Annotated in this window: 56 protein-coding genes (2 of these 56 cut by a window edge); 35 read left to right on the plus strand and 21 right to left on the minus strand. The window is 64.5% G+C overall.

The window, feature by feature from the left end:
* The 5 genes from XH79_RS16415 to XH79_RS16435 all read left to right on the plus strand — a co-directional run.
* On the plus strand, positions 1-360 hold the 3' portion of the coding sequence (locus XH79_RS16415) for a hypothetical protein (RefSeq protein ID WP_212341046.1). It extends 237 nt beyond the left edge of the window; only the last 360 of its 597 coding nucleotides appear in the window; its start codon lies beyond the left edge, outside the window; its stop codon occupies positions 358-360.
* A gap of 174 nt (positions 361-534) precedes the next feature.
* Complete coding sequence (locus XH79_RS16420; protein ID WP_271582290.1) at positions 535-1308, plus strand: SDR family NAD(P)-dependent oxidoreductase; 774 nt, start codon at positions 535-537, stop codon at positions 1306-1308.
* 165 nt (positions 1309-1473) lie between these two features.
* Positions 1474-2979, plus strand: a complete 1506-nt coding sequence (glpK, locus tag XH79_RS16425) for a glycerol kinase GlpK (protein ID WP_212341044.1) — start codon at positions 1474-1476, stop codon at positions 2977-2979.
* Between the two features lie 265 nt (positions 2980-3244).
* Positions 3245-3838 carry a GNAT family N-acetyltransferase gene (locus XH79_RS16430; RefSeq protein ID WP_271582291.1) on the plus strand — a complete coding sequence of 198 codons (594 nt, stop codon included), beginning with the start codon at positions 3245-3247 and terminating at the stop codon, positions 3836-3838.
* A gap of 237 nt (positions 3839-4075) precedes the next feature.
* Positions 4076-4705 carry a glutathione S-transferase family protein gene (locus XH79_RS16435; protein WP_271582292.1) on the plus strand — a complete coding sequence of 210 codons (630 nt, stop codon included), beginning with the start codon at positions 4076-4078 and terminating at the stop codon, positions 4703-4705.
* A 336-nt stretch (positions 4706-5041) separates the two neighbouring features.
* Here XH79_RS16435 and metH read toward each other — a convergent pair whose 3' ends face one another.
* Positions 5042-8887 carry a methionine synthase gene (metH, locus tag XH79_RS16440; RefSeq protein ID WP_271582293.1) on the minus strand — a complete coding sequence of 1282 codons (3846 nt, stop codon included), beginning with the start codon at positions 8885-8887 and terminating at the stop codon, positions 5042-5044.
* Between the two features lie 6 nt (positions 8888-8893).
* Entirely contained in the window at positions 8894-9814 is a 921-nt protein-coding gene (metF, locus tag XH79_RS16445; protein WP_271582294.1) for a methylenetetrahydrofolate reductase [NAD(P)H], read from the minus strand.
* A 394-nt stretch (positions 9815-10208) separates the two neighbouring features.
* Here metF and XH79_RS16450 point away from each other — a divergent pair, with 394 nt between their 5' ends.
* On the plus strand, positions 10209-11222 hold the full coding sequence (locus XH79_RS16450; RefSeq protein WP_271582295.1) for an LLM class flavin-dependent oxidoreductase: 1014 nt from the start codon (positions 10209-10211) through the stop codon (positions 11220-11222).
* 124 nt (positions 11223-11346) lie between these two features.
* On the opposite strand, the gene XH79_RS16455 is transcribed toward XH79_RS16450, so the two are convergent.
* Together XH79_RS16455 and XH79_RS16460 are read right to left on the minus strand one after the other, a co-directional pair.
* Positions 11347-12204, minus strand: a complete 858-nt coding sequence (locus XH79_RS16455) for a prephenate dehydratase (RefSeq protein ID WP_212341036.1) — start codon at positions 12202-12204, stop codon at positions 11347-11349.
* Positions 12205-12241: 37 nt separating this feature from the next.
* The gene (locus XH79_RS16460) at positions 12242-12982 is read right to left on the minus strand and encodes a 3-deoxy-manno-octulosonate cytidylyltransferase (protein ID WP_212341035.1); all 741 of its coding nucleotides are present in this window, start codon (positions 12980-12982) and stop codon (positions 12242-12244) included.
* 235 nt (positions 12983-13217) lie between these two features.
* Here XH79_RS16460 and XH79_RS16465 point away from each other — a divergent pair, with 235 nt between their 5' ends.
* From XH79_RS16465 to XH79_RS16490, 6 genes are all read left to right on the plus strand, one after another.
* Positions 13218-13772 (plus strand): c-type cytochrome, encoded by a 555-nt coding sequence (locus XH79_RS16465; protein WP_212341034.1) that lies wholly within the window; start codon positions 13218-13220, stop codon positions 13770-13772.
* Positions 13773-13985: 213 nt separating this feature from the next.
* Entirely contained in the window at positions 13986-15899 is a 1914-nt protein-coding gene (locus tag XH79_RS16470; protein ID WP_212341033.1) for an extracellular solute-binding protein, read from the plus strand.
* A gap of 14 nt (positions 15900-15913) precedes the next feature.
* A complete protein-coding gene (locus tag XH79_RS16475) occupies positions 15914-17788 on the plus strand; it encodes an extracellular solute-binding protein (protein WP_271582296.1) in 1875 nt (624 codons plus the stop codon).
* Between the two features lie 2 nt (positions 17789-17790).
* Positions 17791-18900, plus strand: a complete 1110-nt coding sequence (locus tag XH79_RS16480) for a microcin C ABC transporter permease YejB (protein WP_212341031.1) — start codon at positions 17791-17793, stop codon at positions 18898-18900.
* Positions 18900-20078, plus strand: a complete 1179-nt coding sequence (locus XH79_RS16485) for an ABC transporter permease (protein WP_212341029.1) — start codon at positions 18900-18902, stop codon at positions 20076-20078. The genes XH79_RS16480 and XH79_RS16485 overlap by 1 nt, the downstream gene beginning before the upstream one ends.
* A 4-nt stretch (positions 20079-20082) precedes the next feature.
* Positions 20083-21720, plus strand: a complete 1638-nt coding sequence (locus tag XH79_RS16490) for an ABC transporter ATP-binding protein (RefSeq protein ID WP_271582297.1) — start codon at positions 20083-20085, stop codon at positions 21718-21720.
* A gap of 73 nt (positions 21721-21793) precedes the next feature.
* On the opposite strand, the gene XH79_RS16495 is transcribed toward XH79_RS16490, so the two are convergent.
* Positions 21794-22021 (minus strand): hypothetical protein, encoded by a 228-nt coding sequence (locus XH79_RS16495; protein ID WP_212341025.1) that lies wholly within the window; start codon positions 22019-22021, stop codon positions 21794-21796.
* A gap of 35 nt (positions 22022-22056) precedes the next feature.
* The gene (locus tag XH79_RS16500) at positions 22057-22338 is read right to left on the minus strand and encodes a hypothetical protein (RefSeq protein ID WP_212341024.1); all 282 of its coding nucleotides are present in this window, start codon (positions 22336-22338) and stop codon (positions 22057-22059) included.
* A 247-nt stretch (positions 22339-22585) separates the two neighbouring features.
* On the opposite strand from XH79_RS16500, the gene XH79_RS16505 reads away from it, so the two are divergent.
* The gene (locus tag XH79_RS16505) at positions 22586-22837 is read left to right on the plus strand and encodes a hypothetical protein (RefSeq protein WP_271582298.1); all 252 of its coding nucleotides are present in this window, start codon (positions 22586-22588) and stop codon (positions 22835-22837) included.
* Positions 22838-22861: 24 nt separating this feature from the next.
* On the opposite strand, the gene XH79_RS16510 is transcribed toward XH79_RS16505, so the two are convergent.
* Together XH79_RS16510 and XH79_RS16515 are read right to left on the minus strand one after the other, a co-directional pair.
* Positions 22862-23716: a C40 family peptidase gene (locus XH79_RS16510; RefSeq protein WP_271582299.1), complete on the minus strand. Its 855-nt coding sequence runs from the start codon at positions 23714-23716 to the stop codon at positions 22862-22864.
* Entirely contained in the window at positions 23709-25082 is a 1374-nt protein-coding gene (locus XH79_RS16515) for a leucyl aminopeptidase family protein (protein ID WP_271582300.1), read from the minus strand. The genes XH79_RS16510 and XH79_RS16515 overlap by 8 nt, the downstream gene beginning before the upstream one ends.
* Positions 25083-25279: 197 nt before the next feature.
* Between XH79_RS16515 and XH79_RS16520 the strand changes: the two genes are divergently transcribed.
* From XH79_RS16520 to XH79_RS16530, 3 genes are all read left to right on the plus strand, one after another.
* Positions 25280-25483 carry a hypothetical protein gene (locus tag XH79_RS16520; protein ID WP_183247077.1) on the plus strand — a complete coding sequence of 68 codons (204 nt, stop codon included), beginning with the start codon at positions 25280-25282 and terminating at the stop codon, positions 25481-25483.
* A gap of 272 nt (positions 25484-25755) precedes the next feature.
* Positions 25756-27264 (plus strand): metallophosphoesterase family protein, encoded by a 1509-nt coding sequence (locus XH79_RS16525; protein ID WP_271582301.1) that lies wholly within the window; start codon positions 25756-25758, stop codon positions 27262-27264.
* A gap of 71 nt (positions 27265-27335) precedes the next feature.
* Positions 27336-28157 (plus strand): tetratricopeptide repeat protein, encoded by an 822-nt coding sequence (locus tag XH79_RS16530; protein ID WP_271582302.1) that lies wholly within the window; start codon positions 27336-27338, stop codon positions 28155-28157.
* Between the two features lie 64 nt (positions 28158-28221).
* Here the strand turns inward: XH79_RS16530 and XH79_RS16535 are convergent, their stop codons facing one another.
* From XH79_RS16535 to XH79_RS16580, 10 genes are all read right to left on the minus strand, one after another.
* Positions 28222-29196 carry a type II secretion system F family protein gene (locus tag XH79_RS16535; protein ID WP_212341018.1) on the minus strand — a complete coding sequence of 325 codons (975 nt, stop codon included), beginning with the start codon at positions 29194-29196 and terminating at the stop codon, positions 28222-28224.
* 9 nt (positions 29197-29205) lie between these two features.
* Complete coding sequence (locus tag XH79_RS16540) at positions 29206-30183, minus strand: type II secretion system F family protein (protein WP_271582303.1); 978 nt, start codon at positions 30181-30183, stop codon at positions 29206-29208.
* Positions 30184-30199: 16 nt separating this feature from the next.
* Positions 30200-31669 (minus strand): CpaF family protein, encoded by a 1470-nt coding sequence (locus XH79_RS16545; protein WP_271582304.1) that lies wholly within the window; start codon positions 31667-31669, stop codon positions 30200-30202.
* Between the two features lie 21 nt (positions 31670-31690).
* Entirely contained in the window at positions 31691-32959 is a 1269-nt protein-coding gene (locus XH79_RS16550; protein ID WP_018646592.1) for an AAA family ATPase, read from the minus strand.
* Positions 32956-33690: a CpaD family pilus assembly protein gene (locus XH79_RS16555; protein WP_212341012.1), complete on the minus strand. Its 735-nt coding sequence runs from the start codon at positions 33688-33690 to the stop codon at positions 32956-32958. The genes XH79_RS16550 and XH79_RS16555 overlap by 4 nt, the downstream gene beginning before the upstream one ends.
* Before the next feature lie 20 nt (positions 33691-33710).
* Positions 33711-35180, minus strand: coding sequence for a type II and III secretion system protein family protein (locus tag XH79_RS16560; protein WP_212341010.1), 1470 nt, complete (start codon positions 35178-35180; stop codon positions 33711-33713).
* An 11-nt stretch (positions 35181-35191) separates the two neighbouring features.
* Complete coding sequence (gene cpaB / locus XH79_RS16565; RefSeq protein ID WP_212341008.1) at positions 35192-35992, minus strand: Flp pilus assembly protein CpaB; 801 nt, start codon at positions 35990-35992, stop codon at positions 35192-35194.
* 129 nt (positions 35993-36121) lie between these two features.
* Complete coding sequence (locus tag XH79_RS16570) at positions 36122-36646, minus strand: A24 family peptidase (protein WP_271582305.1); 525 nt, start codon at positions 36644-36646, stop codon at positions 36122-36124.
* 123 nt (positions 36647-36769) lie between these two features.
* Positions 36770-36916, minus strand: a complete 147-nt coding sequence (locus XH79_RS16575; protein WP_167526376.1) for a hypothetical protein — start codon at positions 36914-36916, stop codon at positions 36770-36772.
* A gap of 70 nt (positions 36917-36986) precedes the next feature.
* Positions 36987-37151, minus strand: a complete 165-nt coding sequence (locus XH79_RS16580; protein ID WP_018646598.1) for a Flp family type IVb pilin — start codon at positions 37149-37151, stop codon at positions 36987-36989.
* Positions 37152-37419: 268 nt separating this feature from the next.
* On the opposite strand from XH79_RS16580, the gene XH79_RS16585 reads away from it, so the two are divergent.
* The 4 genes from XH79_RS16585 (at position 37420) to XH79_RS16600 (ending at position 40414) form a co-directional block, all read left to right on the plus strand.
* Positions 37420-38247, plus strand: coding sequence for a sterol desaturase family protein (locus XH79_RS16585; RefSeq protein ID WP_212341004.1), 828 nt, complete (start codon positions 37420-37422; stop codon positions 38245-38247).
* A 154-nt stretch (positions 38248-38401) separates the two neighbouring features.
* Positions 38402-38899 carry a pilus assembly protein N-terminal domain-containing protein gene (locus tag XH79_RS16590; RefSeq protein ID WP_212341003.1) on the plus strand — a complete coding sequence of 166 codons (498 nt, stop codon included), beginning with the start codon at positions 38402-38404 and terminating at the stop codon, positions 38897-38899.
* 258 nt (positions 38900-39157) lie between these two features.
* Positions 39158-39736 (plus strand): TadE/TadG family type IV pilus assembly protein, encoded by a 579-nt coding sequence (locus XH79_RS16595; RefSeq protein ID WP_271582306.1) that lies wholly within the window; start codon positions 39158-39160, stop codon positions 39734-39736.
* Between the two features lie 99 nt (positions 39737-39835).
* Entirely contained in the window at positions 39836-40414 is a 579-nt protein-coding gene (locus XH79_RS16600) for a TadE/TadG family type IV pilus assembly protein (RefSeq protein ID WP_271582307.1), read from the plus strand.
* Positions 40415-40521: 107 nt separating this feature from the next.
* Here XH79_RS16600 and XH79_RS16605 read toward each other — a convergent pair whose 3' ends face one another.
* The 3 genes from XH79_RS16605 to XH79_RS16615 all read right to left on the minus strand — a co-directional run bounded on the left by XH79_RS16605 (position 40522) and on the right by XH79_RS16615 (position 42906).
* Complete coding sequence (locus XH79_RS16605) at positions 40522-40734, minus strand: cold-shock protein (protein ID WP_011084262.1); 213 nt, start codon at positions 40732-40734, stop codon at positions 40522-40524.
* A gap of 273 nt (positions 40735-41007) precedes the next feature.
* Positions 41008-41298, minus strand: coding sequence for a translation initiation factor IF-1 (gene infA, locus XH79_RS16610; protein WP_008546913.1), 291 nt, complete (start codon positions 41296-41298; stop codon positions 41008-41010).
* Between the two features lie 24 nt (positions 41299-41322).
* On the minus strand, positions 41323-42906 hold the full coding sequence (locus XH79_RS16615; protein WP_271582308.1) for a DEAD/DEAH box helicase: 1584 nt from the start codon (positions 42904-42906) through the stop codon (positions 41323-41325).
* 483 nt (positions 42907-43389) lie between these two features.
* Between XH79_RS16615 and urtA the strand changes: the two genes are divergently transcribed.
* The 15 genes from urtA to XH79_RS16690 all read left to right on the plus strand — a co-directional run.
* Positions 43390-44718 (plus strand): urea ABC transporter substrate-binding protein, encoded by a 1329-nt coding sequence (gene urtA / locus XH79_RS16620; RefSeq protein WP_212340999.1) that lies wholly within the window; start codon positions 43390-43392, stop codon positions 44716-44718.
* Positions 44719-44802: 84 nt separating this feature from the next.
* A complete protein-coding gene (gene urtB, locus XH79_RS16625; RefSeq protein WP_212340998.1) occupies positions 44803-46410 on the plus strand; it encodes an urea ABC transporter permease subunit UrtB in 1608 nt (535 codons plus the stop codon).
* On the plus strand, positions 46407-47576 hold the full coding sequence (urtC, locus tag XH79_RS16630) for an urea ABC transporter permease subunit UrtC (protein WP_212340997.1): 1170 nt from the start codon (positions 46407-46409) through the stop codon (positions 47574-47576). Before urtB ends, urtC begins: the two co-directional genes overlap by 4 nt.
* Positions 47577-47582: 6 nt before the next feature.
* Complete coding sequence (urtD, locus tag XH79_RS16635; protein WP_018646608.1) at positions 47583-48344, plus strand: urea ABC transporter ATP-binding protein UrtD; 762 nt, start codon at positions 47583-47585, stop codon at positions 48342-48344.
* Positions 48345-48347: 3 nt separating this feature from the next.
* Positions 48348-49043, plus strand: a complete 696-nt coding sequence (gene urtE / locus XH79_RS16640) for an urea ABC transporter ATP-binding subunit UrtE (RefSeq protein WP_271582309.1) — start codon at positions 48348-48350, stop codon at positions 49041-49043.
* A 36-nt stretch (positions 49044-49079) separates the two neighbouring features.
* On the plus strand, positions 49080-49910 hold the full coding sequence (locus XH79_RS16645; protein WP_271582310.1) for an urease accessory protein UreD: 831 nt from the start codon (positions 49080-49082) through the stop codon (positions 49908-49910).
* Between the two features lie 37 nt (positions 49911-49947).
* Positions 49948-50250: an urease subunit gamma gene (locus XH79_RS16650; RefSeq protein WP_212340991.1), complete on the plus strand. Its 303-nt coding sequence runs from the start codon at positions 49948-49950 to the stop codon at positions 50248-50250.
* Positions 50251-50259: 9 nt separating this feature from the next.
* Positions 50260-50565 (plus strand): urease subunit beta, encoded by a 306-nt coding sequence (locus XH79_RS16655; RefSeq protein WP_212340989.1) that lies wholly within the window; start codon positions 50260-50262, stop codon positions 50563-50565.
* Positions 50566-50622: 57 nt separating this feature from the next.
* Positions 50623-51162: an HD domain-containing protein gene (locus XH79_RS16660; RefSeq protein WP_271582311.1), complete on the plus strand. Its 540-nt coding sequence runs from the start codon at positions 50623-50625 to the stop codon at positions 51160-51162.
* Positions 51163-51196: 34 nt separating this feature from the next.
* Complete coding sequence (gene ureC / locus XH79_RS16665) at positions 51197-52912, plus strand: urease subunit alpha (protein WP_271582312.1); 1716 nt, start codon at positions 51197-51199, stop codon at positions 52910-52912.
* Between the two features lie 128 nt (positions 52913-53040).
* Entirely contained in the window at positions 53041-53340 is a 300-nt protein-coding gene (locus XH79_RS16670; RefSeq protein WP_212340983.1) for a putative quinol monooxygenase, read from the plus strand.
* A gap of 13 nt (positions 53341-53353) precedes the next feature.
* Positions 53354-54013, plus strand: a complete 660-nt coding sequence (locus XH79_RS16675; RefSeq protein ID WP_271582313.1) for an urease accessory protein UreE — start codon at positions 53354-53356, stop codon at positions 54011-54013.
* Positions 53994-54722, plus strand: a complete 729-nt coding sequence (locus tag XH79_RS16680; protein WP_333938877.1) for an urease accessory protein UreF — start codon at positions 53994-53996, stop codon at positions 54720-54722. Before XH79_RS16675 ends, XH79_RS16680 begins: the two co-directional genes overlap by 20 nt.
* 167 nt (positions 54723-54889) lie before the next feature.
* Positions 54890-55513, plus strand: a complete 624-nt coding sequence (gene ureG / locus XH79_RS16685) for an urease accessory protein UreG (RefSeq protein WP_018646618.1) — start codon at positions 54890-54892, stop codon at positions 55511-55513.
* Positions 55514-55814: 301 nt separating this feature from the next.
* On the plus strand, positions 55815-57008 hold the 5' portion of the coding sequence (locus XH79_RS16690) for a CHASE domain-containing protein (RefSeq protein WP_271582314.1). The gene runs 465 nt beyond the window's last position; 1194 of the gene's 1659 nt are visible here — the first part of the coding sequence; its start codon is at positions 55815-55817; its stop codon lies beyond the right edge, outside the window.

Genomic DNA, 57008 nt, shown 5'->3' on the forward strand with positions numbered 1-57008 from the left:
CTTCCCGAGAACACCGCACCCGACCAGAAGGTGATCGGCCAGCTCGACGGCGTCGCCAAGAAACACGGCTTTGCCGGCTATGACGACTACAACAACGTCGTCGACAATATCAGCCTGGTGCTCGGCGGCTTCGATCCCGCGACCAAGAAGTATGTCGGCACCGAAGCCGTCATCAAGGCGCAGATCGCGCAGCTCCAGGCCGACAAGAAGATGCCGGCCAAGGACAAGAAGGAAGCGCTCGACGAGCTCAACGAAGCGCTGAAGACGCCGGCGCCGGCGATCGAGAACAAGGGCAACATCGATCTCGTCGGCAAGTACTACGACAAACTGGTCGCAGCGCTCGGCGACGACGAGAACTGAGCGGCCGCACGCCGCCATCGTCTGCGCCGCGCCGGTCTCGACAGATGGCGCAGCGCAAGCCAAACTCTCCGCCGTCTTGCCCCGCGCCCCGGCCAGGCCAATGCTTCGCCGGGGCGTCATGCCGATCGGGGCGGGGCAGCCAGCGAACAAGCGGAAGCAGCGAGGCCAATAACAATGAAGAACACCCCGTTCGATCTCACCGGCAAGGTCGCCGTCGTCACCGGCTCGAGCCGCGGCATCGGCCGCTCCTCGGCCGAACTGCTGGCAAAGCTCGGCGCAAAGGTCGTGGTCTCCTCGCGCAAGGCGGAGGCCTGCAAGGAGGTCGCCGACGGCATCAACGCGGCCGGTGGTGATGCCATCGTCATCCCCTGCAACATCGCGCGCAAGAACGAGGTCGAGGCGCTGATCGCAGGCAGCACGGAGCATTACGGCAAGATCGACATCCTCGTCTGCAACGCCGCGGTCAATCCGTATTACGGCCCGCTGCTCGACATCACCGACGAGGCCTTCGACAAGATCATGGGCTCCAACGTGAAGAGCAACATCTGGCTCTCCGCGCTCGCGATCCCGCAAATGGCCGAGCGCGGCAACGGCTCGGTGATCATCATCTCCTCGATCGGCGGCTTGCGCGGCTCCACAGTGATCGGCGCCTACGGCATCTCCAAGGCCGCCGATTTCGCGCTGTGCCGCAGCCTCGCCGGCGAATGGGGCCCGAAAGGCGTCCGCGTCAACTGCATCGCGCCCGGCCTCGTCAAAACCGATTTCGCTCGCGCGCTCTGGGAAGACGAAGCCATGCTCAAGCGCCGCACCGCCACCACGCCCCTTCGCCGCATCGGCGAACCCGACGAAATCGCCGGCGCCGTTGCCTACCTCGCCTCGGACGCCTCGAGCTTCATGACCGGCCAGACCATCGTCATCGACGGCGGCGTCACCACGGCGGCGGTGTAGCTCCCGCCGCTTGCAACTGCGCCGCGAAAGCGTTTCACTTCGCCCTCCCCCTCCAGGGGAGGGTGGGGGACAGCCGCCTTGACCTCTAGCTGGCAATCCCGTTTCTTTGGCCCGACACAACGACCCCATCAGGGAAGCGCCAAGAAAACACCAAGGTAAGCCGCCATGTCTTTCGTCCTCGCCATCGACCAGGGCACCACCTCCTCGCGCGCGATCGTGTTTCGCGGCGACATTTCCATTGCGGCGAAGGCGCAGGCCGAGTTTCCGCAGCACTTTCCGGCCTCGGGCTGGGTCGAGCACGAGCCGGAGGACATCTGGACCTCGACGGTGATGGTGTGCCGCGAGGCGATCGAGCACGCCGGCATCAGCGCGAAGGACATCGCCGCCATCGGCATCACCAATCAGCGCGAGACCACCGTGGTGTGGGACCGCGCCACGGGCCAAGCCGTGCACCGCGCCATCGTCTGGCAGGACCGCCGCACCGCCGACATCTGCGCGAAACTGAAAGCGGACGGCCGCGAGCCGGTGATCTCTGAGAAGACCGGCCTGATCATCGATCCCTATTTCTCCGGCACCAAGGTCGCCTGGATCCTCGACCACGTTCCCGGCGCCCGCGCGCGCGCCGCACGCGGCGAGCTGATGTTCGGCACCATCGATTGCTATCTGCTCTGGCGCCTCACCGGCGGCAAGGTGCACGCCACCGACGCCACCAATGCCTCGCGCACGCTGCTGTTCAACATCCACACCGGCCAGTGGGACGATGAGCTGCTGGAGATCATCGGCGTGCCGCGTTCGATGCTCCCCGAGGTGAAGGATTCTTCCGCCCGCTTCGGCGAGAGCACGCCGGACCTGTTCGGCGGCGCCATCGCGATCTCCGGCATCGCCGGCGACCAGCAGGCCGCCACCATCGGCCAGGCCTGCTTCCGCCCGGGCATGATGAAGTCCACCTATGGCACCGGCTGTTTTGCCCTGCTCAACACCGGCACAACGCCTGTCGTCTCCAAGAACAAGCTGCTCACCACCGTCGCCTACCAGCTCGACGGAAAACGTACCTACGCGCTCGAAGGCTCGATCTTCGTCGCAGGCTCGGCGGTGCAATGGCTGCGCGACGGCCTCGGCATCATCAAGCACGCCGCCGAGACCGGACCTCTCGCGGATCAGTCGGACTCCATGCAGAGCGTCTATCTCGTCCCCGCCTTCGTCGGCATGGGCGCGCCCTACTGGAATCCGCGCGTGCGCGGCGCCCTGTTCGGTCTCACCCGCAACACCGGTCCCGCCGAGCTCGCCCACGCCGCGCTGGAAAGCGTCTGCTACCAGACCTTCGACCTATGGGCCGCGATGCGCGCGGATTGGCCGAGCTCGGAGACGGCTAGCGTCGTGCTGCGCGTCGACGGCGGCATGACCGCCTCGGACTGGACCATGCAGCGCCTCGCCGATCTCCTCAATGCCCCGGTCGACCGCCCCGTGATCCAGGAGACCACGGCGCTCGGCGCCGCCTATCTCGCCGGCCTGAATGCCGGCGTCTATCCCGAGCCGACAAAATTCGCCGACAACTGGCGCCTCGAGCACCGCTTCAAGCCGAACATGAGCGAAGCAACGCGCGAGCGGAAGCTCGCGGGATGGGCGAGGGCGGTGAAGGGCGTGCTCGCGAGCGACGAGGGGGAGGGGTAGCGAGCTCTCTCAGCGAGTCGTCCCGCCACTAGGCCGGGACGACGATGATTGTATGGCCGCCGCTTTGGCCAAAGCTGAACGAGGCGCGTCCACAAACTCCGCCGTCGTCCTGGCGAAAGCCAGGACCCATAACCACCGAGCAAAGTTGTCTTGGACCGCTATCGGCCCCAGCCGCAACAACGACCAACTGTGGTAATGGGTCCTGGCTTTCGCCAGGACGACACGGAGTGTGTGGCCGGCGTTCAGCTTCAAAGGGACGCATCCCATGATCCTCCCCGACGGCTATTCCGACGTCCCCGCCGGCAAGATCGCCGCGGTCGTCACCCATCTCGAAATGACCGCACGTCCCGCGCACCGCGCCGATCCGCCCGGCAGCTGGTCCCTGCGCAAGCTCGACGCCCCCGCGCTTGATTGGTACCGCGATCTCTACCGCCGCGTCGGCGAGGAATGGCTGTGGTTCTCCCGTGCCCGCATGACCGACGCCGAGCTTGCCGCAATCATCCACGCGCCGGGCATAGAGGTCTACGCACTGGCCGTGGACGGCCGCGACGAAGGGCTGCTGGAACTGGACTTCCGCGAGCCCGGCCAATGCGAGCTGGTCTATTTCGGCGTCACCGCGAAACTGATCGGCACCGGTGCCGCCCGCTTTCTGATGAACCGCGCGCAGGAGATTGCCTGGTCGCGAAATCTCCGTCGCGTCTGGGTCCACACCTGCACCTTCGATCACCCCTCCGCCGTCGCGTTCTATCAGCGCTCCGGCTTCCGCCCCTTCCGCCGCCAGATCGAGATCGCCGACGACCCGCGCCTCGACGGCACCGCGCCGCGCGATGCGGCAAAGCATGTGCCTATCATCGAATAGTGTGCGGGTGAGCGTAGCCTAGATGGAGCGACTTGTCCGTCGAAGCTCGAAGAGCGAAGGCGGAAGCGATATCCGGGGTGCGATTCTCTGTTGCCGCTCACTCCGCCGTCATCCTGAGGTGCGCGCTCTTGCGCGCCTCGAAGGAGGGGCTTGCGCAAGATATTTGTTGCGGCAGGTCCGCATTGGCGATGAACTGGACGGCCCTGCCATCTCCCACGACTGACAAGAGCGAGAACCATGTTCCTGATCGGCCAATACGACTCCCCCTTCGTCCGCCGCGTCGCGATTGCGCTGCGGCTTTACGGGCTCGCTTTCGAGCACCGGCCGTGGTCGACCTTCGGCGATGCCGACAAGATCGCGCCGTATAACCCGCTGCGTCGCGTGCCGACGCTGGTGCTCGACGACGGCGAGGCGCTGATCGAGAGCACGATCATCCTCGACCATCTCGACGAACTCGTCGGCGAGGAGAAGGCGATGCTGCCGCGCAGTGGTGCCGGCCGGCGCAAGCACCTGCGCATCTGCGCGCTCGCTTCCGGCCTCGGCGACAAGGCGGTCAGCCTGCTCTATGAGCGCGTGCTGCGGAAGGAGCAGCTTGCGCTTTGGGTCGAGCGCTGCCAGGCGCAGATCGCTGATGTCCTCGGCGTGCTCGAAGCCGAGCGCGCCAAAGTGACGACGCCTTACTGGCTCGGCGATCGCATTGGCCACGCCGACATTGCGGTCGCCTGCGTGGTCCGCTTCACCCGCGAAGCGCATCCGCAGCTGTTCGATGCCGTACGCTATCCGGCGTTGTCAGCGCATGCCGAACGCTGCGAGGCGTTGGCTCCATTCCAGGAGATCGTGCAGCCGCTGGCGCCGCCGAAGGGATGAGGCCCTCTTACCCTCCCCTGGAGGGGGAGGGTCGATCGCGCGAAGCGCGAGCGGGGTGGGGTGATCTCTCAACACGGGCAGTGAGAACTACGGATAGACTGTCACCCCACCTCGGTCCGCATTCCGCTTCGCTGCATGCGAACCGATCCTCCCCCTCCAGGGGAGGATGGGGACCGTGCGTGTGGGACCTGACGGCACAGCAGGCGATGATGGAATAATACCGCTGTTTTGCCCGACGCCGCAACGCAATTTCGGCAAGGCCGAAATTGCTCAACCCTTTCAACCCCATTCTACTGTGCATGGGGTTGTTTTCGCATTTTGGTTTGGAAGGCGCGGCTAGCCCGCGCCTGCGCGCTTCTTCTGCCAGACCAGATGCACCGCGCAGGTGCAGCCCGGCGGATGCGAGGCGAGGTCGTTCGACGCCTCGTCGTTCGCAGGCGTCGCCGCGAAGGTCTTGTCCTGCTGTGACGGGATGTAGTTGAGCACCGGCGCGAGCCAGCGCTCGGTCTCCGCGACCGTCATGCCCTTGCGGGCCGCGTAGTCCTCGACCTGGTCGCGCTCGATCTTGCCGACGCCGAAATAATAGCTCTCGGGGTTTGCAAAATAGAGCCCGGACACGGAGGAGCCCGGCCACATCGCAAAGCTCTCGGTCAGCTTCACGCCGGCGGTGGCTTCCGCATCGAGCAGCTCGAACAGCGTCGCCTTCTCGGTGTGGTCAGGCTGCGCGGGATAGCCGGGCGCGGGGCGGATGCCCTGATACTTCTCGAGGATCAGCTCCTCGTTGGAGAGCGCCTCGTTCGGCGCATAGGCCCAGAACTCGCGGCGCACGCGGGCATGCATGCGCTCGGCGAAGGCCTCCGCAAGACGGTCGGCCAGCGCCTTGCATAGGATCGAGGAGTAATCGTCATTCGCCATCTTGAAGCGGTCGGCGACGGCATCCTCGCCGATGCCGGCGGTGACGACGAAGCCGCCGATATAGTCCGGCACGCCGGCCGGCGCGATGAAGTCGGCGAGCGCGGCATTGAAGCGGCCCTCGCGCTTCTCGAGCTGCTGGCGCAGCGTGTGCAGCGTTGCGATCTGCTTGGTGCGGCTCTCGTCGGAATAGAGCACGATGTCGTCGCCGTGCGCATTGGCCGGCCAGAAGCCGACCGTGGCGCGGGCCCGGAACCACTTCTCCTTGACGATGGTGTCGAGCATCTTGCGCGCGTCGTCATAGAGCGAGCGCGCGACCTCGCCGACCTTGACGTCGTCGAGAATGGCGGGGAAGCGCCCCGCGAGCTCCCAGGTCTGGAAGAACGGCGTCCAGTCGATATAGGGCACGAGCTCGGCGAGGTCGTATTCGTCAAAACTGCGGATGCCGAGGAAGGTCGGCTTCACCGGCTTGCTCTTGGCGAAGTCAACCGGCACGCGGTTGGCGCGGGCGGCCTCCAGCTTCAGGCGCTTTTTGTCGGCCTGCGCGCGCAGATGCGCGTCCGAAATCTTTGCGTATTCGGCGCGAACCTCGGCGGCATAGGCCTCGCGCTTCTCGGGCGAGAGCAAGGAGGAGGCAACGCCGACGGCGCGGCTGGCATCGTTGACGTGTACGACGGGGCCGGCGCGATAGCTCGGGTCGATCTTCACCGCCGTATGCACGCGGCTGGTTGTGGCGCCGCCGATCAGGAGCGGCAGCTTGAGGCCTTCGCGCTGCAACTCGCCGGCGAAGAATGCCATCTCGTCGAGCGAGGGCGTGATGAGGCCGGAGAGGCCGACGATGTCGGCCTTCTCCGCCTTCACCGTCTCGACGATCTTCGCAGCCGGCACCATCACGCCGAGGTCGATGACCTCGTAATTGTTGCACTGGAGCACGATGCCGACGATGTTCTTGCCGATGTCGTGGACGTCGCCCTTCACCGTCGCGAGCACGATCTTGCCGGCGGACGAGGAGCTCTCGGTGCCGATACCGCTCGCAAGGTTGCGCGCCTTCTCTTCCTCCATGAACGGCATGAGGTAAGCAACCGCCTGCTTCATGACGCGCGCGGACTTCACGACCTGCGGCAGGAACATCTTGCCGTCGCCGAAGAGATCGCCGACCACGTTCATGCCGGCCATCAGCGGGCCCTCGATCACATCGAGCGGACGCGAGGAATTCTTGCGGGCCTCTTCGGTGTCCTGCTCGATAAATTCGGTGATGCCGTGGACCAGCGAGTGCGACAGCCGCTTCTCCACCGGCCATTCGCGCCAGGCGAGATCAGCTTCCTTGCTTTCGGTCTTCTTGCCGCGGAATTTCTCCGCGAGCGCCAGCAGCCGTTCGGAGGCGCCGGGATCGCGGTTGAGGACGACGTCCTCACAGGTCTGGCGCAGCTCCGGATCGATGTCGTCATAGACGATCATCTGACCGGCGTTGACGATGCCCATGTCCATGCCGGCCTTGATGGCGTGATACAGGAACACCGAGTGCATGGCCTCGCGCACCGGCTCATTGCCGCGGAACGAGAACGACAGATTGGAGACGCCGCCCGAGATATGCGCACCGGGCAGGTTCTGACGGATCCAGCGCGTCGCCTCGATGAAGTCGACGCCGTAATTGTTGTGCTCCTCGATGCCGGTCGCGATCGCAAAAATGTTCGGATCGAAGATGATGTCCTCAGGCGGGAAACCGACCTTGTTCACCAGGATGTCGTAGGCGCGCTTGCAGATCTCAGTCTTGCGCGCGAACGTGTCGGCTTGGCCGACCTCGTCGAACGCCATCACGACCACGGCCGCGCCATGGCGGCGGGCGATCTTCGCCTCGTGGATGAACTTCTCCTCGCCTTCCTTCATCGAGATCGAGTTGACGACCGGCTTGCCCTGCACGCATTTCAGGCCGGCTTCGATCACGGAGAATTTCGAGGAGTCCACCATCACGGGGACGCGGGCGATGTCGGGCTCGGCGGCGACGAGGTTGAGGAAGGTCACCATCGCCGCTTCGGAATCGAGCAGGCCTTCGTCCATGTTGACGTCGATGATCTGCGCGCCGTTCTCGACCTGGTCGCGCGCGACCTGCAGCGCGGCGGTGTAGTCGCCGGCGGTGATCAGCTTGCGGAATTTTGCGGAGCCCGTGACGTTGGTGCGCTCGCCGACGTTCACGAAGGGAATGGCGTCCGTCAGCACGAACGGCTCGAGTCCGGAGAGCCGCAGGCGCGGCTCGATTTCCGGCACGATGCGCGGCTTGTGCGGCGCGACCGCAGCAGCGATCGCCGCGATATGGTCCGGCGTGGTGCCGCAGCAGCCGCCGACGATATTGACCAAACCATCACGCGCGAACTCGCCGACCAGGCGCGCCATGTATTCAGGCGTCTCGTCATACTGGCCGAACTCGTTGGGCAGGCCGGCATTCGGATAGGCGCAAACAAGCGTGTCGGCGACGCGGCCGATATCGGCGATATGGGCGCGCAAATCTTCCGCGCCGAGCGCGCAGTTGAAGCCGATCGTTATGGGTTTTGCGTGCCGCACCGAATTCCAGAACGCTTCCGGCATCTGGCCCGACAGCAGGCGGCCGGACTTGTCGGTGATGGTGCCCGACACCATCACGGGCATGTCGATGCCGATCTCTTCGGTGATCTCGGCGATCGCATAGAGCGCCGCCTTGGCGTTGAGCGTGTCGAAGATGGTCTCGACCAGCAGCAAGTCGACGCCGCCGTCGATCAGGCCGCGGATCTGCTCGCCATAGGATTTGCGCAAATCGTCGAAGGTGACGGCGCGGTAGCCCGGATTGGATACGTCGGGCGAGATCGAGGCGGTGCGGTTGGTCGGGCCGATGGCACCCGCAACGAAGCGCGGCTTGCCGTCCTCGGCTGCGACACGCCGTGCGGCATTGCCGGCGAGGCGGGCGCCTTCGCGCGCCATCTCGTAGACGATGTCGGTGAGGTCGTAATCGGCCTGCGCGATCGAGGTGGTCGAGAAGGTGTTGGTCGCGACGATGTCGGCACCGGCGCGCAAGTATGCGGCGTGGATGTCCTCGATCGCCTGCGGCTGCGTCAGGATCAACAGGTCGTTGTTGCCGCGCAGGTCGCGATGGAAGTTCTTGAAACGCTCGCCGCGGAAGGCTTTCTCGTCGAACTGCAGGTTCTGGATCATCGTGCCCATGGCGCCGTCGAGCACGAGGATGCGCTCGCGCGCGGCATTGAGCAGGGCAGTTCGCTTGGCGGAAACGGATACGGTCATTTTCTCTTACGCCGCCTTCTGCGCGCTCTTGGCGCGAATGCCGAGCAAATGGCTGATCGCGAACACGAGATCGGCGCGGTTCATGGTGTAGAAATGGAAGGTGTCGACGCCGTGCTTGGCTAGCTTCTGCACCTGGCCGGCGGCGACGGTCGCGGCCACCAGCTTGCGGGTCTCGGCGTCGTCATCGAGGCCTTCGAATTTCGCGGCGAACCAGTCGGGCACCGTGGTGCCTGCACGCGTCACGAAATTGCGAGCCTGCTTGAAATTGTGCATGGGCATGATGCCCGGCACGATCGGGATGTCGATGCCGCGCGCACGCACGCGGTCGAGATAGCGGAAGTAAAGGTCGTTATCGAAGAACACCTGCGTGATCGCGCGCGTCGCCCCCGCGTCGACCTTGGCCCTGAGCGTGTCGATGTCAGCGTCGAAGTCGCGGGCTTCAGGGTGCTTCTCGGGATAGGCCGAGACGGAGACCTCGATATCGCCGTGCCGCTTCTTGATCCCCGCGACGAGCTCGGCCGAGCTCTGATAGCCCTCGGGATGGCTGGAATAGGGCGTGCCGATGCCGCCGGCGGGATCGCCGCGCAGGCCGACGATGTGGCGGACGCCGACCTCGTGATAGCGGTCGACGATCTCGTCGATCTCGCCGCGCGAGGCGCCGACGCAGGTCAGATGCGCTGCCGGCAGCAGCGCGGTCTCTTTCAGGATGCGCGTGATCGTGGAATGGGTGCGCTCGCGGGTCGACCCGCCGGCGCCATAGGTCACCGAGACGAATTTCGGGTCGAGCGGGGCGAGCCGGTTGATGGTCTCCCAGAGATTGCGCTCCATCTCCTCGGTCTTGGGCGGAAAGAACTCGAAGGAGATCGCAGGCCGCTTCAGCTGCCCGTCCTGCCGGTCGGCTGTCGCAGGCGTCGTCAGGTCAGTCATCGCATTACTCGCTTCAAGTATCCCGCCAGGTTTCGGGGCCGGCCGCCGGGTCTAGATTGGGTGACCCTAAGATAAGGCAAAGGCCATCTGGACGACAGCCCATCGGAAGTGGGAAGTGGCCCACTATGGATGGGTAGGGCGGTATTTTATGCCGTTTAGAAGCTGGTGTGGGATACGGGTGAATGCAGAAATTATGTAGATACTGTATATAGTTGATAAGATTTTTGGGGGGCGTGATATCGCTTGGACTGAGGTGGGCAGATTGAAGTTGGTGTGTCTATCTTCGTCTTTGTCCCAATGCTGCCGGCTCGGCCGTGCGCGCGCGGCCCGCACACGCCAGACCTGCGCGGCCAACCCATTGCCGCCGCGCGTCCCTCCACTACGTTAACGCGCCATGATCCCGCTCTCAGTCCTCGACCTCTCCGTCGTCACCACAGGCGCCAAGCCCGCCGCGGCGCTGCGCAACAGCATCGACCTGGCGCGCCATGTCGATGGTCTCGGCTATGTCCGCTACTGGCTCGCCGAGCATCACAATCTGGCCTCGGTCGCGAGCCCCGCGCCCGACGTGATGATCGGGCAGATCGCGGCGGTGACGAAACACATCCGCGTCGGTTCCGGCGGGGTGATGCTGCCCAACCACGCGCCGCTGGTGGTGGCCGAGCGCTTCAAGATGCTGGAGGCGCTGTTTCCCGGCCGCATCGATCTCGGCCTCGGCCGTGCGCCCGGCACCGATGGTGCCACGGCCTACGCGCTGCGCAGCCGGCTCGACCGCCGCGAGGGCGACGATTTCCTGGAGCGGCTGCACGAACTGATCCTGTGGGAGACCCGCGAATTTCCGTCAGGACACCCCTACAACAATGTCGTCGCGATGCCCGACGATACCAAGCTTCCGCCGATCTGGCTGCTCGGCTCCAGCGACTATTCTTCGGAGCTCGCCGCGCAAGTCGGCATGGGCTTCGCCTTCGCCCATCATTTCGCATCCCATGATGCGATCGATGCGATGGTGCATTACCGCAATCGCTTCCAGCCGTCTGCCTGGCGCGCGACGCCGCACGCGATCCTCGCGGTGGCCGCTATTACGGCGGAGACGGACGAGGAGGCCGAAAAGCTGGCAACGTCGTTCGACCTCAATCGCCTCCGCCGCGACCGCGGCCAATATCTGCCGCTGCCGAGCGTCGAGGAGGCGCTGGCTTATCCTTACTCCGATGGCGAGCGCATCTCGATCGCCCGAAATCGCTCGCGCCTGTTCGTCGGCAACCCGGCGACGGTGCAGAGGAAGCTGCAGCCGCTGATCGACGCGAGCAAGCCGGACGAGTTGATGGTGATCACCGCCGTGTACGACCACGAAGCGCGAAAGAAGTCATATTCACTGCTGGCGGAGGCGTTCGGGCTGGCGAAGGCTGTGTAGAAGTTCTCGTGCCCCGGACGCGGCGCAGCACGCAGTGATGCGCTGCAGAGCCGGGGCCCATCGCAGACCTGTCAATCGCAGCTTCTGGGTCCCGGCTCGCGCTTCGCGCGTCCGGGACACGACATCAATCCTGCGTCTCGCTGAACGTCGCGCGGAAGGGGTGGCCCGGATAGACGCCGACGATGCGGAATTCGCGCGAGAAGAATTTCAGCTCCTCGATGGCGAAGGCGAGGCCCTTGTCTTCGGGGTGGCCATCGACGTCGGCGTAAAACTGCGTGGCGAAGAAATTGCCGTCGACCATGTAGCTCTCGAGCTTGGTCATGTTGACGCCGTTGGTCGCAAAGCCGCCGAGCGCCTTGTAGAGCGCGGCGGGCAGGTTGCGCACCCGGAAGACAAAAGTCGTGACCAGCGGCCCCGAGCCTTGCGCGGCCCATTTCGGCTCGCGCGCCAGCACCACGAAGCGCGTGGTGTTGTGGGCCTCGTCCTCGATGTCCTCTGCGAGGATGTCGAGGCCGTAGATCTTGGCGGCGAGGCGCGAGGCGATCGCGGCGACGGTCTTGTCCTTGCGCTCGGAGATGTCGCGGGCGCTGCCGGCGGTGTCGGCGTGCACGATCGGCTTGATGCCGAGCTTGCGGATGATGCGGCGGCACTGGCCGAGCGCATGCACATGGCTCTCGACGCTCTTGATGTCCTCGAGCTTGGTCCCCTTCACCGCCATCAGCTGGTGGCGCACTGGCAAGAACCATTCGCCGATGATGAACAGGCCCGAGGCCGGCAGCAAATGATGGATGTCGGCGACGCGGCCTGCGACCGAGTTCTCGATCGGGATCATGCCGAGATCGGCCTCGCCCGACGAGATCGCCGACAGCGCGTCCTCGAACGTGGCGCAGGGCATCGGCTCGGCGTCGGGATAGGCCTCGACGATGGCGATGTGGGAATTGGCTCCGGGTTCGCCCTGGAATGCGATCTTCATCTTGCTCATGTCTTGAAGTGCTCCTGGTCGGCCTTGTAGCAGCGGCTCAGGATTTGGAAAGGATGCTGCGCGCGGTTTCGAGATCGGGCGGCGTGTCGACGCCGCGGGGTACGCTGTCGACGATCATGATGTCGATGCGCATGCCGGCCTCCACCGCCCGGAGCTGCTCCAGGCTCTCCTGTTTTTCGAGGGGGGAGGGCGGCAGCGACACGAAACGCTCCAGCGCGGCGCGGCGATAGGCATAAAGGCCGATGTGGTGGTATCGCGGTCCGTTGCCGTATGGGGCGGTGGCGCGGGTGAAATAAAGTGCACGCAACCGTTTCGGCCCGATCGGCGAGCCGATCGCCTTCACCACGCTTGGTGCGAGGTCCTCCTCCTCGGTGTGGATCTGCGAGGCCAGCGTCACGATGTCGACCGCGGGATCGTCGAAGGGGGGCAGCACCTCGCGGATGGTCTGCGGCGTGATGGTCGGGAAATCGCCCTGGAGATTGATCACGATCTCGGCCTTGCCCTCGGGATCGAGCTTCTGCATGGCCTCGTGGATGCGGTCCGAGCCGGAGGGATGGTCGGCGCGGGTCATCACCGCCTCGCCGCCATGGGCGGTCACGACCGAGGCGATCTCGTCGGTGTCGGTGGCGACCGCAACCCGGCCGATTGCAGCGGCCTCCGCGCGGCGCAGGACATGCACGATCATCGGCAGGCCCGCGATATCGGCGAGCGGCTTGCCGGGCAGGCGGGTGGCGGCCATGCGGGCCGGGATCAGCACCAGGATGCGGGGATCGATCATTGGTTCAAGGAGCTTGGGTTCAAGGGCCTGGAAATGGAGCGTTTTCCGCGCCGAGAAATGGGTGGGGACGGGTTCGAAGCCGGGTCGCTTATACGGGTTGCCAGACCCCGGGCAAACCGATATCTCAGTGGCAAAACTCGGGGAAACAACAAGGAACGTTCTGATTCTCCCGAGGCTCGTCCTGGCGGCCGCTTGGGCCGCTGTTTCCTTCTTGCGGTGTGGGGCCTGGCCGGAAATGGACTCTTTCGAACTCAATAAAATCATGGGCGCCGTGCTCGGCACCTGTCTCATCCTGCTGGTGACGAGCTTCACCGCCCAGGCGCTGTTCTCCCCCAAGATGCCGGAAAAGCCGGGTTTCGAGATCGCAGTGAAGGAAGACGCCGGCCACGGCAAGGAAGGCGGCGGCGCCGCGGCCTCCTCCGAGCCGATCGAAAAGCTGCTCCAGACCGCCTCCGTCGAGAAGGGCGCTGCCGCCGCCAAGAAGTGCGGCGCCTGCCACACCTTCGAGAAGGGCGGCCCGAATCGCGTCGGTCCGAACCTCTATGGCGTCGTCGGCGAGGCCAGGGGCCAGGGCCGTGGCGGCTTCAACTTCTCGGCCGCGATGAAGGGCAAGGGCGGCACCTGGACCTTCGACGACCTCAACAAGTTCATCGCCAATCCGAAGGGCTTCATCCCGGGCACCGCGATGGGCTTCGCCGGTATCCCGAAGGATTCCGAGCGCGCCGACGTCATCGCCTATCTGAACTCGCTGTCGGAGCATCCGCAGCCGCTGCCGACGGCGTCGAAGTAAGGCCTTCAAGAATCGATCTTGGAAGATGCGGCCAGGCTGAAAAGCCTGGCCGTTTCCTTATCCGGACCTCGCGGGCTCGTTATCGGGGCTTTTGGCCGCATCCGAGAGGCCGTCCGGCCTTCCAACATGAGGAAAAAGCAACATATTCCGTCGAAACCTCGCCTATATTGGGACCTTAAAGGAGTAGCCTCCTTCCAAGACAGGACTGTTGATTTGGCCATTACCCGACGCGATCTCCTGCTCACCGGCACTGCGGCCGCAGCGCTTCCCGTCCTCGGTTCCGTGGCGGGCGTTCCCGTCATCGGTGCGGCCGCGGCGCAATCGGCCAGCGAGCCTTCCAATGGGCTGACTTGGCGCCATGCTTTGTCGTTGTTCGGCAAGGTCAAGTATCCCGCCGACTTCAAGCGTTTCGACTATGTCAATCCGGAAGCGCCGAAGGGCGGCGTCGCGCGCCAGATCGCCGTCGGCACGTTCGACAATTTCAACATCGTGGTGTCGGGGGTGAAGGGCCAGGTTTCCGGGGCGGTCGCGTTCATCTACGAATCCCTGCTGACCCCTGCGCTCGACGAAGTCTCGACCGAATATGGCGCGCTGGCCGAAGCCGTCAGCCACCCGGACGATTTCTCCTTCGTCACCTATCGCCTGCGACCGCAGGCCAAATGGCACGACGGCAAGCCGGTGACCGTCGAGGACGTGATCTTCTCGCTCAATTCCTTCAAGACGTATCACCCGATGTATTCGGCCTATTACAGCCATGTCGTGAAGGCCGAGAAGGTCGGCGAGCGCGAGGTGAAGTTCACCTTCGACGCGCCGGGCAACCGCGAGCTGCCGCAGATCGTGGGCCAGCTCACGGTTCTGCCGAAGCATTGGTGGGAGGGCACCGACGCGCAGGGCCGCAAGCGCGACGTCTCCGCGACCACGCTGGAAGTGCCGCTCGGCTCGGGGCCCTACAAGGTCAAGGAATTCGTGGCCGGTCGCTCGATCGTGCTGGAGCGCGTCAAGGATTATTGGGGGCGCGATCTGGCTGCCAATGTCGGCCGCAACAATTTCGACGAGTTGCGCTACGAGTATTTCCGCGACGCCACCGTCGCGATTGAGGCCTTCAAGGCCGATCAGGTCGATTGGCGCACCGAGAACAGTGCAAAGAACTGGGCGACGGCCTACGATTTCCCGGCCGTGGCCGAAAAGCGCGTGATCCTCGAGGAGTTCGCCAATCGCAGCTCGGGCGTGATGCAGGCTTTCGTGCCGAACCTGCGCCGCGCCAAGTTCAGCGATCCGCGCGTCCGTCGTGCGCTCAACTACGCCTTCGACTTCGAGGAGATGAACAAGCAGATCTTCTACGGTCAGTACAAGCGCATCAGCAGCTATTTCGACGGTATCGACGAGCTCATGGCGACCGGACTGCCGCAGGGCAAGGAGCTCGAAATTCTCGAGACTGTTCGTGCCGAAGTGCCGCCCGAAGTCTTCACGACGGCCTACACCAATCCGGTCGGCGGCAGTCCCGAAGCCGTGCGCGACAATCTCCGCGAGGCGCTGCGCCTGTTCAAGGAGGCCGGCTACGAGGTGCGCGACCGCAAGCTGATCGACGTCAAGACCGGCGCACAATTCTCGCTCGAATTGCTGAACCAGGATCCGAGCTTCGAACGGGTCACGCTGTTCTACAAACCGTCACTGGAGCGGCTCGGCATTGCCGTCAGCGTGCGGACGGTCGATCCGACCCAGTACGAGAACAGGACGCGCGAGTGGGATTTCGACGTCGTCACCAACTCCTGGGGCGAGTCACAATCGCCGGGTAACGAGCAGCGCGAGTTCTGGTCGTCCAAGTCCGCCGACATCGCCGGCTCGCGCAATATCTCGGGTATCAAGAATCCGGCGGTCGACAAGCTGATCGAGCGGTTGATCTACGCCAGGGATCGCGACGATCTCGTCGCGGCGACCAAGGCACTCGACCGCGTGCTGCTGTGGAATAACTATGTCGTGCCGCAGTGGACCTACACCAAGGTGCGCACCGCGCGCTGGGATCGCTTCGGCCGGCCGGCGGAACTGCCCAAATACGGCCAGTCCGGCTTCCCGTTCATCTGGTGGTACGACGCAGACAAGGCGGCGCGGATCGCAAAGAAGTCGTGAAGGACATTGCCCGCATGACGCAGCTTTCACGCCGGCATGTGCTGGTCCTGGGTGCGGGCGGTGCGTTCGCCGCCGCCCTGTCGCGTGGCGCGGTGGCGTCGGAAGGGCCGGCCGAAGCCCACGGCATCTCCGCCTTCGGCGATCTGAAATACCCCGCAGACTTCCATCATTTCGACTACGTCAATCTCGATGCGCCGAAGGGCGGCACGTTCTCGCTCATCCCGTCGGTGCGCGCCTACAACCAGTCCTACCAGACCTTCAACTCGCTCAACGCCTTCATCCTGAAGGGGGACGGCGCGCAAGGCATGGACATGACGTTCGTGCCGCTGATGGTTCGTGCAAACGACGAGCCTGACGCGATGTACGGGCTTGCCGCCAAATCCGTGCAGATATCGCCCGACAAGCTGGTCTATCGCTTCACGATGCGGCCCGAGGCGAAATTTCATGACGGGACCAAGCTCACTGCCCACGATGCGGCGTTTTCACTGACGGCGCTGAAGACCAAGGGCCACCCGCTGATCATCGTGCAGATGCGCGACATGGTCAGCGCGGAGGCGATCGACGATGCGACGCTCGTCGTCACCCTCGCCAAGGGGCGTGCACGCGACGTGCCGCTCTATGTCGCGAGCCTGCCGATCTTCTCGAAGGCGTATTATGCCTCCCGCCCGTTCGACGAGTCGTCGCTGGAGATCCCGTTGGGCTCGGGCCCGTACAAGGTCGGCAGGTTCGAGGTCAATCGTTACATCGAGTTCGAGCGGGTGAAGGACTGGTGGGCCGCCGATCTGCCGGTTTGCCGCGGCAGCTACAATTTCGATGTCGTGCGCTACGAATTCTATCGCGACCGCGATGTCGCCTTCGAGGGTTTTACCGGCAAGAACTATCTCTACCGCGAGGAGTTCACCTCACGCATCTGGGCGACGCGCTACGACTTTTCGGCCGTGAAGGATGGGCGCGTCAAGATGGAGGTCGTGCCCGACGACACGCCGTCCGGCGCGCAGGGCTGGTTCATCAACACGCGTCGCGAGAAGTTCAAAGATCCGCGCGTGCGCGAGGCCCTGATCAACGCGTTCGACTTCGAATGGACCAACAAGACCATCATGTACGGTGCCTATGCCCGTACGGTGTCGCCGTTCCAGAACTCTGACCTGATGGCGAGCAACGGGCCTCCGTCCCCGGAAGAGCTGAAGCTGCTGGAGCCGTTCCGCGGCCAGGTTCCCGACGACGTGTTCGCGACGCCCTTCACGCCGCCGGTCTCCGACGGCTCCGGGCAGGACCGCAGCCTGCTGCGCAAGGCGCAGCAACTGCTGACTGAAGCCGGCGTACCCATCAAGGACGGCAAGCGGGTGCTGCCGAACGGCGAGGTGTTCAGGATCGAGTTCCTGCTGGACGAGCCTTCGTTCCAGCCGCACCATGCGCCCTACGTCAAGAATCTGGGCACTCTCGGCATCGAGGCGAGCGTGCGCGTGGTCGATGCCGTGCAGCACAAGGCGCGGCAGGAAGATTTCGACTTCGACATGACGATCCAGCGCTTCAGCATGTCGGCGACCCCGGGCGATGCCATGCGGGCGTTCTTCTCGTCGCAGGTCGCGAACACCAAGGGCTCGTACAATCTCGCGGGTGTCGCCAGCCCGGCCATCGACGCCATGATCGAGAAGATCATGGCGGCCGACAGCCGCGAGGAACTGACCATCGCCTGCCGTGCCTTCGATCGCCTGTTCCGCGCCGGCCGCTATTGGGTGCCGCAATGGTATAACAAGACGCACCGGCTGGCTTATTGGGATCAGTTCGGCCATCCCCAGAAGCTGCCGCGTTACGCCAACGGCGTCGGTGCCCCCGACATCTGGTGGCATGATGGCGCCAAGGCGTCCAAGCTCGAGCAGGCGAAATAATCATGAGCGCCTATATCGCCCGCCGTCTCCTTCTGATGATCCCGACTCTGCTCGGGATTCTCTTCGTCTCCTTCGTCGTCGTGCAATTCGCGCCGGGCGGTCCGGTCGAACGTGTGATCGCGCAGCTCTCGGGCGCCGATACCGGGGGGACCTCGCGCATCTCGGGCGGCGGCGATTTCGCGCAGCGCGCGCCGGGGCAGGTCGGCGCCGGCGGCGATTCCATCAACTCCAAATATCGCGGTGCGCAGGGCCTCGACCCTGATTTCATCAAGAAGCTGGAGGCGCAGTTCGGCTTCGACAAGCCGGCACCGGAACGCTTCCTGCTGATGGTGTGGAATTTCGCCCGCTTCGATTTCGGCAAGAGCTATTTCCGCGACGTCAGCGTGCTCCAGCTCATCAAGGAGAAGCTGCCGGTCTCGATCTCGCTTGGGCTGTGGCTGACGCTCCTGACCTACCTGATCTCGATCCCGCTCGGCATCCGCAAGGCCGTGAACGACGGCGCGCGGTTCGACACCTGGACATCGTCCGTGCTCGTGCTCGGCTATGCCATTCCCGGCTTCCTGTTCGCCATCCTGCTGATCATCCTGTTTGCCGGCGGCTCGTTCTTCAACTGGTTCCCGCTGCGCGGACTGACCTCGGACGGCTGGTCGCAATTTCCGTGGTACTGGAAGATCATCGATTATTTCTGGCATCTGACGCTGCCGCTGATCGCCATGGGGTTAGGTGCGTTCACCACCATGACGTTCCTGACCAAGAACTCGTTCCTGGACGAGATTCGCAAGCAATACGTCATGACCGCCCGCGCCAAGGGCTGCAGCGAGAACCGGGTGCTCTACGGCCACGTCTTCCGCAACGCGATGTTGATCGTGATCGCCGGTTTCCCCGGGACCTTCATCCACGCCTTCTTTTCCGGCTCGCTCCTGATCGAGACCATCTTCTCGCTGGACGGGCTCGGGCTGCTCAGCTTCGAGAGTGTGCTCAACCGCGACTATCCCGTGGTGTTCGGCACGCTCTACATCTTCTCGCTGGTCGGACTCGTGATCAATCTGATCTCCGACCTGACCTATATGTGGATCGACCCCCGGATCGATTTCGAGGCACGGGAGGTCTGATGACGATCACCGCGCCGACGCCGATTGAAACCACAGCGAAGTCGCCGCTAGGCGACGCCGTCCCGATCACGCGCAAGCCGTTCGAGCCATCGCCGCTGAACAGGCGGCGGTGGCAGAACTTCAAGGCCAATCGCCGCGGCTACTGGTCGTTCTGGATATTCATCATCCTGTTCGTGGTCTCGCTGTTCGCCGAGCTGATCGCCAACGATCGGCCGTTCCTGATCAAGTTCGATGGGCGCCTCTATTGGCCGGCCTTCGTGACCTATTCGGAGACGACCTTCGGTGGCGATTTCGAGACGGCGGCGGACTATCGCGATCCGTATTTGCAGAAGCTCATCAAGGACAAAGGTGGCACCATCGTCTGGCCGCTGATCCGCTACTCCTACGACACGCACAATCTCGACCTGCCGACACCCGCGCCGTCGCCGCCGACCTGGATGCTGACCGAGAAGCAATGCCAGCCGGTGGTGGAGAAGAAGGGGCTGAAGAGCTGCCGCGACCTCGAATACAATTGGCTCGGCACTGACGATCAGGGCCGCGACGTGGTGGCGCGGCTGATCTACGGCTTCCGCATCTCCGTGCTGTTCGGCCTTTGCCTCACCATCGTCTCGTCCGTGATCGGCATCGCGGCGGGGGCGGTGCAGGGCTATTTCGGAGGGCGGGTCGATCTCATCTTCCAGCGCTTCATCGAGATCTGGACGGCGATTCCTTCGCTCTATCTTCTCCTGATCCTGTCTTCGGTGCTCGTGCCCGGCTTCTTCGTGCTGCTCGGCATTCTCCTGCTGTTCTCCTGGGTCTCGCTGGTCGGTCTCGTGCGGGCCGAATTCCTGCGCGGACGCAACTTCGAATACATTCAGGCGGCGCGGGCGCTCGGCGTCTCCAACCCGGTCATCATGTTCCGCCACCTGTTGCCGAACGCGATGGTCGCGACCATGACGTTCCTGCCGTTCATCGTCTCCTCGTCGGTGATGACGCTGACGGCGCTCGATTTCCTCGGCTTCGGCCTGCCGCCAGGATCGCCTTCGCTCGGTGAGCTCCTGTCGCAGGCCAAGGCCAATGTGCAGGCGCCCTGGCTCGGCTTCTCCGGCTTCTTCTCGGTCGCGATCATGCTGTCGCTGCTGATCTTCATCGGCGAAGCCGTGCGCGACGCCTTCGATCCGCGCAAGACGTTCAGGTAGGCCCATGGACGCGATCAACCAGCCCCTGCTCAGCGTGCGCGATCTCTCGGTGGCCTTCCACCAGGGCGGCGCCACGACGCTCGCCGTCGACAAGGTCTCGTTCCAGATCAAGCGCGGCGAGTGCGTCGCGCTGGTCGGCGAGTCCGGTTCCGGCAAGTCGGTCAGCGCGCTTTCGATCCTCAAGCTCCTGCCGTATCCGAACGCCTCGCATCCCTCGGGCAGCATCCGCTTCAAGGGGCAGGAGCTGATCGACCAGTCCGAGCAGCAGATGCGGGAGATCCGAGGCAGCGATATCTCCATCATCTTCCAGGAGCCGATGACCTCGCTCAATCCGCTGCACACGATCGAGGCGCAGATCGGCGAGATCATCCAGCTGCACAATCCCACCAGCAATGCCGAGGCGCGCAAGCGGACGCTGGAGCTGCTGACGCAGGTCGGCATTCCCGAGCCCGAAACGCGGCTGAAGAGCTATCCGCACCAGCTCTCCGGCGGCCAGCGTCAGCGCGTGATGATCGCGATGGCGCTCGCCAACGAGCCGGACCTGTTGATCGCGGACGAGCCGACCACGGCGCTCGACGTCACCGTGCAGGCGCAGATCCTGGCGCTGCTCGCCGAGATCCGTTCGCGGCTCGGCATGAGCCTGCTGTTCATCACCCACGATCTCGGCATCGTGCGCCGCATCGCCGACACTGTCTGCGTCATGAAGGGCGGCGTGATCGTCGAGCAGGGGCCGGTCGAGCAGGTTTTCAAGAGCCCGAAACATCCCTATACGCGCGACCTGCTCGCGGCCGAGCCCAAGCCAGATCCGGCGCCGCCGCAGCCGGATGCGCCGGTGGTGATGTCGGCCGATGACCTGAAAGTGTGGTTTCCGATCAAGCGCGGCCTGATGCGCAACACGGTCGGTCACATCAAGGCGGTCGATGGTGTCAGCGTCGCCGTGCGCAAGGGGGAGACCCTCGGCGTCGTCGGCGAATCCGGCTCGGGCAAGACCACGCTGGGGCTGGCGCTGCTGCGATTGATCTCCTCGAACGGCCGCATCGTGTTCCTGGGGAACGACATCCAGGGCCTGCGCTTCAAGGAGATGCGTCCCTTCCGGCGCGACATGCAGATCGTGTTCCAGGATCCGTTCGGCTCGCTCAGCCCGCGCATGTCGGTCGCCGACATCATCGCCGAAGGCCTCTCCGTGCATCAGCCGAAGCTGTCGGGCGAGGAACGCGAGGCGCGCGTCGTCAAGGCGCTCGAGGATGTCGGGCTCAATCCGGATACGCGTTTCCGCTATCCGCACGAATTCTCCGGCGGTCAGCGCCAGCGCATCAGCATCGCGCGCGCAGTGGTGCTGGAGCCGGATTTCGTGGTGCTGGACGAGCCGACCAGCGCGCTCGACATGCTGTTCCAGGCGCAAATGGTGGATTTGTTGCGCGAGCTTCAGCGCAAGCGCGAGCTCACCTACATGTTCATCTCGCACGATTTGCGCGTCGTCGCCTCGCTCGCCAGCCACCTCATCGTGATGCGCGGCGGCAAGGTGGTCGAGGAAGGCCAGGCCGCCGAGCTGTTCAAGAACCCGAAGACGGATTACACGCGCGCGCTGTTCGCGGCCGCGTTCCGGCTGGAGACGGCGGGCAACGGGGCAGTGGCGACGTAGCCCGCCATTCCAGGCGCGCGAGCAGAACTCTCAATTTTGGCCAGGTTGGCTTCACCCGGCCAGTCGCGTTGATTTACGCGGCGCGCTCCTTGTCGGACCGTTCCTCGGCTCCTGTTGCAGTTTCTTCCAGCTTCTTTTCGTAGCTGGCCTCGAGCCTCTCGATGCTGTCGGCCCACATCCTCAGCATTGAGACCTGAAAGTGCATCATCGGCTTCAGGGCATTCATGCCCATTGCTGTCGCGGCGGCGATGCGCCGTTGCGGCTCGCTCGCGAAACGGTCTGCGTTGGTGTTGTCTGCCATGCTGTTCGCTCCTTCCCTGGTATTGTTGCCCAAAGCTATCTGCCGGGCTGTGAGCTGCGTTCTTCCAGGCGCTCGGCCAAAATCTGATCTGCCGCGAGCCGCGCACATTGGTCGTCGTGCAATTCGTCCAGCTTTTTCAAGTAGGCAACTGCAGCGATCTGCAGGAGATCGAAGTCATCTTCGCCGGTGTCGCGAAGATTGGAAATGTAGCGGTGGAGGGCGGTGCGCCTGTCATCATTCTCGCTGATGCCGCTGTGGACCAGCAAGTAGCTCCGCCAAGCGAACGCACAGGCGCCTTCTCTGGCATGAGAACTCATGCGCACCTCCCAAAGCCAGAGAAAGACTGACGATGCTTTTCGTTCCGCGAATCTCTCAGATGTAACGTTGTTCCGTAGCTGCACCGCACGGTGCCGGAAGCCGGGGCGGATTGCCCTTCTGGTGCCGGGGGGCCGCGTCAGTGTTCCTGGAACGCGGGCATCTGCGCTGGAGTGTCGCAGTGGGCTCTCACAAATATATCGGTTTCCGCGATAATATTCCCGCATCAAGCCCATTGCGGAGCCGGCGATGGCTTCAAAGCTGTCTTCGGGCACTTTCGCCTTGCTGTTGCTTGGTGCGACGGTGCTTTTGATCGCAATTCGAGCGCCTGCATGGCTGTTGTTGCTGCTCGGCTCTTTTGCGCTGGCGGTGCTGTATATCGTTGCGAGAACGAGGTCGCGTTACGATCCGCTCGATCCGCGCTTCGGCAGTTGCATCCCCCCGATCTACAAGCCGAAGCCTGGCGCCGGAAATTTGTCCAGCCACGATGGTGACGTCTGATCCACGCGGCGAATTCGAGACGACCTATAGCCGCTTGATCGCCGCGACTTCGCTGCCGGCCTGCCTGATCCGCGCGATGGCAGGCTCGATCGGCTCGACCACCGTCGCCATGTGATGCGCGTTGGCGTGAACCATGGTGTGGCCGTCGCGGACGATGGCGACATGGCCCTTCCAGAAGATCAGGTCGCCGCGCAGCAAGCTGCCTCGCTCGTGCGGTTCCAGCGCGCGGCCGAGGCCCGCCAGCTGCATGTCGCTGTCGCGTGGACAGCCGATGCCCGCTGCCGTCAGCGACACCTGCACGAGACCCGAGCAATCGATGCCGAGGCTGCTCTTGCCACCCCAGAGGTAGGGCGTGCCGACGAAGCGTTCAGCGACGGCAACGAAATCCGGCTCACGATGATCGAGCGCGGCCAGATGCGTCTTCGGCACGAAGCTTCCGTCGCGCGTCACGGCGAAGCTGCCGTCGTCGCGCACCACGGCAATGCTCGATCCCAGAACGAGCGTGGCGGCCGGCGGCAGCTTGATCGAGGGACCCGGGAAGGTAAAGGTTCGCAGCGCGCTGACCTTGTGCGTCGGCGCGGCCGCCGGTTTCGTCAGCGCCACATCGGGCAGCCAGCCGACATAGCCGTCGCCATTGAGCTGGCCCCAGGCCCAGCCCTCGCCGTTGTGATCGTAGACGGTGACGCGCTCGCCGCGCAGCGCCTCTGTCATCAGCATCGCGCCTGAGGACGGCTGCTCGCGCACGGACGCGATCGGCTCGACCACCTCGAACTCTTCACCCTCGACGAAGCGGTCCGCCTCGACCTTGCCTTCGAGATATTTCGCGGCGAGGTCGCCACGTGCGGGCGTCAGTCGTGGATCGTATCCTGGATTACGCATAGCGCTCGCTCAGCAATGCGTAGATGGCGCGCGCGGCCTGGCACTCGCCGCCCTCGGGCCGCGCCGGCTTCGCCGACGGCGTCCAGCCGTAGATGTCGACATGGAGCCAGCTTCCGGCGTGCTCGACGAAGCGTTGCAGGAACAATGCGCAGGTGATCGAGCCGGCAAAGCCGCCCGATGGCGCGTTGGTGATGGTGGCGGTCTTGGAGTCCAGCCAGGCATCGTAAGGCGGCCACAGCGGCATGCGCCACAACGGATCGTTCTCCTTCACCGCGCAGCGCGCGACGTCGGCAGCCAGCGTCTCATCATTGGTGTAAAAGGGCGGTAAATCCGGCCCCAGCGCGACGCGCGCGGCACCGGTCAGCGTGCCCAGATCGATCAGCAGATCGGGCTTCTCCTCGTCGGCCAGCGCCAGCGCATCGGCGAGCACGAGCCGGCCTTCCGCATCCGTATTGCCGATCTCGACCGTGATGCCCTTGCGCGAGGTGAAGATATCGAGAGGGCGGAAGGCGTTGCCGGCGACGGCGTTCTCCACCGCCGGAATCAGCACGCGCAGCCGCACCTTCAGCTTCGCGTCCATCACCATGCGCGCCAGCGCCAGCACGTTGGCGGCGCCGCCCATGTCCTTCTTCATGATCAGCATGCCGCTCGACGGCTTGAGGTCGAGCCCGCCGGTGTCGAAGCAGACGCCCTTGCCGACCAGCGTCACCTTGGGATGAGCAGGGTCGCCCCAGCCGATGTCGATCAGCCGCGGCGCGCGGCTGGAGGCCATGCCGACGGCGTGGATCAGCGGGAAATTCGTCTTCAGATCCTCGCCGATGGTGCAGGCAAAGCTCGCGCCGAACTCGGCGGCAAGCGCTTGCGCGGCCGCGGCGAGCTCCTCCGGCCCCATGTCGTTGGACGGTGTGTTGATGAGGTCGCGTGCCAGCATCGCGGCATTCGCGATGCGATCGATCTCGGCGGCGTCGACGCCGTCGGGCGGCGCCAGGCGGACCTCGGGCCTGTCGGCCTTGCGGTAGCGGGAAAAGCGGTAGCACCCCAGTGCAAAAGCGAGCGCCGCCAGCCGCGCATCGTGCGGCGCATTGGCGAAGCGATAGGTCCCCGGCGGCAACAGGCCCGGCAGGGCGCCCGGCCGGAACAGGTCGCGCGATCTGGCCCCTGCGTCCTCGAGGCCGAACAGCACCTGCGCGATCGTACCGTCCGGCGCGGGCAGCGCGAGATAACCGCCGGGCTTGGCGGAATAGGCGCTGGCGGCCGCGAACAGCCGTTGCGCCGGCGGCAGGCTGTCGCGCACGGCATCCCAGCTCGACTTGGTGACGAAGGTGATGGGGATGGCGGTCGAGGACGTCTCGAAGACAGAGGGCATTGGCGGGTCCGGATCGTCAGGTCATGCGAACTCCAGAAGACTTCGCAAAGTTTTGCCGCGGCCGCAATCGGCTTTGCTGTCACCTGTCAGTGGGCCGCTACTCGCAGCAAGGTGGTCATGCTAGGTTCCGGCAATGGCCGCCAGGTGTACGAAAGATCGCCGGCGGCCGGAGGCGAGGCCTGCCGGGAGGAAATGCAATGGAATTTGTGTGGAGCGTGGTCACATTCATCGGCCAGGCCGTCGAGGCGATCTTTGGCTATGTCGAACATCATCATTGGATCTTCGCCTTCCTTGCCGGCGGCTACGTCTTCTATCTTCACGACCGCTCCGTCCACGCGCGATTCGATGCGCTCGACAAGCGCGTCGACGAAATCCGCAAGCGGCTTGCCATCGAATATTGATCGGACGAAACGAAACCGCGGTGCGGCAGCTCCCGTATCCACGTTGAGAATTGCCGTTCACGAGAGCGCGGTCGCAGGGCTTTACTAGCGCTGCGGTTGTGGCATGATTGGCCAACATTTTAGATTGTGCCGTGCATTTCTGCGCGCGTTGAGCGCAGGAATGTGATTGCCCGGGTGATCCGTGCTCGGGCTGAGACCGGCATCAAGCTAGTCGTCGACGTTATTTCTCTCATCGTTTTGAGCGGCGCAGCATTCGCAATGAGCGGCGCAAAATGGATAGATCGTTCGTTATCGCGCAGATATCCGACCTGCATCTGGACGGGTCAGGCCGGTTGCTTCCGACGGTCGAGGCGCTCGGCGCTGCTCTGCGCGAGAGGATGGCGGACTTCACCGACGTTCCCGATCGCATCCTGCTGATCACCGGCGATCTCGTCGACGACCCGACGCCGCGCGCGCTCGACGAAGCGCTCGCGGTGATCGCGTCCTTCCGGCAGACCGGGCTATTCACCGACATCCAGGCGGTTGCCGGCAATCACGACGTCAAGCGGGCGAGCCTGCGTGCGGGCCGTCACGACGTCTATGACTACCTGCATCTGCCGCGGACCTCGAAGAGCGTCTACTACCGCCAGGCCGGCCTCGATCTGGTGCTGCTGGATTCCAACCGCGCAAGCCTCATGACGCTGGCGAGCGGCAATATCGACCAGGGCTCCTACAGCGCCATGGTCGCCGGTTCCGCCCGGCTGAGTGTCGAGCTCGCAGGCAGTCTTGGATCGGCGGGACGCGCCGATCATTCCGAGCCGGCGGAAAACCTCGTGCGGGTGCTGGCGCTGCACCATCATCCGCTTCCGCAGGCGACCGGCGAAGCAAAGCGGTTTCTCGGCGTGCCGGATGAGCCGCTGATGTATCTCGCCGCGCCCGCCACCTTCCTCGAAGCGGCGACCTCGCTCAACATCGACCTGGTTCTGCACGGTCACCGGCATGTCGAGGGACTGACCCGCTATTCGATTCCCGATCCGCGCGCGACGCGGAGCACGGGCAGTGAAGCGTTCTGGCGCACCATCTACGTGCTGTCCTGTCCATCCTCGACCGGGCAGGGCGGCGACGATGCCGGATTCAACATCATCCATTTTGGGCCGATGTCCGATGACGGCAGTTCCGAATATGGATTTGCAATCGCGCGCCATTCGCGGCCGCGCAATGCTGGCGGCTTCCGTCTGCTCGACTCGAACTTGCCGAACGGCGTGATCCGCCTGTCGGCAGGGCGGGATTATTCCCGCGATCCGGCCGTCCAGACGGCGATCGAGATCGCTTCAATCGCGACATTGAGGCGGGATCAGGTGGCGGTGCTGGCGCGCCGGCTCCTGATGCGCCGTGCCTTCTACGCCGACGGCGAGCCGGGTTCGGCGAATGCGCTCCACACCTATCTCGTCACCTCTCGGGCCTGGGCCGATCTCGAACGCAAGTTCTCGAGGTCGGCGCCCAGGCATGATGCCGACGCGATTGCCGCGGTGGCGCTGCTGCTGCGCCGGTTGGTCGAGCAATCCGCCGGCGTGCTTGCCATGGATCAGCTTCAGCTCGATGAACTCTTGGCGCGGCGTCTGGTCAGCCCTGAGGATCTCCGGCGCCAATGGCCGGGACTGCCGCACACGGGGACCGACGGAGAGGCACGGGTGCTGCAATTGCTGCGGGACCTGAACGAGCACATGAAGGTGCTCGGCCTCGATCTGGGGCTCGGCGGCGCGGCGCCGCCGCAGACACCGCCGTGGGGGCGCCGGTGTTAACCGGCTATTAGGGTTAACAGTCTATTGCTGGCGCGTTCGGCTCGATCCATCCGCTCGAGAGTCAAAGCGTCATGCGTCAACGGTTCAGTCCTGCCCGGCTTCTTGCGTCTGCCTCGCTCGTCGCGATGGTGGCGATCAGCCTCGGCGGCTGCACGGCAATGTCAAAGCTCTCCGACGTCACCGGCTCGATCGGGTCGGCCGGGTCGCGTGCGGAAGCAGCTCCCAGCGATCCCGCGCGCGCCGTCGAGGTCTATGGCGAGCGCTACCGTGCCAATCCCAAGGACGCCGAAGCCGCGCTCGGCTATGGCCAGGCCCTGCGCGCCAACGGCCAGCGCGCCCAGGCCGCCGCCGTGCTCGAGCAGGCGACCATCGCCAATCCCGGCAACAAGGCGCTGCTCGCCCAGTATGGCCGGGCGCTCGCCGACAACGGCAACTTCCAGCAGGCCTTCGACGTGCTGTCGAAGGCGCATTCGCCCGACAATCCGGACTGGCGCCTGCTCTCGGTGCAGGGCACGGTGCTCGATCAGATGGGACGTCACGAGGAGGCGCGCTCCTATTACGCGAGCTCGCTGAAGATCGCACCGGGCGATCCCGGCGTGCTTTCCAATCTCGGCCTGTCCTACATGCTGTCGAAGGACCTGCCGAAGGCCGAGGAGGCACTGCGGCAGGCCTATGCCTCGCCGCGCGCCAGTAGCCGGGTGCGGCAGAATCTCGGCCTGGTCGTCGGTCTCCAGGGCCGCTTCGCCGAGGCCGAGACCATCGTGAAGGCGGACCTGCCGCCGGACCAGGCCGCGGCCAATGTCGCCTATCTCAAGGACATGCTGAACCGCAGCGAGGGCCCGCGCGGCGCGCCGAAGCGGACGCCGGTCGCCTCGCTCAGCCAGTCAGACTGATCCGCCCCCAGATCGCTTCGTTTCGACTTCACTGATGCGGACCGCGCGCGGTCCGCCTTTCGCGTCACTGGAGCTCGGAGATCTTGATGCCGGTCGGCCCGAGAATGACGACGAACAGCACCGGCAGGAAGAACAGGATCATCGGCACCGTCAGCTTCGGCGGCAGCGCGGCAGCCTTCTTCTCGGCCTCGTTCATGCGCATGTCGCGGTTTTCCTGCGCCATCACGCGCAGCGAGTGCCCGAGCGGAGTGCCGTAGCGTTCCGCCTGCTGAAGCGCGAGACACACCGATTTGACGCCCTCGAGCCCGGTGCGCCGCGCCAGGTTCTCGTAGGCCACCTTGCGGTCCTGCAAATAGGACAACTCGGCGGTGGTCAGCGCGAACTCTTCCGACAGCGCGATCGACTGGCCCACGATCTCGGTGGCGACCTTCCGGAACGCCATTTCGACCGACATGCCGGATTCGATGCAGATCAGCAGCAGGTCGAGCGCGTCGGGAAAGGCGCGCCTGATCGAGAGCTGGCGCTTGGAGATCGCGTTCTTGAGGAACAGCATCGGGGCCTGGAGGCCGGCATAGGCGGCGCCGATGCAGATACCGATCTTGACCGGCAGCGGCTTGTCCATGTGCGCGATCAGGAACACGTACAGGATCGAGCCCATGAACAGCACGAGCGGAGCGACCATGCGCGCAAACAGGAAGGTGATGTAGGGCGCCTGGCCGCGGTAGCCGGCCATGATGAGCTTGTCGCGGGCGGCTTCCTGCGCGAGCCATTTGGTAAGGTTGAAGTCCTCGACGACCTTGGAGACGATCTGCTTCGGCGTCTGGCGCAGCGAGACCTTTTCATTCTTGTTGAGGCGGTCGCGCTCGCGCTGCCGGATGCGTTCGCGTTCGCTTGCCACCGCCTTCATGCGCTTGGAGAGGCCTTCGCCGGCGAACAGCGGCATCACCAGCGTATAGACGGTGGCGCTGGCGGCGATGGCCGCCAGCAGCATGGTCATGAAGCGGACGTCATGAAGTTTCGAGACGAGAAATTCGACCATACGCCACCGTCAGAAATCGAAATTGATCATCTTCTTCATCACCATGATGCCGATCGACATCCAGATGACGCAGCCGACCAGCATGAGCTGGCCGGTAGGATGGGTCCACAGCAGCGAGATGTAGTGCGGCGTCGTGAGATAAACGAGGAACATCACGATCGGCGGCAGCGAGCCGATGATGCCGGCCGAGGCCTTGGCTTCCATCGACATCGCCTGGATCTTTTCCTTCATCTTCTTGCGGTCACGCAGCACCTTGGAGAGGTTGCCGAGCGCTTCGGAGAGATTGCCGCCCGACTTCTGCTGGATCGAGATGACGATCCCGAAGAAATTGGCTTCCGGCAGTGGCATCCGATCGTAGAGGCGCGAGCAGGCTTCGCCGAGCGGCATGCCGATCGCCTGCGTCTCGATGATCGCCAGGAACTCGCTGCGCAGCGGCTCGGGCGCGTCCGCAGCGACGACCTTGATCGATTCGAACAGCGGCAGGCCCGCCTTGATGCCGCGGACGATCACGTCGACGGCGTCGGGCAGCGCCTTCAGGAATTTGGCTTCGCGACGCTTCTTCAGGAAGCCGAGTGCCCAGCGCGGCAGGCCGAAGCCGCCGGCAAAGGCAAGGCCGGCGGCGCCGAGCAGGCCGCCGCCGACGAACATGGCGGCCGCGAACAGCACGCCCGCCACGACGGCGGACACGATCCAGAATTTCTGCGGTGTCCAGTCCAGCCCTGCCTGCGACAGGCGGACGCTGAGCGGAACGCTCTTCTCCTGCTGACGCCGTGCCTCGAGATCCTTCAGCGAGCTCTCGACCTGCTCGCGGCGCGTGCGCTGGCTCTTTTCGGTCTGCTTGGCCGCCGGCGCGTCGGCGCGCGCGATCGAGGCGCGGCGGTTTTCCGCCTGCCGTTCTCCTGACAGCAACGGATAGAGGAAGACCCAGGCGATGCCGCCGACGGCGGCGGTGGCGAGGAAGGCGAGGGCGAGGATTTGCATGTTCATGGTGTCGCTGACCCGCTCATTTCGTCGGCGCCGCTTCCGCAGCGTCCAGCGCGGCGGCAAGGCGTTTCTCGTCGCCGTAATAGCGGGCGCGTTCCCAGAACTTCGGACGGCCGATGCCGGTCGAGCGGTGCCGGCCGATGATCTTGCCGTTGGCGTCCTCGCCGATCAGGTCGTAGACGAAGATGTCCTGGGTGATGATGGTGTCGCCTTCCATGCCCATCACCTCGGTGATGTGGGTGATGCGGCGCGAACCGTCGCGCAGGCGCGCCGCCTGGACGATGACGTCGATCGAGGCGCAGATCATCTCGCGAATTGTTCGCGACGGAAGGGAAAAGCCGCCCATCGTGATCATGGATTCGCAGCGCGAGAGCGCCTCGCGCGGATTGTTGGCGTGCAGCGTGCCCATCGAGCCGTCATGGCCGGTGTTCATGGCCTGCAGCAGATCGAACGCCTCGGGTCCGCGGACTTCGCCGACGATGATCCGTTCAGGGCGCATACGCAGGCAGTTGCGCACCAGCTCGCGCATGGTCACCTGGCCCTCGCCCTCGATGTTGGGCGGGCGGGTCTCGAGTCGCACCACATGGGGCTGCTGGAGCTGAAGCTCGGCGGCGTCTTCGCAGGTGATGACGCGCTCGTCGTGTTCGATGTAGTTGGTGAGGCAGTTGAGCAGCGTGGTCTTGCCCGAGCCGGTACCGCCGGAGATCAGCACGTTGCAGCGGACGCGGCCGATGATCTGGAGGATCTCGGCGCCCTCCGGCGAGATCGCGCCGAACTTGACGAGCTGATCCAGCGTCAGCTTGTCCTTCTTGAACTTGCGGATGGTGAGCGTGGGCCCGTCGATCGACAGCGGCTGCACGATAGCATTGACGCGGGAGCCGTCGGCGAGGCGTGCGTCGCAGATCGGCGATGATTCGTCGACGCGCCGGCCGACCTGGCTGACGATGCGCTGACAGATGTTGAGGAGCTGCTGGTTGTCGCGGAAGCGGATGCCGGTACGCTGGATCTTGCCGGCGACCTCGATGTAGACGGTGTTGGCGCCGTTGACCATGATGTCCGCGATGTCGTCGCGCGACAGCAGCGGCTCCAGCGGACCGTAGCCGAGCACGTCGTTGCAGATGTCGTCGAGCAGTTCCTCCTGCTCGGCGATCGACATCACGATATTCTTGATCGCGATGATCTCGTTGACGATGTCGCGGATTTCCTCGCGGGCGGATTCCGAATCGAGCTTGGCCAGCTGGGCGAGGTCGATGGCCTCGATCAGCGCGCCGAAGATGGTCGCCTTGACCTCGTAATAATTGTCCGAGCGCCGGTTCTCCATGGGAGGCGGCGGCGGGGCTTTGATCGGGGCGAGTGGTGGCGAGGCGACGGCCGGCGGGGGCGGCGCGCGCGACATCGTCGGCGCCGGAGCCGGGGCAGGCTCTGGCGACACGGCGCCGGGCTTGGGGGCCCGAAGGTCGGTGTCTGTTCCGCTACGCTTACCGAACACTTAACGACTCCATGCGGCGGCTTATTTTCCCCGCAACTTCTCAATCAGGGGTGAAAGCAAGGACGACTTTTGTTTCTTCGTCTCGCTGCGACCGGTCAGGCGCTGGGCGATCTGGAGAAACATTTCGATCGACTTGTGGTTGGCGGAGATCTCCGCGATCATCTGGCCGTTGTTGGCTGCCGAACCGAAAATCTGCGGCTCGAACGGGATCGAGACGACCGGCTGGCTCTCGATCGCCTTGGCGAACTCGGTGGCGGCGATTTCGGGCCGCTTGGGGACGCCGACCTGGTTCAGGCAGTAGAGCGGCGGCCGGTCGTTCGGGCGCGAGGCCTTCAGCAGATCGAACAGGTTCTTGGTGTTGCGCAGATTGGCGAGGTCCGGCGCCGCCACGATCAGGATGTCGTCCGCGCCGATCAGGGCGCGCTTGGTCCAGCCCGACCATTGGTGCGGGATATCGAGCACGATGCACGGCATGGTGGAGCGCAGCGTGTCGAACACGGCATCGAAGGCGTCGGTGCCGAAATCATAGACCCGGTCGAGCGTGGCGGGCGCCGCCAGCAGGCTGAGGTGGTCCGTGCATTTCGACAGCAGACGGTCGATGAAGGCGGTATCGACGCGATCGGGCGAGAACACGGCGTCGGCGATGCCCTGTGGCGGGTCCTGATTGTAGTCGAGCCCGGCGGTGCCGAAGGCGAGGTCGAGATCGGCGACCACCGCGTCCATCGCGAGATCGCGCGCGATCGCCCAGGCGACGTTGTGGGAGATGGTGGATGCGCCGACGCCGCCCTTGGCGCCGACCACCGCGATGATGCGGCCGACCGCCTTGGCTTCCGGTGCGGAGAACAGGTTGCAGATCGAGCGCACGACGTCGATGGGGCCGACCGGCGCGAGCACGTAGTCGCTGACGCCGCGACGCACCAGCTCGCGATAGAGCGTGACGTCGTTGATGCGGCCGATCACCACCACGCGGGTGCCGGCGTCGCAGACCGTGGCGAGCTGGTCGAGCCCGCCCAGCAGGTCGTTGCGGCCGTCGCTCTCGAGCACGATCACGTTCGGCGTGGGCGCCGAGCGGTAGGCTTCGATCGCGGCCGCCATGCCGCCCATCTGGATCTTCAGGTGGGCCTTGCCGAGGCGGCGATCCTCGCCGGCCGACTGCACCGCGGCAGCGGTCTCCACGGTCTCGCAGAAAGCCTGGACCGAAACGCGCGGCGCCGGCGCAATATGCTCCTCGACCGGTGGGAGCGATGCTTCCGGCTGCTCTTCTTGGGACTGGCGAGCGTAGCTGATCATTTGCCGGTGTCGCTGAGTTTGGCCTTTTCGGCTTCAGGATAGATGACGGCCGTCGGAGTTCCCTTGCGATACTTCTCGAACGCGGCGGTGCGCCGCGTCGTGTAGGACGGCGATTCCGAACGCGGCTGCTCGAGGTCCGCCGGGTTGTCGACCATGGCGGCCATGTTGCGCTGATAGGCGCAGCCGAAATTGTAATAGTCCTTGTTCTCGAACCAGCTCTTGTTCTTCATCGAGGGGCCGATGTCCTCCGGCCACAGTCCGCAGGGACCCGCGACCGCGGCGATCTTGGAATAGGTCAGCCGGATCGGCGGCAGGAAGCGCTTGTCTGTCGGCTGGTAGGGGCGGGTGATGATGCCGCGCGGGGGAACGCCCGCGGCTGCCAGCATGGCCTGGATCTCACGCATCGACTCGGATGCCGGGCGCGCATTCGGCGTGCCGGACGGCACGTCGATATGGATGGCGCCGGTGCCTTCGTGCAGCCAGGCCGATGCCAGGCCCATCACGTCGGCGCGCTGGCCGGCGGTGAGCCCACCGCGCGCGTGGCCGACGAAGACGACGATCGAGCGGTTCTGCTCCTCGACCGCGATCGGGTGACGCTGCTTGTAGTCGTCGGGAATGGAGGCGGTCGCCACCTCGTCGTGCTGGCAGCCGCCGAGCGCAAGCGCGATGCCGACGAGCGCGCCGCCGAAGCCGATGGCGCGTTTGCGAAGCTGGGGTGGTCTTGTGATCATCTTGAAGTCCCCGTTCCGCCTCAGTCGGTGATGAAGCCGTAGGTGCCACGGTAGTTCCGGGCCGGTTCGGTCCGGCCGGGCACGCCATAGATGCGGTTGATGTTGCCGATCAGCTCGGCCTGCGGGTCGGCAGGCGCGGCGAAGCCGTCATCCGGCCGCGACAGATCCTTCGGCGCTGTTGCGCGAACGACATAAGGCGTCACGATCACGACCAGCTCGGTCGCGTTGTTGACGAAGTCGCGGCTGCGAAACAGCGTGCCGAGCACTGGAAGCTGCATCAGGCCCGGCAATCCGCTCACCGCCTGCTTGGTCTGCTGCTGGATCAGGCCGGCCATCGCCATCGCGCCGCCGGAGGGAATTTCCAGCGAGGTCTCGGCGCGGCGGGTCCGGATCGAGGGCACCGTCAGCGAGTTCACCGACGTCGAGGTGACGGCCTGCGACAGCGTGATCGAATTCTCGTTCGAGAGCTCCGAGACCTCGGTCATCACGCGCAGGCTGATCTTGCCCTCGGTCAGGACGACAGGGGTGAAGTTGAGCGAGATGCCGAACTTCTTGAAGCTGATCTGGGTGGTACAGACATGCGTCGTGGGATCGCACGCATAGCCTGCCGGCACCGGGAATTCACCGCCGGCGATGAAGGTCGCCGACTCCCCGGAGATCGCGGTCAGGTTCGGCTCCGCCAGCGTCCGGATCACGCCCGCGGTCTCCATCGCGCGTAGCGTCGCCTGCACCGATGTGCCGAACTTCGTGGTCAGATTGTTGCCGTCCACGAGATTGCGGCCCAGGGCCGTGAACGGGTTCGAGTTGGTGAAGCTCACCACCGAGGTGCCGTAGTTCAGGTTCGCGGAGAGGTCGATGCCGAGCTGCTTGACGATGTTGCGCTGGACCTCGGCCACCGTCACCTTCAGCATGACCTGGTCGCGGCCGCGGACCACGATCGAGTTCACCACCTTGTCGGCGCCGCCGGCGAGGCGCGCGGCGAGTTCGTTGGCCTGCTGCGCCTCCATCGGACTCGCCACGCTGCCGGTCAGCACGACACCCTCGCCGAGCCCGTCGATCTGGATGTCGGAATTCGGCAGGACCTGCTTCAATGCGGCGCGCACGCCGTTGAGGTCGCGCTTGACCGCGATGTCGTAGGCCGCAATCTGCTGGCCGGCGGAATCGAAGAATACGATGTTGGTCTGGCCGACCGAGGCGCCGATGATGTAGGCGCGCTGCGCCGAGCGGACCACCGCGTTGGCAATCTTGGGGTCGGCGACCAGCACGTCCTTGATGTCGCGCGGCAGGTCGATCACGATCGACTTGCCGACGCCGAGCGAAAGGAAGCGCGCGTTCATCTGGCCGTCGGCGGCGGCCGGCGCCACGGGGCGGTAGTCGGCGGCGACCACGGGGGTCAACGCCGGGTTGAGCACCAGCGCGAGGGCGGCCGAAAACGACAGGGCGCGAACCAGTGAGGTTCGCATCGTCGTCAAATCTGCCCTGCATTTCATATCGACTGCCCTCATCGTGCCTTTGCCGTCGTGCTCGGGATGCCGTAGCGAATGATCGAAACGCCATCGCGCTTCTGCGCGGAATCATCGAGCGTGATCTCGCTCATCTTGACGTCGACGATGCTGCGCAGCGCCAGCGACAGCGTGCCGCTCTGGCGGGCGGCGGACAGCGTCGCCGTCTGTGCGGGATTGAGCTCGAGGGTGACGGTCTTGCCGACCACCGCGTTCTGGCCGTCCTTCTCCTTCGGCGCCTGGTCGATGGCCAGGACGCGAATGTTGGCCAGGATAATCTCGGACGTGATGAGATCGGGAGCGCCGCTGCTCTGATCCGGGTTCTTGAGGCGGCGGGTCAGGAGCACGTCGACGCGATCGTTGGGCAGGATGAAGCCGCCTGCGCCGGTCTCGGGCGAGATCTCGGTCGAGATCGCGCGCATGCCGGTGGGCAGGATTGCTGCCATGAAGCCGGAGCCCTCCGGCTTGACCAGCTTCTGGTCTCGGATCGGCTCACCCTGGATGAAGGGGGCGCGTGCGATGGAGCCCGTCACCTGGGTCGCGCCCTCCGGGCGCTCGTTGCGGCGGATGAAGGTGGCGCTGGCGGTCGCGGCCGGCCAGGTCTGCCATTGCACGTCTTCGGGCTTGACGGTCTGGCCGAGACCGATGTCGTTCTTGGCCACCAGCACGTCGACGGTCGGAAGCTGCGCGACCGGAGCCGCTGGAGGCGGCGCAGAATTGTCCGAGCCGCTCGCCAGGTACGCGGCGACGCCGCCGGCGCAGATGGCGACCGTCAGGACGACAATGCGTGCCCTATTCATACGCTTCACTTTCCAACAAGAACGCCGCGACGCTGCCGCCGCCGTAATCGGCAGTTGACCAGCTATTCGTCAAAGCATGGTTAATGAGGCGTATCTAAATCGCCTTAACGCCGGGTTTACCCGAAGCGTTCAGCGCAGTGCGAAATGGGCGAGGTCGATCGCCTTCACCCACTCGGTCTCCGGGTAGACCATCAGCGCGCTCAGCGCGAGCGCGATGCCGTAGGGGATGCCGCTCTCCTTGGCGTGCAGTCGTGCAAGCCAGGCCTGGCCCGCGAGGCCATAGGGCAGCGGCCATTGCCGGAACTGGAGCAGGAGCAGCGTCAGCGCTCCGCCGAACAGCGAGGCGTAGAGCAGGAAGTTCATCAGGTGCGCGAAGCCGAACCAGAGCGCGACGGAGGCCGCCACCTTGGCGTCGCCGCCGCCGACCCAACCCATCGCGAAGCACGTGAAGGCCACGACCAGCAGAAGCGCGCCGGCGCCGACATGTGTGAGCATCTCGTAAGGTGCCATGCCACCGGCAAGGGCCAGCACGAAGAAGCCTGCGACCAGCGCCAGCGACACCCGGTTCGAGATGGTCATCGTGAAGAGATCGCTCGCGGCCGCGAACGCCATCAGGGCCGGGAAGAGCATGAGGCGCGCAAGGTCGAGGATCATGGGCTGCGTCTTGAGGCCTGGGTTTGTCGCGGGATCTGGCGTCGCGCGATGCTAGCCGGCAGTGCTAAACAAACCGACAACGGCGGCAGCGGTCTGGACCGGCAATAGCCCGCCGGAGCAAGCTCACCAGAGGCTGGCAATGCGTGCGGCGAGTGCGACCGTTGCCAGCAGCAGCGCAAGGCATACCCAATAGGCCGGCGAGCCGGTCGGCGCCGCCTGCGCCTCGCTCGCCGCAACCGCGGCATCGGTTCTGTACTTTCGCAACGCCACTGGAACTCGCCGTACTCAGAAAAACAAAGGCCCCGGAGGTCCGGGGCTTTTGCCGTCGTTGGTCGGTCGCTTACTTCAGCGAGCTGCTGATCGAGCCGAACTTGGTGTTCAGCGTGCTGCCGAGATTGTTGACGACGGTGATGATGGCCAGCGCGATGCCGGCGGCGATCAGGCCGTATTCGATGGCGGTGGCGCCGGATTCATCCTTCGCGAAACGCGCAATCAAGTTCTTCATGAACAAACTCCATCTTGGGTGTGATCGCCTCGTTCGGCGCTGTCGTTGACGTGATGACCATGAGAGCCGAGCTCTTTCGGTAGAGTTAATTCGATTGTGTAAACCCAATTCCTGCGCGCTGCTTTTGCCCAGAGTGAATTTCACCTTAAGGCACCTATCGAAATTCGCTCCGGTTCCGGACGCACTGCAACTGCGCTGCCGGCTTCACCCTCCCTTAAATTTCGCGGAGTAGGCGTAAGCAGACCAGCAATTCGGAAGAGAGGCGACGATGTCGAGCCTGCCCATGCAAGTCGCCCTGATGCTCGGCGATACCATCGCGAAGGTGGTCCCCGTCACTTTCGTGCTCGCGCTGGTCTTCACGGTGCTCGAGCATTTCTGGGCCTGCAATCCCGGCGTGCCGTGGTGGCGCAAGCGGGAGATCGTCACCGACATCTGCTACTGGTTCTTCGTGCCGGTGTTTGCCCGCACCATGCGGATCGGGCTCTTGATCGTCGGGGCAGGCGTCTTCTTCAACATCCACGACGCCGACGATCTCATCGCCTTCTACGACAACGGCCACGGCCCGCTGGCGCAATTGCCGCTCTGGGTGCAGGCCGCGCTGTTCCTGGTGCTGTCGGACTTCATGCTGTACTGGCTGCACCGGCTCTTCCATGGCGGCGAGTTCTGGAAGTACCACGCGATCCATCACTCCTCGGAAGAGATCAGCTGGATTTCGGCGGCCCGCTTCCATCCCGTCAATCTCGTGCTCGGCACCATCGGCGTCGACGTCGTGCTGTTGATGGCCGGCATCTCCCCGAACGTCATGATCTGGGTCTCCCCGTTCACGACCTTCCATTCGGCCTTTGTGCACGCCAACCTGAACTGGACCTTCGGGCCGTTCAAATATGTCTTGGCGACGCCGGTATTCCACCGCTGGCACCACACTCCGCTCGAGGACGGCGGCGACACCAATTTCGCCGGGACGTTCCCGATCTGGGACGTGCTGTTCGGCACCTTCCGCATGCCGGAGGGGAAGCTGCCGCAGGACTACGGCAAGGACGAAGCGACCATGCCGAAGGAGATCGGAGGGCAGCTTGCCTATCCGTTCCGCCGCTAGGGCGTGCCAGAGCGCTAAATCGTCAGTCCGTTCAAACAATAGAAGGCGAATTTGCGGAACGTTCACGAATTGAGGGCAGGTTAGCGGGGTCGGGCACCGGCTCCGCTGTTATGTGATCGCTTTTGCCGGTTTGTGACGTCCCGGGGGTAAGAGTATGCGTAAACAACTGCTGCGCCGCCATGCGCGCGTCTGTCTTCTGGTTGCGGCTGCGGTGCTGGCATCGCCGGCTGCGAGCCTCGCCGAATCCACCGCCGATACCATCGCCGTCAATGTCGACCAGGCCAAGCTGGTCCGGCTGCCCGGCAAGGTGGCGACCATCGTGGTCGGCAATCCCCTGATCGCCGATGTCACGCTCCAGCCCGGCGGCATGATCGTCGTGACCGGCAAGGGTTACGGCGCCACCAATTTCATCGCGCTGGACCGGACCGGCGAAATCCTGGTCGACCGTCAGATCCAGGTCGAAGGTCCGAGCGATCGGCTCGTCACCGTCTATCGCGGGGTTGAGCGCGAGTCCTACAGCTGCGTGCCGCTTTGCCAGCGTCGCGTGACGCTGGGCGACAGCGACAACTACTTCAATACCACGATGAGTCAGGCCGGTTCGCTGAGCAACAATGCCAGCGGCAATGCCGGCGCGGGTGCCAAGACCAACTAACAAGACCAACTAACAGCACCAACTGACAAGTCCAACGAGCAAGTTCGATTGAGGGGGATCGGGATCGTGCGGTGCGGTCCCGACAACTGCGCCCGCCATCCTTCTCCGTCCGGCTGTCATCTGTGTCCCGGGTCGTCCCTGGTTAACGACCTCTTAACGGCGGGTTCCGCCGGCCGCGGCCGCCCTGAAACACTTAAACAATCAGTTTTGGCTATTGAATGCAGCAGATGATCGCCGCTGCTGGGGAAATTTGACGCGATGCCAACGCCTGCACCCGTGAGGTTCACGCTCCGAACCGCGCTGCGCCGGTTTCGCGGCAATCGCCGTGGCTCGGCCGCCGTCGAGTTCGCGCTGGTCGCGCCGATCTTCTTCGCGCTGCTGTTCGCCATCATCGAGACGGCGCTCATGTTCTTCGCGAGCCAGGTGCTGGAGACCATCACGCAGAATTCCGCGCGCGTGGTGCTGACCGGGCAGGCGCAATCGGGCTCGGTGACCGCCTGCGCGGTGTCCGGCGTCGGCACGCCGTGCACGCAGGCGACGTTCAAGACCTATGTCTGCAGCCAGATCCCGGCACTGTTCGATTGCAGCAAGCTCTATGTCGACGTCACGAGCTTCTCGTCCTTCTCTGCGGTCACGCTGTCGAGCCACATCGACGGCGCCGGAAGTTTCGACACCAGCATGAGCTACAGCCCGGGCAGCGCCGGCGACATCGTGGTGGTGCGGCTGTTCTACCAGTGGCCGCTGTTCGTGACCGGGCTTGGCTACAACATCGCCAATCTCACCGGCAGCAAGCGGCTGCTGGTGGCCACGGCCGCGTTCAAGAACGAACCCTACTAGAGCATGATCCGGACCCGAAGGGCCGCGTTAGCGCAAAGTGCACAGCGGTTTCTCCGAAAAGATCATGCTCAAACAATAGGCCAACGGATCGGCGGAACGATGCAGGCGATTGCGAAAATCTGGCGGGTGACGCGTCTTTCCGCGCACGAATTCCTTGCCGATGGCAGAGGTCTCGCGGCCACCGAATTCGCGGTGATCGTGCCGCTGATGCTGGTGATGTTCTTCGGCACGGTCGAGTTCTCGTCGGCCGTGGCGATCGATCGCAAGGTGACGCTGATGGCGCGGACGCTGTCGGACCTCACCTCGCAGTCGACGTCGGTCGGCGATACCGACATGACCAACTTCTTCGCCGCCTCGACCGGCATCATGACGCCTTACGACACCTCGCCGGTCACGGCGACGATCACCGAGCTCTATGTCGATCCCTCGACCCTCCAGGCGCATGTGCAGTGGAGCAAGGGATCGGTGCCACGGACGGCGAAGTCCCTGGTCACGATCCCCACGACGCTGGCGATCGGCGGCACCTATCTGATCTTCAGCGAGGTCAGCTACACCTACACGCCCTCGGTCGGCTATGCGCTCAAGAGCGCGATCACGCTGAGCGACGTCGCCTATACGAGGCCGCGTCAGTCGACCTGCGTCTATTACAGTCCGGATACTTCCTGCACGACCTACTGAGCGCGCGCTGCTTCGAACATGAAAAAAGGCCGTGCGTCGCGCACGGCCTTTTCTGTTGTCGTTTGGACTTGCTCGATCGAGCTGATCCGGACCGAAGGTCCGTGGACTCAGCCGGCGGAGCGAAGGTTGTCGGCGGCCGACTTGCCGGACCGGCGATCGGCGACGATCTCGTAGGAGATCTTCTGGCCTTCGCGCAGCGTACCGAGGCCGGCGCGCTCGACGGCGCTGATGTGCACGAACACGTCCTTGCCGCCATCGTCGGGCTGGATGAAGCCGAAGCCCTTGGTCGCGTTAAACCACTTCACGGTTCCCATGCTCACGGGGTAGTTCCCTCTCAGATAAACAATGTAAAAGCCCGCTCGCGCGGACAGGTTAGATCGAAATTCTGGAAGGGTCGTCAGCGTGTCTGAACCGGCTGTACCGGTGGATGCCAATGTCGTCCGGCCGAAAATCGATTAAATTCAGTTTATTGGAAATAGGGCTTCAAAACAATCGGGACGTGCACGATTTTTGATCCGCCGCGGTGAGCGCGGCAGATCAGCATACAGGTCGGAATTTTACTTCCGCGCTTGCGCGGATCAACGTCTCGGCGCTTAGCGGCGGCGGAACTGGCCACCACGCTGCGGCCCACCGCGCGGCGGTCCGCCGGCCGTTGCAGGACGTTCGTCCTTGTGACGGAAAATCAGCCGGCCCTTCTCGAGGTCATAAGGCGACATCTCCACCGTTACGCGGTCGCCCGCGAGCGTCTTGATGCGGTTCTTCTTCATCTTGCCGGCGGTGTAGGCGACGATCTCGTGTCCGGCGTCGAGCTGCACGCGGTAGCGGGCGTCGGGGAGGATTTCAGTGACCAGTCCTTCGAACTGGATCAGCTCTTCCTTAGCCATGTGGTTGTCTCCAGTCGTGGACGGCTAGTGCGAATGAGGATTGCGGTTCGGTCGGCCGTTGGGACGACTCTCGCGACGCAAAAAGGCAACGCCTTGTATTCCATCAGGCTTGCCGGCGCTATGCGCGGGACGCTGTTCCGACCGATCAGCTGGTGAGGAGTTCATCTTACCACCGGAACGGTGGCGACGGCGAGACCCCTTCGACGCGTTGTGGCCTTCACCGGGCCGGCCATCAACAGGTCTGCCCTCGCCATGGCGTCCTTCGCCGGGCCGCCCATCGCCGTGCCTGCCGGCGCTGTGGTGGCGTCCGTCGGCATGCCTGTCGTCACGCCGTCCGTCACCATGCCGAGCGCCCTGCGGACGCTGGCCCGGGCGGCCGCCCGGCCGGCCCTGTCGCTGCTGCTGCGGGGGAGGACCGGCATCGCGGCGGCCGGCGTCGGTGCGGTGATCCTCGCGCGGCAGCGCCACGCGGATCAGCCGCTCGATGTCGCGGAGATAGCTGAGCTCCTCACCGCCTGCGACCAGCGAGATCGCGGTGCCGTCGGCGCCGGCACGCGCTGTACGCCCGATGCGGTGCACATAGGTCTCGGGCACGTTGGGCAGGTCGAAATTGATCACGTGGCTGATGCCGTCGACATCGATGCCGCGGGCGGCGATGTCGGTGGCGACCAGGGTGCGGATCTCGCCCGAGCGGAACTGCGCGAGCGTGCGCTCGCGGTGATTCTGCGACTTGTTGCCGTGGATGGCGTTGGCGGCGATGCCGGCTTTGGCCAGCGTCTTCACCACCTTGTCGGCGCCGTGCTTGGTGCGGGTGAAGACCAGCGCGCGGTTGATCGCTTCGTCCTGCAGCAGCTTGGTCAGGAAGGCGGGCTTGGCCGAGAAGTCGACCTGCAGGATGCGCTGGTTGATCCGCTCGGCAGTCGAGGATACCGGGGTCACGGCGACGCGGGCGGGATCACGCAGCATGGAATCGGCGAGCTCGGCGATGTCCTTCGGCATGGTGGCCGAGAAGAACAGCGTCTGCCGCTTGATCGGCAGCTTGGCGACGATTTTGCGGATGTCGTTGATGAAGCCCATGTCGAGCATGCGGTCGGCCTCGTCGAGTACGAGGAATTCAACGCTCGAGAGCTTCAATCCGTTGCTCTGCACGAGGTCGAGCAGGCGGCCGGGGGTGGCGACGAGCACGTCGACGCCCTGCATCAGGGCACGGACCTGGCGGCCCATCGGAACGCCGCCGATGGCGAGCGTCGAGGACAGGCGGATGTGGCGGCCATAGGCGTTGAAGCTGTCGAGGATCTGCCCCGAAAGCTCGCGGGTCGGTGACAGCACCAGGACGCGGGCGGTCTTGGGCTGCGGCTTGATACGGTTCTCGAGCAGGCGGTGCAGGATCGGCAGCGCGAAGGACGCGGTCTTGCCGGTGCCGGTCTGGGCGATGCCGACGACGTCGCGGCCGGTCAGTGCCAGCGGGATGGTCTGGGCCTGGATCGGGGTCGGGGTGACGTAATTCTCTTCACGAAGAGCGCGTGCGATGGGTTCGGCGAGGCCGAAGTCCTGAAACGAAGTCAAAAGATGGGTTCTTTCCATGTCAAAAGCGGGCGCCCGGCGCATTCAGCGCGGCGCGCGCAAAAGGGTGTCGAGAAGACACCTGCGTGTTTGGGGTGTCGGATGGCTTGGATAATATGGGGCAAGCCAGAGGCCCGTAGAGGGCTTAAGAACACGCGGCTCGCTACGACCCCTTGATTCGCAAGAGGTCTCGGCTGTTCATATGGAACATTGAGGGGGCGCTTTCAAGGCAAGTCGGCCCCAAACAGCGGTTGCGGTGCAGAAATAGTTATGCCGGAAATTTAGACAGATGCGCCATTTTGCTCAAAAAATGAACTGTCTGCCGCATTAGCATACATTTTGTTCGCCCATGTTTTAGGCAATCTGACTGCGGCGAAACTTTGATTTCTGCTGAATTTATAAACAAAAACAACGTGTTGGGGTGTGTTCAGCCCATGGCATGGTTCTTGCGATTCCGTTAATCGCAGGCGGCCGTGGGGCCGTTTCGCAGCGTCTTTTTCACGTCTGCGTCAGGGAGATGATACACAAATGCTTACCAAATCCACTCGCGATAGAGCGGCGTCATTTAGCCGCCGCGGCGTTCTCGCCGCGACCGCCGGACTGATGCTCGGTCTGGCCTCATTGACCGGCGCCAAGGCCGCGGACGACACCATCAAGGTCGGTGTGCTTCACTCCCTTTCCGGCACCATGGCCATCAGCGAAACCACGCTGAAGGACACCATCCTCTTCCTGATCGACGAGCAGAACAAGAAGGGCGGCGTGCTCGGCAAGAAGCTCGAGGCCGTCGTCGTCGATCCCGCCTCGAACTGGCCGCTGTTCGCCGAGAAGGCGCGCGAGCTGATCACCAAGGACAAGGTCTCGGTCGTGTTCGGCTGCTGGACCTCTGTGTCGCGCAAGTCGGTGCTCCCGGTGTTCAAGGAGCTCAACAACATCCTGTTCTACCCCGTGCAGTACGAAGGCGAGGAGAGCGAGCGCAACGTGTTCTACACGGGTGCGGCGCCGAACCAGCAGGCGATCCCCGCCGTCGACTATCTGATGAAGGAAGAGAAGGTGAAGCGCTGGGTGCTCGCGGGCACCGACTACGTCTATCCGCGCACCACCAACAAGATCCTGGAAGCCTACCTGAAGTCCAAGGGTGTCGCCCAGGAAGACATCATGATCAACTATACGCCGTTCGGTCACTCCGACTGGCAGACGATCGTGGCCGACATCAAGAAGTTCGGCTCGGCTGGCAAGAAGACCGCGGTGGTCTCGACCATCAACGGCGACGCCAACGTTCCCTTCTACAAGGAGCTCGGCAACCAGGGCATCAAGGCCAAGGACATCCCGGTGGTCGCGTTCTCGGTGGGTGAGGAAGAGCTCGCCGGCATCGACACCAAGCCGCTGGTCGGCCATCTCGCCGCCTGGAACTACTTCGAGTCGATCAAGACCAAGGACGGATCGAACGAGAAGTTCATCAAGGACTGGCAGGCCTACACCAAGAACCCGAAGCGCGTGACCAACGATCCGATGGAAGCGCACGTGATCGGCTTCAACATGTGGGTGAAGGCGGTCGAGAAGGTGAAGTCGACCGATCCGGACAAGGTGATCGATGCGCTTCCCGGCATCGAGGCGCCGAACCTGACCGGCGGCGTGTCGAAGATGCTGCCGAACCACCACATCACCAAGCCGGTGTTCATCGGCGAGATCAAGGGCAACGGCCAGTTTGACGTGGTCTGGAAGACCCCGGGCCTCGTCGCCGGCGACGCTTGGTCGAAGGAGCTCGACGGCTCCAAGGACCTGATCGGTGACTGGGTCGGCAAGAAGTGCGGCAACTTCAACACCAAGACCAACAAGTGCCTCGGCTCGGGCTCCTGATCCCGCTCTGACGCTCCATTGCACGATCGGGGAAGGCGGCGATCCCGCCGCCTTCTCCACCCATTTCTGCCGGGGTCATTCACAGTGCCAGCCAATTTGTCCGCCCGTCTCTGTTCGCTCCTGCTCTCGTTGCTTCTGATTGCGTTCGCACTGCCGGCCTTTGCGGGTCCGTTCGAGGATGCGGTCGCCAAATTCGCCAACGACGATTTTTCCGACACCGAGGAAGCAGTCGGCGTGATCGCCAGCAGCGGCAACAAGCTGGCCTTTCCCATCATCAGCGCGCTCCAGGACGGCCGGTTGATGGCTGATCCCGACAGCAAGAAGATTTACGTCACCGGCACCGACGGCAAGTCGATCGATGCCGCGACCGGCGAGGCCGTCGCCAGCGTTCCCGACAGTGCGAGCGCGGTCCGCCTTAACAACCGTCTACGTCGCAGCGTCGATGCTGCGCTCGGCAGCCTGACGCTGCAGTCGCCGGACGTCGGAACGCGCCTGCAGGCTGCGCAATCCGTCTTCAAGTCGCACGAAGAGACTGCGCTCGAGGCGGTCGATGCCGCGCTCGCCAAGGAAAGCAACAAGTCGGTCAAGACGGCGCTCGGCGAGGCCCGCGCTGCGATCCTGCTGTTCAAGTCCGATGCCACGGAGGTCGAGAAGCTCGAGGCCGTCGCCACCCTCAAGGCGCGCGGCGACCAGGAGGCGATGGCGCTGCTCACCGGCATGGGCGACCAGCCGGCCTCGGTGACCAAGGCTGCAGCCAGTGCAATCAGCTCGATCCAGTCTTCGCTCGCAGTCTGGTCCACGGTGCAGAACGCCTGGTACGGGCTTTCGCTCGGCTCGGTGCTGCTGCTCGCCGCGATCGGGCTCGCCATCACCTTCGGCGTGATGGGCGTCATCAACATGGCCCATGGCGAGATGGTGATGATCGGGGCCTACACCACCTTCGTGGTGCAGGAGGTGATCCGCACCCGCTATCCCGGTCTGTTCGACTATTCGCTGCTGATCGCCGTGCCGCTCGCCTTCCTCGTCGCCGGAGCGATCGGCGTGCTGATCGAGCGCAGCATCATCCGCTTTCTCTATGGCCGTCCGCTGGAGACGCTGCTGGCGACCTGGGGCCTGTCGCTGGTGCTGCAGCAGGCGGTGCGCACCATGTTCGGCCCGACCAATCGCGAGGTCGGCAATCCCTCCTGGATGAGCGGCGCGTTTGAGCTCGGCCAGATCACCATCACCTATAACCGGCTCTGGATCCTCTGCTTCACGTTGGCCGTGTTCGCGATCCTGCTGGCGATGCTGCGCTACACTGCGCTCGGTCTCGAGATGCGCGCGGTGACGCAGAACCGCCGCATGGCGGCCTCGATGGGCATCGCCACCTCGCGCGTCGACGCACTGACCTTCGGTCTCGGCTCGGGCATTGCCGGCATCGCCGGCGTGGCGCTGTCGCAGATCGACAATGTCAGCCCCAATCTCGGCCAGAGCTACATCATCGACAGTTTCATGGTCGTGGTGTTCGGCGGTGTGGGTAATCTCTGGGGGACCCTCGTGGGCGCCTTCACGCTCGGCATCGCCAACAAGTTCCTGGAGCCGGTCGCCGGCGCGGTGCTCGGCAAGATCGCCATCCTCGTTCTCATCATCCTGTTCATTCAAAAGCGGCCGCGCGGCCTGTTCGCGCTCAAGGGCCGTGCGGTGGAAGCATGACCCCTCACATGCTGACGCGATCGCTGGACCGCGGCGCGACGATCTTCCTGCTTGTTGTCGCCGCGCTGGGCGTGCTGATCCCGCTGTCCAACCTGCTGCTGCCCGCGGGCTCGTTCCTGCAGGTGCCGACCTATCTGGTCGCGCTTTGGGGCAAGTACGTCTGCTACGCCATCCTGGCGCTTTCGATCGACCTGATCTGGGGCTATTGCGGCATCCTCTCGCTCGGCCACGGCGCCTTCTTCGCGCTCGGCGGCTACGCCATGGGCATGTACCTGATGCGGCAGATCGGCACCCGCGGCGTCTACGGCAATCCGATCCTGCCGGACTTCATGGTGTTCCTGAACTGGCAGAAGCTGCCCTGGTACTGGTACGGGTTCGACATGTTCTGGTTCGCGGCGCTGATGGTGCTGGTCGTGCCCGGCCTGCTCGCCTTCTGCTTCGGCTGGCTCGCCTTCCGTTCCCGCGTCACCGGCGTGTATCTGTCGATCATCACGCAGGCGATGACCTACGCCCTGCTGCTCGCCTTCTTCCGCAACGATTTCGGCTTTGGCGGCAATAACGGCCTGACCGACTTCAAGGATATCCTGGGCTTCAACGTGCAGGCGGAGGGGACGCGCGCCGCGCTGTTCGCGCTGAGCTGTCTGGCACTGATCATCGGCTTCCTGATCTGCCGCGCCATCGTCTCCTCCAAGCTCGGCAAGGTGCTGATCGCGGTGCGTGACGCGGAATCGCGCACGCGCTTCCTCGGCTACCGCGTCGAATCCTACAAGCTGTTCGTGTTCACGGTGTCGGCCTGCATGGCTGGCGTCGCCGGCGCGCTCTACGTGCCGCAGGTCGGCATCATCAATCCATCCGAGTTCGCGCCGGGCAATTCGATCGAGGCGGTGATCTGGGTCGCGGTCGGCGGCCGCGGCACGCTGGTCGGCGCCGCGCTCGGCGCCGTCGTCGTCAACTACGCCAAGACGTTCTTCACCTCGGGCATGCTGGCGCCGTACTGGCTGTTCATGCTGGGCGCGCTGTTCATCCTGGTGACGCTGCTGCTGCCCAAGGGCATCGTCGGGACCTTCAATGCCTGGTGGGCCTCGTCTAGGGAGAAACGCGCCGCCGCGACCACAGTGAGCGCCGCAGCCGAAGACGGCGTCACCGAACCCAAGATGGCGGAGTAAGCGGTCATGAACGTCATGGACACCCGCGCGACCTCCGCGATGCTTTACCTGGACGGCGTGCACGTCTCCTTCGACGGCTTCCACGCCATCAACAATCTGTCGCTGACGCTCGAGCCCGGCGAGATGCGCGCCATCATCGGCCCGAATGGCGCCGGCAAGACCACGATGATGGACATCATCACCGGCAAGACCAAGCCCGATGAGGGCACCGTGCTGTTCGACGGCGTCACCGACCTGACGCGCCTCGACGAAACCCGCATCGCGGAGCTCGGCATCGGCCGCAAATTCCAGAAGCCGACCGTGTTCGAGAGCCAGACCGTGCAGGACAATCTGCTGCTGGCGCTCAATGTCGACCACTCGGTCCGCGGCACGCTGTTCTGGCGCGGCAGCAAGGCGGAGTCCGAGCGTATCGACAAGGTGCTGGAGACGATCCGCCTCACCGAAGCCCGCAACCGTCTCGCCGGCAGCCTCAGCCATGGCCAGAAGCAATGGCTCGAGATCGGCATGCTGCTGGCGCAGGATCCGAAGCTGCTCCTCGTCGACGAGCCCGTCGCGGGCATGACCGACGTCGAGACGCATCTGACCGCCGAGCTCTTGAAAGAGATCAACAAGACCCACACCGTCATGGTGGTCGAGCACGACATGACGTTCGTGCGCGAGCTCGGCGTCAAGGTCACCTGCCTGCACGAAGGCACGGTGCTGGCGGAAGGAACCATCGACCAGGTCTCGTCCAACGAGCGGGTCATCGAAGTCTATCTGGGACGCTGAGCGATGCTTGAGGTCAAGGACATCAACCTGTTCTACGGCGCGGCGCAGGCGCTACGCGGCGTCTCGATCTCGGCCGAGCCCGGCAAGGTGACCTGCGTGCTCGGGCGCAACGGCGTCGGCAAGACCTCGCTGCTGCGCGCCATGGTCGGGCAATATCCGATCTCCTCGGGCGCGATCGTGTTCGACGGCAACGACATCACCGGCCTCAAGCCCTATGAGCGGGCGCGCAAGGGAATCGGCTTCGTGCCGCAGGGCCGCGAGATCTTCCCGCTGCTGACGGTCGAGGAGAACCTCAAGACCGGATTCGGCCCGCTCAAGCGCGAGGACAAGCACATTCCGGACGACGTCTTCTCGCTGTTTCCGGTGCTGCAATCCATGCTCGGCCGGCGCGGCGGCGACCTCTCCGGCGGCCAGCAGCAGCAGCTCGCGATCGGCCGCGCGCTGGTGATGCGGCCGAAACTGCTTCTGCTCGACGAGCCGACCGAGGGCATCCAGCCCTCGATCATCAAGGACATCGGCCGCGCCATTTCCTATTTGCGCAACCTCGGCAACATCGCCATCGTGCTGGTCGAACAATATCTCGACTTTGCCTGCGAACTCGGCGACAGTTTCGCGGTGATGGATCGCGGCGCGGTGAAATTCACCTGCGACCGCACCAACCTCGATCCCGGCGAGATCAGCCGCCAGATGGCGCTGTAAGCCGGAAAATCCTGCCGCGACCGGCTGGGGAGACGGATGCGCAGCGAGCTGTCAGCCACGTCCACGATTTTCGAAGCCAATCGCGCCCGCGGCGCGGTGCGCTTCGACGTGCATGCGCGCGATGGCGTGACGCGGCGCGGCGCCTTGCATGAATCCGGTTCGCTCCGCGTCCGCTTTCCCTCGCCGGAAGATCAGGGACTATCAGGCGTGTTCGTCAACACGGCCGGCGGCGTTGCCGGCGGCGATCGCTTCGACATCGAGATATCGGCGGCGGATCGCGCGCGGCTGACGCTGACCACGGCGGCCGCCGAAAAGGTCTATCGCGCGCCGGGGCCCGCGGCGCAGCTCAATATCGCTTTGAAGGTTGGTCCGGGGGCGCATCTGTCCTGGCTGCCGCAGGAGACCATCCTGTTCGACCGCGCCCGCGTGCAGCGCCGCTTCGACATCGAGCTCGACGAGGCGGCCTCGCTCCTGCTTTGCGAGATTGTCGTATTCGGCCGCACTGCCATGGGCGAGCGGATGGAGCAGGGCGAGTTCGTCGATTGCTGGCGGATGCGCCGTGGCGGCAGATTGGTTTTTGCCGAGACCGTCCGGCTCGACGGCAATGTCGGCGCAAAGCTCGCGCGATCTGCTGTCACAAAGGGCGGTGCGGCGATCGGCACGGCCCTGATCGTGCCCGGTGACGAGGCCCTGGTCGAGCGCATCCGGGAGGCGTCGGAGTCTTTCTCCGGCGAGGTCGGAATCTCCGCATGGAATGGCTTTGCAATGGCGCGGTTCTGTGCCCAAGATGCGGCGCGTTTGCGCGCCGACATGATGGCCGTGCTGGCGCGCACCGGTGCGGCGCTGCCGCGGCTCTGGCTGAACTGACTGGCTGAATTGACGTGTTGAACGGAAGAGATTTCGCATGAACCTGTCTCCCCGCGAAAAGGACAAGCTTCTGATCTCGATGGCGGCGATCGTGGCGCGCCGCAGGCTGGACCGCGGCGTCAAGCTTAACCATCCCGAGGCGATCGCGATCATCTCCGACTTCATCCTCGAGGGCGCGCGCGACGGCCGCACCGTCGCCGAGTTGATGCAATCCGGCGCGCAGGTTTTGACTCGCGACCAGGTAATGGCCGGAATTCCCGAGATGATCCACGACATCCAGGTCGAAGCGACCTTTCCCGACGGCACCAAGCTCGTCACCGTGCACCAGCCGATCAGGTAGGAGTAGAGCATGATCCCCGGCGAACTCTTCATCCAGGACGGCGAGATCGAGCTCAATGCCGGCCGCAAGACCGTGACGCTGACGGTGGCCAATACCGGCGACCGTCCGATCCAGGTCGGCTCGCACTACCATTTCTTCGAGACCAACCCCGCGCTGAAGTTCGACCGCAAGAAAGCGCGCGGCATGCGCCTCGACATCGCCGCCGGCACCGCCGTCCGCTTCGAGCCCGGCCAGACCCGCGACGTCCAGCTCGTCGCGCTTGGCGGCAAGAAGACGATCTATGGCTTCCGCGGCGACGTGATGGGGAAGCTGTGAGCTGCACAGGAACGAGCACGGCGCGGCACCGTTGAGGCGGAAACGGAGGAATTTGCCATGCTCTCCCCAATCCGCCTCGTCTCCGAAGCTGCCGACCTCGCTGCGCAACGTCACAACGGGATGGCGCGCAAGGGGCGCGGCAATGAGCCCTATATCAATCACCTCGCCGAGGTCGCGAATCTGCTTGCGACCGCGACCGACGGCGCCGATGCCGAGCTGGTCGCGGCCGGCTGGCTGCACGATACGATCGAGGACACCGACACCACACGCGAGGAGCTTGCGCAGACATTCTCCGAGCGTGTCGCGTCCCTCGTCGTCGAATGCACCGACGACATGAGCCTGCCCAAGGCAGAGCGACGGCAGAAGCAGATCGAGGACGCTCCGCACAAATCCGGCGGCGCAAAGCTGATCAAGATCGCCGACAAGATCAGCAATATCGGCGCGCGCATTCATTCCGATCCGACGGCTGAAGAACGCGACGATCTCGCCGACTACAGCGGCTGGGCAGAGCAGGTCGTTGCGGGTTGCCGCGGCGGCGACACGTGGCTCGATACGAAATTCGACGATGCCGTGAAAGCAGCGAGGGCTTTGCTGTGAACGGCCAAACATTCAAACGCAAACGGGGCTTGTGATGTCCGTCAAAATAAAGCGTTCCGTCTATGCCGACATGTTCGGCCCGACCACCGGCGACAAGGTGCGGCTCGCCGACACCGACCTCATCATCGAGGTCGAGAAGGATTTCACCGTCTACGGCGAGGAGGTGAAGTTTGGCGGCGGCAAGGTGATCCGCGACGGCATGGGGCAGTCGCAGGTCACCAACAAGCAGGGCGCGGCCGACACGGTCATCACCAATGCGCTGATCGTCGATCACTGGGGCATCGTGAAGGCCGACGTCGCCATCAAGGACGGTATGATCTCCGCGATCGGCAAGGCCGGCAATCCCGACATCCAACCCGGCGTCACCATCGTCATCGGACCCGGCACCGATGTGATCGCGGGTGAAGGAAAAATCCTCACGGCCGGAGGCTTCGACAGCCACATCCATTTCATCTGCCCGCAGCAGATCGAGCACGCGCTGATGTCGGGCGTCACCTCGATGCTGGGCGGCGGCACCGGTCCCTCGCATGGCACCTTCGCCACCACCTGCACGCCGGGGCCGTGGCACATGGGGCGGATGATCCAGTCGTTCGACGCCTTCCCGGTCAATCTCGGCATTTCCGGCAAGGGCAATGCCTCGCGGCCCGCCGCGCTGGTCGAGATGATCAAGGGCGGCGCCTGCGCGCTGAAGCTGCATGAGGACTGGGGCACGACGCCGGCCGCGATCGACAACTGCCTGTCGGTTGCCGACGATTACGATGTTCAGGTGATGCTGCATTCGGACACGCTGAACGAATCCGGCTTCGTCGAGGACACCATCAAGGCGTTCAAGGGCCGCACCATCCACGCCTTCCACACCGAAGGCGCCGGCGGCGGCCACGCCCCCGACATCATCAAGGTCGCCGGGCTGAAGAACGTGCTGCCGTCCTCGACCAACCCGACCCGCCCCTTCACCCGCAACACCATCGACGAGCATCTCGACATGCTGATGGTGTGCCATCACCTCGATCCCTCGATCGCGGAAGACCTGGCGTTCGCCGAAAGCCGCATCCGCAAGGAGACGATCGCGGCCGAAGACATCCTGCATGATCTCGGCGCGCTCTCGATGATGTCCTCGGACTCGCAGGCCATGGGACGCCTCGGCGAGGTCATCATCCGCACCTGGCAGACCGCGGACAAGATGAAGAAGCAGCGCGGGTCGTTGCCGCAGGACAAGGGCAAGGACAACGACAATTTTCGCGTCAAGCGCTACATCGCCAAGTACACCATCAACCCCGCGATCGCGCACGGCGTATCAAAACTGATCGGCTCGGTCGAGAAGGGCAAGCTCGCCGATCTCGTGCTGTGGTCGCCGGCCTTCTTCGGCGTCAAACCGGACTGCGTCGTCAAGGGCGGCACCATCGTCGCCGCGCCCATGGGCGATCCCAACGCCTCGATCCCGACGCCGCAGCCGGTGCACTACCAGCCGATGTTCGGCGCCTTCGGCAAGGCGCGCACGGCATCCTCCGTCGTCTTCACTTCGAAGGCCGCGGTCACCGGTGGCCTCGCGCGCAAGCTCGGCATCGAGAAGAAGCTCTATGCGGTCCAGAACACCCGCGGAAAAATCTCCAAGAAGAGCATGATCCACAACGACGCGACGCCCAATATCGAGGTCGATCCGGAGACCTATGAGGTTCGCGCCGACGGCGAGCTGCTCACCTGCGCGCCCGCCGAGGTGCTGCCGATGGCGCAGCGTTATTTCATGTACTGAAATAGCGCCTCAACGCATGTCCCCGGCGAATGTCCGGGGGCGGCTTTTCCGGTTTTGCGTTCGGTCCCGCCTGGTCTAATGTCCCGCCCGGTATCTAACCCTCAGAAGAAAAGCCGGGAGGATTTCTCGTGATCTACGTCGTTGCCACCCTGACCATCAAGCCCGAGACGCGCGCCGAATTCATTGCAGCCGCCACCGCCTGCATCAAGGAGACGCGGAAGGAGCCCGGCAACATCGCCTATGATCTGCATGAGAGCGTCACCGACCCCAGCAAGATGGTGTTCGTCGAGCAGTGGGAGAATGCTGAGGCGCTGGTGCCGCATCGTGCCATGGAGCACATGAAGACGTTCGGCCGCGTCGCGGTGAAGTGCTTCACGGCACCGCCGAAGATCGAAATCATCACGCCCGAGAAGGTCGAGACACGGTAAAGAGGTAAGACGCATGATCCGGGCGACGCAGGTCAGGGGACAACACCGCTTCACGGAAGCACCAGCGGACACGGTCGTGCTCGATTTCGACGACCGGCACCGCCGCCGCATGGCGATGACGGGCACGCGCGGCCTCGAATTCCTGCTCGACCTGGAGAACGCCGTCGCGCTGCGCGGCGGCGATGCGCTGGTGCTGGAGGACGGAAGGCTGGTCGAGGTGGTCGCGGCTCCGGAGCCGCTGCTCGAGATCCGCGGCCGCGATCCGCACCACCTCATCCGCGTCGGCTGGCATCTCGGCAACCGCCACCTGCCGACGCAGATCATGGCCAAGAGCCTGCGCATCCGCCGCGACCATGTCATCGAGGCCATGGTGAAAGGCCTCGGCGCGCGTGTGATCGAAATCGAGGCGCCGTTCGATCCCGAAGGCGGCGCCTATGCCGATGCCGGGCACGCGCATGGGCACGACGACCATGCGCACCATGGCCATGCACATCACGATCACGGCCATCATCACCACGATCATGGTCACGATCACCATGATCATCACGGCCATGACCATCATCATGATCATGCCGCGCATGACCATGGCCACGAGCACCACCATCATCACGACGAGCATTGCGACCATCCCGACCATCACCACGGCCACAAGCATGCTCATGACCAGAAATGAGCCTGTCGGTGCCGGCGACCTCGCCGAACGCGAGGCGGCGGCGCTGTACCGGCTGATGACCTGGCTGTCGCCGGCGTTCCCCGTCGGCGGTTTCTCCTATTCCAGCGGCATCGAATGGGCGGTCGAAGCGGGCGACATCGTGGACGTCGCGACGCTGGCCGACTGGCTCGATGCGATGCTCGGCGACGGTTCGGGCTTTTGCGATGCGACCTTCCTGGTCCAGGCCTATCGCGCCACGGAGGCGGGCGAGGAGACCTCCTTGCGCGACATCGCCGAACTCGCAAGCGCCTTCGTGCCGTCGCGCGAGCGGTTGCTGGAGACGGTCTCGCAGGGCCGCGCCTTCATCGATATCTCCCGCGCTGCGTGGGATGCGGGCGGCCTGGATGCCATGGTCGCGGCATGCAGCACGCCTTTGGTCTACCCCGTCGCCGTCGGCGTCGTCGCAGCCTTGCACGGCGTGCCGCTGGCGCCGACGCTGCACGCCTTCCTGCATGCGCTGGTCTCGAACTGGATCTCGGCGGCCAGCCGCCTCATTCCGCTCGGCCAGACCGACAGCCAGCGCGTGCTGGTGCGGCTGGAAGCGGCAGTGGCGGCCACCGCCAATCGTGCGCTCAACGCGACATTGGATGATCTCGGCAGCGCCACGTTCCGCGCCGATCTCGCCAGCCTGCGGCACGAGACGCAATATACGCGGCTGTTCCGGTCATGAGTCGTGATGTTGCCGCGGCGTCGTCCCGGCGAAGGCCGGGACCCATAACCACCAATGGTGGTTGGGATGGAAGATGTCAGCCAGAGTGCATCATCGAAAGACCTCGCGGTATGGGTCCCGGCCTTCGCCGGGACGACGCTGAAAACTAGAACTAAGGATTTATCCCAATGGCGACTTCTCACGGCCCCCTGCGTGTCGGCGTCGGCGGCCCGGTCGGGTCGGGCAAGACCGCGCTGATGGACCTGCTCTGCAAGACCATGCGCGAGCGCTACGACATCGCCGCGATCACCAACGACATCTACACCAAATGGGACGCGGAGTTCCTGGTGCGTTCGGGCTCGCTGACGCCGGACCGCATCGCCGGCGTCGAGACCGGCGGCTGCCCGCACACGGCGATCCGCGAGGACGCCTCGATGAACCTCGCAGCGGTCGCGGACATGCGCGCGAAATTCCCGGGCCTCGACCTCGTTCTGATCGAGTCCGGCGGCGACAATCTCGCTGCCACCTTTTCCCCGGAGCTTGCCGACCTCACGATCTACGTCATCGACGTCGCCGCCGGCGACAAGATCCCGTCCAAGGGGGGCCCCGGCATTACCCGGTCCGACCTTCTGGTCATCAACAAGATCGATCTTGCGCCCCATGTCGGCGCCTCCCTGGAGAAGATGGAGACGGACGCCAGGCGCATGCGCGGTGAGCGTCCCTTCGTCATGACCAACCTGAAGAAGAGCGAGGGGCTCGACCGCATCGTCGGCTTCATCGAGGCCAAAGGCGGGCTGAAACGGGCGGGCTGACCGACGCGACGACTTGGCGCAGGCGTATTTTCGCCGTTAACGCCTGGGGCAGGGCCGTGCCTTGCGGAACAAATTTCGGACACGGCGATTAAATACCTCCGGTGCCCGGGGCAACTCCACCCCCGGCCGGACCCTCGGCCGGGCGGATTAAGCTTTCCAGGCGACCCAAGTTGCGTACTGATGCCTCCTCCTTCATTATCTGCGCCATTGGGGTTCACCCTGTTTCGGCACATGGCCGTTCGAGCGGCGTTCATATGCTCCGTGTTAATTGCCGACCTCCCGCTTCCGTCTGAGTAGTCGCGTGGTCCGGCTGGGTTTCATCATCGGCTTCATCGCTCTGCTCGGAGCTTTGCTTTCCGGGCTTGCGGCCTATCGCGTCCACGACCAGGAGCTGGCGCTGGATCGGATCGCGCTCGCGCGCGCGATCGACGTCCATGCCAGCCTGGTTCAGGACCGGCTCACCGAGCGCGAGCTGCTCGCGCGTGTCGCCTCAGGCCTGTTCCGTGCGCCCTCGGTGCTCAAGCCCAGCATGCTGGAGCCGCTGCGCTCGGCGATCTACGCCTTCAAGACCGATTTCGTGGTGGCCGGCTGGGTTGCCCGGCTTCAGCCGAACGAGCTCGCTGCGGCCCAGGCGGCGATCGCGGCGGCCGGTTTCCCGAAGCCGCAGATCCGTGACTACAGTGACAAGCCCTTCGCCCCCGGCAGCCTCACCCATCCGATCGACGTGCTGATGGACCTCGAGCCGCGCAGTGACGAGACCAAGGGGCTGCCCGGCCGCAGCTACGACCAGGATCCGGTGCGCAGCGCGATGCTCGCCCGGGCGAGGATCGAGAAACGGTCGGTCGCTTCCGATCCGGTGCCGCTGCTGCGCGGGAACGGCCCGATCGGCGTCATCGTGGCTGCTCCCGTGATTCCCGAGGGGGCAACGGAGCCGGCCGGGTTCGTCACATTCTCCTATGAGCTCGCCACGCTGATGCTGACCAATGACGACATGTCGTTGTTCTCGGTCGCGCTCAGGGATCCGCGCAAGGAAGGCGGCGAGCTCGTCGCCAACGACCAGGGCATTGTCTCCACACGCATGGGCGCCGACGGCCCGGCGCCATCGGCGACGCGCACGGTCAGCTTCGGCGGCCGTGACTGGCAGCTCGGCTATTACGCCAAGACCAATTCGGCGCGCCGCGCCGAGCAGACCGCGATCATCGTGGCGGCGATCGGTTTTGCCATCACCGCGATGGTGTGCGGCCTGTTCGGCTATGTCGCCTACAACAATCTGCGGCTCAGCCGGGAGATCCAGGTGCGGATCGGCTTCGAGCGCCGCCTGACCGCCGTGATCGACGAGCTGAATCACCGGGTCAAGAACATCCTGGCCGTGATCCAGTCGATCGTGACGCGCACGCTGCGCCACGGCTCGGACATCGACGTCGCGCGCGAACTCCTGATCGGCCGCATCCACGCCATGTCCAACGTGGTCTCGCTGCTCAGCGAGAGCCAGTGG

The organism is Bradyrhizobium sp. CCBAU 45389, assembly GCF_028128625.1.
Taxonomy (GTDB): Bacteria; Pseudomonadota; Alphaproteobacteria; order Rhizobiales; family Xanthobacteraceae; genus Bradyrhizobium; species Bradyrhizobium liaoningense_B.

Excerpts from the sequence above, each read along its gene's own strand:
- XH79_RS16420 (WP_271582290.1), top strand. The coding sequence starts at position 535 with ATGAAGAACACCCCGTTCGATCTCACCGGCAAGGTCGCCGTCGTCACC.
- glpK (WP_212341044.1), top strand. The coding sequence starts at position 1,474 with ATGTCTTTCGTCCTCGCCATCGACCAGGGCACCACCTCCTCGCGCGCG.
- XH79_RS16430 (WP_271582291.1), top strand. The coding sequence starts at position 3,245 with ATGATCCTCCCCGACGGCTATTCCGACGTCCCCGCCGGCAAGATCGCC.
- XH79_RS16435 (WP_271582292.1), top strand. The coding sequence starts at position 4,076 with ATGTTCCTGATCGGCCAATACGACTCCCCCTTCGTCCGCCGCGTCGCG.
- metH (WP_271582293.1), bottom strand. The coding sequence starts at position 8,887 with ATGACCGTATCCGTTTCCGCCAAGCGAACTGCCCTGCTCAATGCCGCG.
- metF (WP_271582294.1), bottom strand. The coding sequence starts at position 9,814 with ATGACTGACCTGACGACGCCTGCGACAGCCGACCGGCAGGACGGGCAG.
- XH79_RS16450 (WP_271582295.1), top strand. The coding sequence starts at position 10,209 with ATGATCCCGCTCTCAGTCCTCGACCTCTCCGTCGTCACCACAGGCGCC.
- XH79_RS16455 (WP_212341036.1), bottom strand. The coding sequence starts at position 12,204 with ATGAGCAAGATGAAGATCGCATTCCAGGGCGAACCCGGAGCCAATTCC.
- XH79_RS16460 (WP_212341035.1), bottom strand. The coding sequence starts at position 12,982 with ATGATCGATCCCCGCATCCTGGTGCTGATCCCGGCCCGCATGGCCGCC.
- XH79_RS16465 (WP_212341034.1), top strand. The coding sequence starts at position 13,218 with ATGGACTCTTTCGAACTCAATAAAATCATGGGCGCCGTGCTCGGCACC.
- XH79_RS16475 (WP_271582296.1), top strand. The coding sequence starts at position 15,914 with ATGACGCAGCTTTCACGCCGGCATGTGCTGGTCCTGGGTGCGGGCGGT.
- XH79_RS16480 (WP_212341031.1), top strand. The coding sequence starts at position 17,791 with ATGAGCGCCTATATCGCCCGCCGTCTCCTTCTGATGATCCCGACTCTG.
- XH79_RS16485 (WP_212341029.1), top strand. The coding sequence starts at position 18,900 with ATGACGATCACCGCGCCGACGCCGATTGAAACCACAGCGAAGTCGCCG.
- XH79_RS16490 (WP_271582297.1), top strand. The coding sequence starts at position 20,083 with ATGGACGCGATCAACCAGCCCCTGCTCAGCGTGCGCGATCTCTCGGTG.
- XH79_RS16495 (WP_212341025.1), bottom strand. The coding sequence starts at position 22,021 with ATGGCAGACAACACCAACGCAGACCGTTTCGCGAGCGAGCCGCAACGG.
- XH79_RS16500 (WP_212341024.1), bottom strand. The coding sequence starts at position 22,338 with ATGAGTTCTCATGCCAGAGAAGGCGCCTGTGCGTTCGCTTGGCGGAGC.
- XH79_RS16505 (WP_271582298.1), top strand. The coding sequence starts at position 22,586 with ATGGCTTCAAAGCTGTCTTCGGGCACTTTCGCCTTGCTGTTGCTTGGT.
- XH79_RS16510 (WP_271582299.1), bottom strand. The coding sequence starts at position 23,716 with ATGCGTAATCCAGGATACGATCCACGACTGACGCCCGCACGTGGCGAC.
- XH79_RS16515 (WP_271582300.1), bottom strand. The coding sequence starts at position 25,082 with ATGCCCTCTGTCTTCGAGACGTCCTCGACCGCCATCCCCATCACCTTC.
- XH79_RS16520 (WP_183247077.1), top strand. The coding sequence starts at position 25,280 with ATGGAATTTGTGTGGAGCGTGGTCACATTCATCGGCCAGGCCGTCGAG.
- XH79_RS16525 (WP_271582301.1), top strand. The coding sequence starts at position 25,756 with ATGGATAGATCGTTCGTTATCGCGCAGATATCCGACCTGCATCTGGAC.
- XH79_RS16530 (WP_271582302.1), top strand. The coding sequence starts at position 27,336 with ATGCGTCAACGGTTCAGTCCTGCCCGGCTTCTTGCGTCTGCCTCGCTC.
- XH79_RS16535 (WP_212341018.1), bottom strand. The coding sequence starts at position 29,196 with ATGGTCGAATTTCTCGTCTCGAAACTTCATGACGTCCGCTTCATGACC.
- XH79_RS16540 (WP_271582303.1), bottom strand. The coding sequence starts at position 30,183 with ATGAACATGCAAATCCTCGCCCTCGCCTTCCTCGCCACCGCCGCCGTC.
- XH79_RS16550 (WP_018646592.1), bottom strand. The coding sequence starts at position 32,959 with ATGATCAGCTACGCTCGCCAGTCCCAAGAAGAGCAGCCGGAAGCATCG.
- XH79_RS16555 (WP_212341012.1), bottom strand. The coding sequence starts at position 33,690 with ATGATCACAAGACCACCCCAGCTTCGCAAACGCGCCATCGGCTTCGGC.
- XH79_RS16560 (WP_212341010.1), bottom strand. The coding sequence starts at position 35,180 with ATGAAATGCAGGGCAGATTTGACGACGATGCGAACCTCACTGGTTCGC.
- cpaB (WP_212341008.1), bottom strand. The coding sequence starts at position 35,992 with ATGAATAGGGCACGCATTGTCGTCCTGACGGTCGCCATCTGCGCCGGC.
- XH79_RS16570 (WP_271582305.1), bottom strand. The coding sequence starts at position 36,646 with ATGATCCTCGACCTTGCGCGCCTCATGCTCTTCCCGGCCCTGATGGCG.
- XH79_RS16580 (WP_018646598.1), bottom strand. The coding sequence starts at position 37,151 with ATGAAGAACTTGATTGCGCGTTTCGCGAAGGATGAATCCGGCGCCACC.
- XH79_RS16585 (WP_212341004.1), top strand. The coding sequence starts at position 37,420 with ATGTCGAGCCTGCCCATGCAAGTCGCCCTGATGCTCGGCGATACCATC.
- XH79_RS16590 (WP_212341003.1), top strand. The coding sequence starts at position 38,402 with ATGCGTAAACAACTGCTGCGCCGCCATGCGCGCGTCTGTCTTCTGGTT.
- XH79_RS16595 (WP_271582306.1), top strand. The coding sequence starts at position 39,158 with ATGCCAACGCCTGCACCCGTGAGGTTCACGCTCCGAACCGCGCTGCGC.
- XH79_RS16600 (WP_271582307.1), top strand. The coding sequence starts at position 39,836 with ATGCAGGCGATTGCGAAAATCTGGCGGGTGACGCGTCTTTCCGCGCAC.
- infA (WP_008546913.1), bottom strand. The coding sequence starts at position 41,298 with ATGGCTAAGGAAGAGCTGATCCAGTTCGAAGGACTGGTCACTGAAATC.
- XH79_RS16615 (WP_271582308.1), bottom strand. The coding sequence starts at position 42,906 with ATGCGCCGGGCGCCCGCTTTTGACATGGAAAGAACCCATCTTTTGACT.
- urtA (WP_212340999.1), top strand. The coding sequence starts at position 43,390 with ATGCTTACCAAATCCACTCGCGATAGAGCGGCGTCATTTAGCCGCCGC.
- urtC (WP_212340997.1), top strand. The coding sequence starts at position 46,407 with ATGACCCCTCACATGCTGACGCGATCGCTGGACCGCGGCGCGACGATC.
- urtD (WP_018646608.1), top strand. The coding sequence starts at position 47,583 with ATGAACGTCATGGACACCCGCGCGACCTCCGCGATGCTTTACCTGGAC.
- urtE (WP_271582309.1), top strand. The coding sequence starts at position 48,348 with ATGCTTGAGGTCAAGGACATCAACCTGTTCTACGGCGCGGCGCAGGCG.
- XH79_RS16645 (WP_271582310.1), top strand. The coding sequence starts at position 49,080 with ATGCGCAGCGAGCTGTCAGCCACGTCCACGATTTTCGAAGCCAATCGC.
- XH79_RS16650 (WP_212340991.1), top strand. The coding sequence starts at position 49,948 with ATGAACCTGTCTCCCCGCGAAAAGGACAAGCTTCTGATCTCGATGGCG.
- XH79_RS16655 (WP_212340989.1), top strand. The coding sequence starts at position 50,260 with ATGATCCCCGGCGAACTCTTCATCCAGGACGGCGAGATCGAGCTCAAT.
- XH79_RS16660 (WP_271582311.1), top strand. The coding sequence starts at position 50,623 with ATGCTCTCCCCAATCCGCCTCGTCTCCGAAGCTGCCGACCTCGCTGCG.
- ureC (WP_271582312.1), top strand. The coding sequence starts at position 51,197 with ATGTCCGTCAAAATAAAGCGTTCCGTCTATGCCGACATGTTCGGCCCG.
- XH79_RS16675 (WP_271582313.1), top strand. The coding sequence starts at position 53,354 with ATGATCCGGGCGACGCAGGTCAGGGGACAACACCGCTTCACGGAAGCA.
- XH79_RS16680 (WP_333938877.1), top strand. The coding sequence starts at position 53,994 with ATGCTCATGACCAGAAATGAGCCTGTCGGTGCCGGCGACCTCGCCGAA.
- ureG (WP_018646618.1), top strand. The coding sequence starts at position 54,890 with ATGGCGACTTCTCACGGCCCCCTGCGTGTCGGCGTCGGCGGCCCGGTC.